The following is a 55790-nucleotide window of genomic DNA, read 5'->3' as shown; positions in this document are numbered from 1 at the left end:
CAGGACGCCCGTGCCGTCACCGGTGGCCGGTTCACCGAGAGCGGTTCCGACGGCATCACCGTGCGCTGGGCCAGCGGCAAGCTCTCGACGTACACCCACGTCGACGAGAAGGGTGTCCACGACGAGAAGACCCTCGCCCGCAGCGACTCGTGGAAGAACGCCCGTCTCATCACGGCCGGCCGTTTCACGGGCAACGCCCTGCGCGACGACCTGCTCGTGCTGTGGGAGGACGGCTCCACGTCGATGTACTCCGACACCGACGTCAACGGGGTCAAGAAGGAGAGCCAGCTGACGAAGGCGGACAGCGGCTGGAAGAACGCCGTGTCCATCGCCGCCGGCGAGTTCACCGGCAAGAAGACCGCCGATCTCCTCATCCGCTGGAACGACGGTCAGGCGCAGCTCTTCCCGGGTGTCGACACCGCCGGGTACCACGGCAGCCGGATCACCGTCCGGCCCGTCGGTTCCGCCTGGAAGAACACCCGCACGCTGACGGTGGGTTCCTTCACCGCCCCCGGCAAGGCTCCCAACGACCTTCTCGTCGGGTGGAACGACGGCAACGTCAGCTACTACCCCGGTATCGACGCCGACGGTACGCACGGCGAGGTCCAGCTCGTCGGCTGAGCCCGGCATTCCCTCCTGCGTCCGGTCGCCGCCGCCTCCCCGCGGCGGCGACCGGATCGGTGACTCTCAAGGAAAGACACATGAACCGCACTCGTTCGCGCGCAGCGTGGGCAGCCGGCTTCCTCACCACTGTCGTCGCGGCCGGTGCACTGGGCACGGCCCCCGCACACGCGGTCACCGGCGACGCGGCCAAGGACGGCCAGTACATTGCGACCGTCAAGCTCGACATCGGCGAGGGCCTGCGGGCCTGCACCGGCACGCTCGTGGACGAGCAATGGGTGCTCACCGCCGGCAGCTGCTTCGCCGACACCGCGCAGCCGGGCGGCAAGGTCGCCGCGGGCGCGCCCCAGCTGAAGACCCGGGCGACCGTCGGCCGGGCGGACCTCGCCACCGAGGCCGGTCAGGTACGCGACGTCGTCGAGCTCGTCCCGCGGGACGACCGCGACCTCGTCATGGCGCGGCTCGCCGCCCCCGTCGCCGACGTCGAGCCCGCGGCACCCGCCACCGCCGCTCCCGCCAAGGGAGACGTCCTGCGGGCCGCCGGCTACGGCCGTACGAAGGACGAGTGGGTGCCGAACCGCGTGCACTCGGGTGCCTTCGGCGTCGATGCCGTGAAGGCCGCCGGCCTCGACATCACCGGCAAGGACGGGGCCGTCTGCAAGGGCGACACCGGCGGGCCGGTGTTCCGGGAGCGCGACGGGCACCAGGAGCTGGTGGCCGTCAGCAGCACCTCCTGGCAGGGCGGCTGCTTCGGCAACGAGGGCGAGACCCGCAAGGGGGCCGTCGCCAGCCGGGTCGACGACGTCGCCTTCTGGGTCCAGCAGGTGCGGGGTCTTCCGAAGCGCTATGCGACGACCACCGGTGACTTCGACGGCGACGGCAAGGCCGACGTCGCCATGCTGACCGACTACGGTCCGTCGAAGGACGGCCGCGGCCGGGCGGCGCTGTGGGTCCACACCGCCACCGGCGAGGGCTTCCGGGAGCCGCGCGCCGTGTGGGACACCGGCTCCGACAGCTGGCGGTGGGACGCGGTCAAGCTGACGTCCGGTGACTTCAACGGTGACGGGAAGACCGACATCGGAGCGCTGTACAACTACGGCAGGACCGCCGACGGCTCCAACCGGACCGGTCTGTTCACCTTCACCAGCACCGGCAGCGGTTTCAACGCTCCCGTGCGGGCCTGGGAGAGCGGTTCCAGTGCCTGGAAGAGCTGGAACTGGGACGCCAGCAAGGTGGCCGCCGGTGACTTCGACGGCGACGGGAAGACCGACATCGCCGTCCTGTACAACTACGGCAAGAGCGGATCCCGCAACGAGAGCGGCCTGCTGACCTTCACCAGCACCGGCAGCGGCTTCGCCGAGCCCCGCAAGGCGTGGGAGAGCGGCTCGACCAGCTGGAACTGGAACAGCAGCAAGATGGTCGCCGGCGACTTCAACGGTGACGGCAAGAGCGACATCGCCGTCCTCTACGGCAACGGCACCACCTCGGACAGCCGCAACGAGACGGCGCTGTGGCTCATCGCCGACAACAGCAAGGGCTTCGTCGAGCACCGCAAGGTCTGGAACAGCCTGACCTGGGAGGGCCGCAGCTGGAGCTGGGAGGCCAGCAAGGTCGTGGCCGGTGACTTCGACGGCGACGGCAAGGCCGACATCGCCGTCCTGTACAACTACGGCCCGGTCTCCGGCAAGAACAAGACCGGCCTGTGGGTCTTCTCCGGCACCAAGGACGGCTTCACCGACCCGCGCAAGGTCTGGGAGAGCGGCACCTCGGTCGACAGCTGGACCTGGGAGGCGAGCGAGCTCGCCGCCGGTGACTTCAACGGCGACGGCAAGACGGACGTCGGCGTCACCTACGACTACGGGCAGGGCACCGACGGCCGTACGTCGACCGGACTGTGGACCTTCATCAGCAACGGAAGCGGTTTCAACGCTCCCGTGAAGGTCTGGAACAGCGGCCTCAAGCGCTGATCCGTTCCGTGGGGCCGGCACGCCCGAGTGCCGGCCCCGCACCCCGTTCCCCAGCAATCCCAGGACACCGCACCCCCATGAAGTTCGCACCGGCGAAGCTCGCCCCCGCCTTTCTCCTCACCCGCCGTGCCCGCCGGGGGCTGTGCGGGGCCGCGCTCGCCGCGTCGTTGACGACGGCCGCCGGGGCGGGGCCGCTGACCGCAGACGCCCGGCCGGCCGCGCCCGGTCCGGACAGCGCGCAGGCGGCACCGTCCAGGGGCGTGCCCGATCTTGTGCTGCCCGACCTGCGCAAGCCCGCCGGATCCGGGCTGTCCACCGGTGGTGAGGCCGGCATTCCGGCCACCGCGCTCGACGCGTACAAGAAGGCCGCCGGGGCGCTGGCCGCGAGCCAGCCGGGGTGCCGCATCCCGTGGGAGCTGGTCGCCGGGATCGGGCGGGTGGAGTCCGTGCACGCCTCCGGTTACGGGCTGCGCACCGACGGATCGACGGAGCGGCCGATCCGGGGGCCGCGGCTGGACGGACAACAGTTCGCGCTCATCCGCGACACCGACGGCGGGCGCTGGGACGGGGACACCGAGTACGACCGTGCCGTCGGCCCCACCCAGTTCATCCCCTCCACCTGGGTCACCTGGGGCGCCGACGGCAACGGCGACGGGGTCAAGGACCCCAACAACATCTACGACGCCGCCCTCGGCACCGCCCGGTATCTCTGCGCGGGCGATCGGAACCTCACGGATCCCGCCGACCTCGACAAGGCGATCCTCAGCTACAACAACTCGCGGGAGTACGTCAACGCCGTCCTGCAGTGGATGCGGACGTACCAGGGTGGCAAGGTCACCGCCCTCCCCGACGACACCCCGGCCGTTCCGCACCACCCCGATCCGGCGGACGGGCGGTCCGGGGCCGCCACCCGCGCGGCCGTACGGACTGCGGTGACCACCGCTTCCGTGGACAAGCCGCAGCCCAAGCCCCTGCCGCAGCCCAAGCCGAAGCCGACGCCCGGGCCCCGGCCGGAGCCCGACGCCCGTACCGTCACCCGTCTCACGCCACTCGGGGAGCAGAGCCTCGACACCGTGACCGGACAGGACCTCGACCGGGTCGCGCGCGTGCGGGCCGGCAACGCCCGCGGTGACGCGGTCGCCGGAGCCGTCGTCACTTTCGAGATCGTCGGGGCCGCCACGGATGCCCGGTTCCCCGAGCACGGTGACGCCACGACCGTCACCGTCACCACCGACGCCCAGGGCATCGCCGTAGCGCCGCGGCTGCGCGTCGGTGACCGGCCGGGCGGCTTCGTCATCACGGCCGGCACCGCCGGCAAGGAGGTGACGTTCCGGGTGAACGCCGGGCTGTCCGCCACTGCCACCGCCGACACCCTGACGCGGGTCGACGAACAGGCCCTCACGGCACCGGCGAACGGCGCCTTCGCCGAGGGTCTGCGGGTCCGGGCCACCCGCTACGGGCAGGCCGCCCTCGGCACCGTGCTCACCGCCACCTTCCTCACGAGCAAGGAGAACGCCGCCGAGAACACCCTCGGCCCGTACTTCACGGACGCCTCGGGCAAGGCCGTCCGCACCCTCGTGCTGCCGCCGCCCGGCACCGACGGCGTGATCGGTCTGCCGGCGATCCACGCCGACGGGCACCCGGGCACGTACGTCCTGCGGCTGGCCACCGCCGACGGCGTCGTTCTGGACGTCGAACTCACCGTCACCGCGTGAGCGTCAACGCCCCGTCTTCTCCGCGTGGTTCAGGGCCATGACCATGACCGCGCCCGTCATGACGAGGCGGTCGGTCAGGGCGTCGAGTTCGCGGCGTTGCTCCTGGGGGAGGTGCCAGTCCTCCCACCAGGTGGTCTGCTCCTGGGTCGGGGGTGCCTGCCATTCGGCGGCCCAGTCCTGGGCGAGGCGGGTGGCCAGGGGGTGGCCGTGCGGGCCAGCGTGGCGTAGGCGGTGAGGAGGGCCACCATGTGGCCGTCGGCGAGCCAGGGGCGCCAGCCGGTCAGGAAGGCGTCGGCGAGCTGGGCGACGTCCTCCAGCCACAGCACGTGCTGGGTCACCCAGCCCTGGGGCGAGGGGGAGGGCGGCATGGCCGGAAGGAGGCGGGGGTCCAGGGCGTCGCGGTGGGCCAGGAAGTCCCGGGCGAGACTCAGTTCGAGGTCGGCGGGGGTCCAGGTGCCCTGGTGGAGGGCGCTGGCGGCGGCATCGACGGCTTCGACGGCGTGGCTCATTCCGATACCGTACGCGCTGGCGTCAGTGGCCGCGGCGGGCCTGGCGGCCGGCGGCCAGCCAGGCCGTGCGCAGCCGTTCGTAGACGTCGCGCTCGGCGCTGGTGAGGGTGCGTCCGGTGCGGGCGGCCAGGAAGGTGCGGATCTCGGCGTTGAGCTGCTCCGGGGTCGGGGGCGTGAGTGTGTTGCAGGACATGACCACAGGCTACGAGGGCCCACTGACACCGGGCGCCACTGTGCGTGCATGTTTGCGGAACGCTCATCGAATGGTCATGAAGGGCCCCCGGCCCCTTAGCTCTCCTTTATTGCGCTACTCCGCCGGCCGGCGCAGGCGGGCCACGAACTTGTAGCGGTCCCCGCGGTAGACCGAGCGCACCCATTCGACCGGGTTGCCCTCGGCGTCCAGGGAGTGGCGGGAGAGCATCAGCATGGGCAGGCCCACGTCCGTGCCGAGCAGGCCGGCCTCGCGGGGGGTGGCGAGGGAGGTTTCGATGGTCTCCTCGGCCTCGGCGAGGCGGACGTCGTAGACCTCGGCCAGCGCGGTGTAGAGCGAGGTGTACTTGACCAGGTTGCGGCGCAGCGCCGGGAAGCGCTTGGCCGACAGGTGGGTGGTCTCGATGGCCATCGGTTCGCCGCTGGCCAGGCGGAGCCGTTCGATGCGCAGGACGCGGCCGCCGGCGGTGATGTGCAGGAGCGCGGCGAGGCGGTCGTCGGCGGTGACGTAGCCGATGTCGAGCAGCTGCGAGGTGGGCTCCAGGCCCTGGGCGCGCATGTCCTCCGTGTAGGAGGTCAGTTGGAGGGCCTGGGAGACCTTGGGCTTGGCCACGAAGGTGCCCTTGCCCTGGATGCGCTCCAGGCGGCCCTCGACGACGAGCTCCTGCAGGGCCTGGCGCACGGTCGTGCGCGAGGTGTCGAACTCGGCGGCGAGGGTGCGTTCGGGGGGTACGGGGGTGCCGGGGGGCATGGTTTCGGTCATGTCCAGCAAGTGCCGTTTGAGGCGGTAATACTTGGGAATGCGCGCGGTCCGCGCGCCTCCCGCGCCGCCGCTCTCCGCCGTACCGCCCTCGGTCGCCATGGCGTGCCTTCCCGACTCCGATGGTCCTGCTGCCGTCACCGGCTCCTCCGTCCGTAGCGGTCACATGGTGGCACGGGCATGGCCCGGGATGGCCGGAGCCGCCCCCGGCCGGTGCCGAGGTGTCGGTCCGGTAACGGAGCCGAGGCGACTCTTATACACCCTTGACACCCCAAAAGGTCTAGGCCAAGCTGCGGGCACTGGTCTAAACCATTAAAGACCACAGTCGGTCCTTGAGGGAGAGTGCCGTGAAGCGAGGGCTCATAGCGGCGACGGGTGTCGCGGCCATGCTGGTGAGTGTTGCTGCCTGTGGGTCCAGCGACAGTGACAAGGAGAAGGCCGCCGACGGTTCCAAGGGCAAGACCCTCACCGTCTGGTTCATGGATGGCTCGAATCCGCCGGGCTGGACCAAGGCCGTCCAGGCCGAGTTCGAACAGAAGACCGGGGCGAAGCTGGACATCCAGGTCCAGAAGTGGAACGGCATCCAGCAGAAGGTCACCACCGCCCTCTCCGAGTCCAACCCGCCGGACGTCCTGGAGATCGGCAACACGCAGACCCCCTCCTACGCCCAGACCGGCGGCCTCGCCGAGCTCGACGACCTGAAGAAGGAGATCGGCGCGGGCTGGACCGAGTCCCTCAACAAGGCGGCCGTCTTCGAGGGCAAGCAGTACGCCGCCCCCTGGTACGCCGCCAGCCGCGTGGTCATCTACAACAAGCGCATCTGGGCGGACGCCGGCATCAAGGACGTGCCGAAGACGCGCGAGGAGTTCTTCAAGGACCTGGAGGCCATCCAGAAGAAGGGCGACGCCGAGCCGCTCTACCTTCCCGGCCAGAACTGGTACTTCTTCGACGGCCTGACCATCGGCACCGGCGCCGACCTGGTGAAGAAGGACGGCAAGAAGTACGTCTCCAACCTCGCCGACCCCAAGGTCGCCAAGGCCATGGAGATCTACAAGCAGTACCAGGCCTTCAGCAAGGCCCCCAAGGACAAGGACGAGGCCACCCCGCAGCAGGCCGACGTCTTCGCCAAGGGCAGGACGGGCGCGTTCATCGGCATGGGCTGGGAGGCCCAGACGGCGATCAAGGCCAACCCGCAGATCGAGAAGGAGATCGGCTACTTCACCATCCCCGGTGAGAGCGCCGACAAGCCCGAGGGCGTCTTCCTCGGCGGCTCCAACCTCGCCGTCGCCGAGGGCAGCAAGAAGAAGGACCTCGCCCGGGAGTTCCTGAAGATCGCGCTCTCCGACAAGAACGAGGCGGCACTGGCCAAGGAGGTCGCCTCGATCCCCAACAAGGAAGCGCTGCTGAGCAACGTCAAGGGCAACGCCGCCGCCGAGGCCGCCGCGCCGGCCGCCAAGGGCGGCGGCACCACGCCGCTGATCCCCGAGTGGGCCAACGTCGAGAACGCGCCCAACCCGATCAAGGCGTACATGACGGCCGTCCTCGAAGGAAAGTCCCCGGCGGACGCCGCCCGGCAGGTCGAGGCCGAGATGAACAAGCGACTCGGCCAGAAGCAGTAGGGCAGCGCATCGGACCCGGGCCGAAGGCCCGGGTCCGCTCCACGCACCACCGTTCCACAGGTCCACAGGGAGAAGGCGGACGACGATGTCAGCGCAGATCGAGGAGGTGCCGGCCACCGCGCCCGCGCCTCGGACCGGCAAGGGCACCGCACCGCCGCCCCGCCGCGGCCGTGAGCGCGCTGCCGGCAGCGTGCCGTACCTGCTGATCCTGCCCACCGTCGCGCTGACCGTGCTGCTGCTCGGCTGGACGATGGTCAAGAACGGCCTGCTGTCCCTGCAGAACCTCAACAAGCGCCAGCTCATCCGGCACGTCACCGAGTGGACGGGCCTCGACAACTACTCCGACGTGCTGCGCAGCAGCGAGTTCTGGCACGTCACCGGGCGGACCGTCGTCTTCACGGCCGCCAATGTCGCCCTGATCATGGTGCTCGGCTGCCTGATCGGCCTGCTGCTGGCCCGCCTGGGCGGCAAGGCCCGCCTGCTGCTCTCGCTCGGCCTGGTGCTGGCCTGGGCCATGCCCGTCGTCGCCGCGACCACCGTCTTCCAGTGGCTGTTCGACCAGCGCTTCGGCGTCGTCAACCACCTGCTGGACACCCTCGGCTGGCACTCCATGGCCGGCTACAACTGGACCAGCGGACAGCTCTCCACGTTCTTCGTCATCACCGTGCTGATCGTCTGGCAGTCGATCCCCTTCGTGGCGATCAACCTTTACGCGGCGACGACGACCATCCCCAAGGAGCTGTACGAGGCGGCGTCCCTGGACGGCGCGGGCACCTGGAAGAAGTTCACCTCGGTGACCTTCCCCTTCCTCAAGCCCTTCTTCCTCGCCACGACCTTCCTCGAGGTCATCTGGGTCTTCAAGGCCTTCACCCAGGTCTTCGCCATCAACGAGGGCGGTCCCGACCGGCTCACCGAGACCCTGCCGGTGTACGCCTTCGCCGAGGGCATGGGCAGCCAGCACTTCGGCATGGGCGCCGCCATCTCCATCCTGACCATCGCGATCCTGCTGGGCCTGACCGCCTACTACCTGCGCCTGGTGCTCAAGCAAGAGGAGGACGAGCTGTGAGGCGCTCGCTGATCGGCCGCGTCTGGCCGCCCGTGACGGCGTGCGTCCTGTTCGTCGTCTTCGCCTTCCCCGTCTACTGGATGTTCGCCACGGCCTTCAAGGCCAACAAGGACATCGTCGCCGACACCCCGGTCTGGTTCCCGACCAGCCCCACCTTCGCGCACTTCGACAGGGCGGTGGCGGCGGACGGCTTCTGGACGTTCGTCGGCAACTCGCTGACCGTCACCCTGGTCGCCGTCGGGCTCTCGCTCGTCATCGCGCTGCTGGCGTCCTTCGCGGTCGCGCGCATGCGCTTCAAGGGCCGCAAGGGCTTCGTCCTGGTGATGATGATGGCGCAGATGGCCCCCTGGGAGGTCATGACCATCGCGTACTACATGATCGTGCGCGACGCGGACATGCTCAACAGCCTGCCGCCGCTCATCGCCATCTACACCGTCATGGTGCTGCCCTTCACCGTCCTGACGCTGCGCGGCTACGTCGCCGCCGTGCCCAAGGAGCTGGAGGAGTCGGCCATGGTCGACGGCTGCACCCGCCTCCAGGCATTCCGGAAGGTGATCTTCCCGCTGCTGGCGCCGGGCGTCATGGCCACGTCGCTGTTCGGCTTCATCACCGTGTGGAATGAATTCCCGATGGTCCTCATCCTCAACAAGGACCCGGGCGCCCAGACGCTCCCGCTGTGGATCACCGGATTCCGCACCACCTTCGGCGACGACTGGGGCGCCACCATGGCCGCCTCCTCGCTCTTCGCCGTACCGATCCTCGTCCTCTTCGTCATCCTGCAGCGCAAGGCGGTCGGAGGACTCACCTCCGGCGCAGTGAAGGGCTAGGAGACCGACATGACCACCGACATGACCGCACCCGCCCCCGCCGGCACGCTCACCCGCGACGCCCTGACCGTCCTGCAGCCCGGCTTCACCGGCACCAGCGCCCCCGACTGGCTGCTGCGCCGGCTCGGGGAAGGGCTGTGCTCCGTCGGCCTCTTCGGCCGCAACATCGCCTCGGCCGGACAGCTGGCCGCGCTCACCGCCCGGCTGCGGGCCGAGTGCCCCGACGTGCTCGTCGCCATCGACGAGGAGGGCGGCGACGTCACCCGTCTGGAGGTGCGCACCGGCTCCTCCTTCCCCGGCAACCTCGCCCTCGGCGCCGTCGACGACACCGAGCTGACCCGCTCCGTCGCCCGCGAGCTCGGCCGGCGGCTCGCCGAGTGCGGCGTCAACCTCAACTGGGCGCCCTCCGGCGACGTCAACTCCGACCCCGACAACCCCGTCATCGGCGTACGGTCCTTCGGCGCCGACCCGCACCTCGTCGCCCGGCACACCGCCGCCTACGTCGAAGGGCTGCAGTCCGCCGGGGTCGCGGCCTGCACCAAGCACTTCCCCGGCCACGGCGACACCGCCGTCGACTCCCACCACGACCTGCCCCGGGTCGAGGCCGGCCTGGAGACCCTGCGCACCCGGGAGCTGGTGCCCTTCCGCGCGGCCGTCGCCGCCGGCACCCGGGCCGTGATGAGCGCGCACATCCTGCTGCCCGCCCTCGACCCCGCCCTGCCGGCCACCCTCAGCCCGGCCGCCCTGCACGGCCTGCTGCGCGCACCCGTCGCCGACGGCGGGCTCGGCTTCGACGGGCTGATCGTCACCGACGGCATGGAGATGGCCGCCGTCTCCGCCACGTACGGCATCGAACGCGGCAGCGTCATGGCGCTGGCGGCCGGCGCGGACGCGATCTGCGTCGGCGGCGGGCTGGCCGACGAGGCCACCGTGCTGCGGCTGCGCGACGCGCTCGTCGCGGCGGTGCGCGCCGGCGAGCTGGCCGAGGAACGCCTCGCCGACGCGGCCGCCCGGGTACGGGCGCTGGGCCGCTGGACCACCGGTACGGGTGCGGGCGCGGGGGAGGGGACCGCGCCCGCACCCGGCATCGGGCTCGCCGCGGCGCGGCGGGCGCTGCGGGTCACCCCGTCCGCGGGGTTCGCCCCGCTGACGCAGCCCGCGCACGTGGCGGCCTTCACCCCGGTGGCCAACATCGCCGTCGGCGACGAGACGCCGTGGGGCGTCGGCGCGGAGCTCGCGCGGCTGCTCCCGGGGACGACCACGCTGACGTACGGGCCCGAGGACGACGGCGCCGAGCAGGTGCTCGCGGACGCGGGGGAGCGGCGGATCGTGGCCGTGGTGCGCGACGAGCACCGCCACGGCTGGATGGGCCGGGCACTGGACGCGCTGCTGGCGGCCCGGCCGGAGACGGTGGTCGTGGAGATGGGCGTGCCGCGGGCCGCGCCGCGCGGTGCGGTGCACGTGGCCACGCACGGGGCGGCGCGCGTGTGCGGCACGGCCGCCGCGGAGGTCCTGGCGGGGGTGCGGTAACGCCTGTCCGGCGGGTGCGGTGCGCCCCTGCGGGGCGCTCGCTGCTCCGACTAGACTTTTGTCAAGCACCCGGACGAGGGAACCTGCATGTCGGCATGGTCCGTCTTCCCGGACGGAACATCCGTTACTGCCCTTGGGCAGCAGCCCTCTGGGGCCGGCAGCTGGAGCACGTGTGAACACACCCCCGACGACGCATCCGCCGTCCACCGCGCCGTACCAGTCACGGGGCCGGCGCCGTGCCATCCGTGCACGGCGCTGGATCGTCGCGGGCGCGTCGGTGGTCGCGCTCGGACTGGTCGCCTGGCCGGTGATGAGCTACTTCGAGATACCCCCCTTCACCGACAAGGGAGCCCCGGTCAGCTACGACCAGGGCGGCGGCGCGAACGACGCCAAGGGCGGGAAGCCGGCCGACTCGAAGACGCTGCTGCCCACCGGCCCGAAGGCCGATTTCCGCAACGCGAAGACGATGAGCGACGGCACGCAGGTCAGCGTCGTGTCGATCACCGGCGGGAAGTCGGGCTTCAAGGGCAAGGTGTGGGTCTGGGCGCCCAAGGAATACTTGGACCCGAAGTTCGCCAAGAGCGGCTTCCCGGTGCTGATAGCCCTGCCCGGTGGTCCGGGCCACGACGGCAATTACTGGGCGTTCGGGGAATTCGGCAACGACAAGCTCTCCCTGGAGGGCAGCATCACCAAGTGGTACCAGGAGGGCAAGAGCAAGCCCTTCCTCCTGGCCATGCCGATCCTCAATCCGGGCCCGGACGACGGCGGCATCTACTGGGACGGCAGCGACATCCCCGGCCAGCCCAAGATGGGCACCTGGCTGACGGAGGACGTCCCCGACCTCATGAAGGCGAATTTCCGCACGCTGAAGTCGCGTGACGGCTGGGCCTTCATGGGTTCCTCCACCGGCGGATTCGTCGGTCTGAAGTCCGTGCTGCAGAAGCCGGACAAGTTCAAGGCCGTCATCGCCTCCGGCCCCGACATCGTGCCCGACTCCCCGCTGTGGAAGGGCCACGAGACCGAGCGGCAGCAGAACAACCCCGAGGTCCTGGCCAAGGAGCTGATCGCCCGCAAGGGCCCCGACGTCTACCTGGCGTTCCAGTACGGGACCAAGGAGAACAAGAAGATGATCAGCGACGTCACGAAGTTCATCGCGACGTACGGCGACAAGGGCCCGGTCCACACCAAGCTGAACGTCATCGAGGGCGGCACCCACAACGGGGCGACCTACCTGCGGGGCATGGACGCCGGACCGATCGAGTGGATCAGCGAGCACATGGAAGGCCCGACCCCCGCCTCCTGACGGGTGCCGGGCCACCGGTTCGCCGCTGCTGTTACAGCCCCTGCCAGGCCGGCTTGGCCGCGTACGTGGCGCGGAAGTAGTCCGCGAGCTTCAGCTTCGAGGCCGCGGCCTCGTCGACGACCACCGTCGCGTGGGGGTGCAGCTGCAGGGCGGAGGCCGGGACGAGGGCGGAGACCGGTCCCTCGACGGAGCGGGCCACCGCCTCCGCCTTGCCCTCGCCCGTCGCCAGCAGCACCAGGTGGCGGGCCTCCAGGATGGTGCCGATGCCCTGGGTGATGACGTGGTGCGGCACCTGCTCGATGTCGCCGTCGAAGAAGCGCGCGTTGTCGACGCGGGTCTGGTGGGTGAGCGTCTTCAGCCGGGTGCGGGAGGCGAGCGAGGAGCACGGCTCGTTGAAGCCGATGTGCCCGTCGGTGCCGATGCCGAGCAGCTGCAGGTCCACCCCGCCGGCCTCGGCCAGGGCCCGGTCGTACGCCTCGCAGGCGGCCTGGACGTCCGCGGTGTTGCCGTCGGGGCCCATGAAGGACTCCGCGGTCAGCCCGAGGGGCTCGACGACCTGGCGCAGGACGACCGAGCGGTAGGACTCGGGGTGGTCGGCGGGCAGGCCCACGTACTCGTCGAGCTGGCAGACGCGGGCGCGGGAGACGTCGACCGCGCCGCCGCGGACCTTGGCGGCGAGCGCCTCGTAGACGGGCAGCGGAGTGGAGCCGGTGGCAACCCCGAGCAGGGCGTCGGGCTTGCGGCGCAGCAGAGCGGCCATGGCCTCGGCGATGAGCTCGCCGCCTGCCTTGGCGTCCGGGACGATGACAACTTCCACGCTGGGCCTGCCGATCTCAAGAGGGGTGTGGTATAGACCAATTTAGCAGAGCGCCTCGAACGCCTTCCGTACGCCCGAGGACCCGTACGGACCCCGGATGCGACTACGGGCCGCGGCGCCTGCCGGGACCCTCGACCCAGCGGGCACCGCAGCCCGGAGCGACGCCGGCCGGCGGGTGGCGCGGGGTGTGCGGGCCCCACGGCCCGGCGGGCCGACCGGAGGCCGGGGTGCCGCGCGCGGCGCGGGCCGGCCTCGTTCCGCCTCCCTTGTGCGGAGGGGGCGGAAGACTTTGCCGTTTCATTGTGGACTAGACCATTCGCCGCTGTCCATGGGAGTTCCCCCATCGGGTGGTCCGGACGGGAAATCCCGCCGCCCGCCGCCCCGGGTAGGCTCGCTGGCGTGCCCTCCATGAACGATCTCGTACGCCAGCACACCGACCTCGACGACTCCGACCTGGAGTGGCTGCACCTGCTGGTCTCGGAGTGGCAGCTGCTCTCCGACCTCTCCTTCGCCGACCTCGTGCTGTGGGTGCCGACGCTGGACGGGACGCGCTACGTCTCCATCGCCCAGATGCGCCCCAACACCGGCCCGACCTCGTACCAGAACGACATGGTCGGCCACATGGTGCCGCGCGGCCGCCGCCCCATGCTGGACGCCGCCCTCGACGAGGGCCGGATCGTGCGCGAGGGGGACCCCGAATGGCGCGAGGAGGTCCCCGTGCGGGTGGAGTCCATCCCGGTGCGCCGGGAGGGCCGGGTGCTGGGCGTCATCGCCCGCAACACCAACCTGCTGACCGTCCGCACGCCCAGCCGGCTGGAGCTCACCTACCTGCAGAGCGCCTCCGACCTCGCGCAGATGATCGCGGCTGGCACCTTCCCGTTCCCCGGTCAACAAGTCGACATGGACGCCTCGCCCCGGGCCGGCGACGGGCTGATCCGGCTGGACGCCGACGGCATCGTCCAGTACGCCAGCCCCAACGCGCTGTCCGCCTACCACCGGCTCGGCCTGGCCGCCGATCTCGTCGGCCACCATCTGGGCGAGACCACCGCCCGGTTGGCGCCCTCCCGGGCCCCGGTCGACGAGGGCCTGGCCAAGCTGGCCAGCGGCTGGGCCCCGCGCGAGTTCGAGGTCGAGGCGAACGACGGGGTCATCCATCTGCGCGCCATCCCGCTCAAACCCAAGGGCAGCCACATCGGTTCGCTCGTACTGCTGCGCGACGTGACCGAACTGCGACGCCGCGAGCGAGAGTTGATCACCAAGGACGCCACCATCCGGGAGATCCACCACCGGGTGAAGAACAACCTGCAGACCGTGGCCGCCCTGCTGCGCCTGCAGGCCCGCCGCATCGGCTCCGCCGAGGGCAGGGAGGCGCTGGAGGAAGCGGTCCGCCGGGTCGGCTCCATCGCGATCGTCCACGAGACCCTCTCGCAGAACCTCGACGAGCGGGTGGAGTTCGACGAGATCGCCGACCGGGTGCTCGCCATGGTGGCGGAGATCTCCCCGGGCCGGGTCGCCGCCCGGCGCACCGGCCGCTTCGGGATACTCGAGGCCGAGGTCGCCACCCCCCTGTCGATGGTGCTGACCGAGCTGCTGCAGAACGCCCTGGAACACGGCTTCGGCCCGGGCGAGCAGGGCACGGTCGAGGTCACCGCGGTGCGCGGCGGCACCCGCCGGGACGCCCGGCTGCTGATCTCCGTGCAGGACGACGGCCGCGGCCTGCCCGAGGGCTTCGACCCGCAGAGCGCGGGCAACCTCGGGCTGCAGATCGTGCGCACCCTCGTCGAGGGGGAGCTGGGCGGAACGTTCGACATGGTGCCCGCCGCCGACCGGGGCACCAAGGTCGTGCTCGACCTCCCCGTCCGGGCGGAGAAGCACTGACCGGGCCCCCGCCGCACCCCGCACAGCACTGAGCCCGGTCGCTCTCGAAGGAGAGCGACCGGGCTCAAAGCGTTATATGCACTGTGTGCTTAGCGCACCGTGGGGGGTACTGCGCGCTGCGGCTCGGGGGCCGAAAGGGGTCCTCGTCAGGCGGTCGCGTTGCGCGCCCGGTTGCGGGCGGCACGGCGCTTCATGGCGCGGCGCTCGTCCTCGCTGAGACCACCCCAGACGCCGGAGTCCTGGCCGGACTCGAGCGCCCACTGCAGGCACTGCTCCATCACGGGGCAGCGACGGCAGACGGCCTTGGCTTCCTCGATCTGCAGCAGCGCAGGACCGGTGTTGCCGATGGGGAAGAACAGCTCGGGGTCTTCCTCGCGGCAAACGGCGTTGTGACGCCAGTCCATGGCTGCTCCATCTCCTCGTGTTACGGCTACGTGGCTTGTGAATGTGAACGCTTTCACGAATCCCCTCGCAAGGGAAGGTCCGACGCCCAGCTGCACGCTGGTGTGGTCCAGGGAGGAAAAGGAGGGGGTTCGGGCTCTCCGGGGAAGCCTTGATGGCGGGCTGTCCCGATCGCCAGGAAGAGACTCGCAAACCTCGGCGACGGATACAACCCCTTCCGGAAAGTTTTTTTTGATTCCTCGGTGTCGGCTAGGTCACAGCCGTCATTCCAGGGGGTGGAACCCAGTCTAAACGTTCGACTGTAAGGACTTTGGTCCCTAGCACTCACACAATCACACGCAGTGCACGGCGAACGCCTGTGAACGTCACGCTCGACCGCAGCCCGAGGTGGTCGCCGTCCATCTGGAACGGCAGGGGGGCCTGCGAATGCAAGGTGAAGGAGGTCTGGTCATGCAGTGACACAGCGTGTTTGCCCTCCGGCCCGCGCTCCGGTGTCGAGGTCAGCAGCTGCATGGCGTGGCGGGTGGCGGTCACCGTGGACAGCTTGGTGAATCCGAGCACGTCAAGGGCTGTGTCGAAGGACGCCTGCGGCGCCGCGTAGACCGGGCGGTTGCCCAGATAGGTCCACGGAGCGGTGTTGCAGATTATCGACATGACGAGATTCTCGAGTGGCTCCTCGCCCGGCCGTTCGAGGGTGATCGTGCCGTGCCGGCGGTTGGGCTCGCCGAGGAACTGGCGCATCATCTGCCGCACGTACAGGGCGTGGGTCGAACGCTTGCCGCGCTCGCGCTGCTGCTCCACCCGGCCCACGACCCCGGCGTCGAAGCCGAAGCCGGCGCAGAAGGTGAACCAGCGCGAGGGCACCCCCTCGTCCTCGGTGCCGGGCGTGCCGGCCGCCAGGCCCAGGCCGACCGTGCGCTCCGAGCCCTCGCGCAGCGCGTCCAGCAGGGCACCCGTGGCCTCCACGACGTCGTTGGGCAGGCCCAGGGCCCGTGCGAAGACGTTGGTGGAGCCGCCCGGCACGACGGCCAGGCGCGGCAGGCCCTGCGGGTCGGGGCCGGCGTGCAGCAGGCCGTTGACGACCTCGTTGACCGTGCCGTCGCCGCCGAGCGCGACCACCAGCTCGATGGTCCCGCTCTCGGCCGCTCTGCGGGCCAGGTCGCGCGCGTGCCCCCGGTACTCGGTCGTCGCGACGTCCAGCTTGAGGTCGCTGGCCAGCGCGTGCGCCAGGACGTCACGCGTACGGGCACTGGTGGTGGTGGCCGAAGGATTGACCACAAGAAGCGCACGCATGCGCTTCAGCCTACCTACCTGTCGGTACACCACCCATCCCAGGCCGGGCTTTCCGGACGCCGGTACGGCTACCCTGCTTCGAGTGAGCAGCAAGCAGTCCGCGTCGAAAAACCCCCGGAAGGGCGCCGCCCCCGCCGCCCCCGCCACCCGTGCGGCCTCCCCGGGCCCCCGTCCCGCCCGGCTGACCGCCGCGGCGGCGCTGGTCGGCCTGGAGGGCCTGGCCCTGTTCGCCGCCGGCGCCGCCATGCTCGTCCTGGGCCTGCTGGGCCGCCCCGACAGCCCGCGGCAGGCGGAGACGGGCGGCCTGACCGTCCTGGCCCTGGCCGTGCTGCCGCTGCTGGCGGCGCGCGGGCTGTGGCTGCTGCGCCGCTGGAGCCGCGGCCCGGCCGTGATCACGCAGATCATGGCGCTGCCGGTGGCCTGGACGCTCTTCAACGGCGGCGGGGCGCTGATCGCCGGAGCGGCGGCGCTCGCGGCCGCGGCCGTGGCCGTGCTCGTGCTGCTGGTCAGCCCCGCGGCGGCCGAGGCCCTGGGCGCAGGTCCCCGCAGCGCCCCGTAAGGGGCGCGCGGGTCACTCCTCGATCAGCAGGCGGTCCCGCAGCTGGGCGAGGGTGCGGGCCAGCAGCCGGGAGACGTGCATCTGCGAGATGCCGACCTCCTGGGCGATCTGCGACTGGGTCATGTTGCCGAAGAAGCGCAGCAGCAGGATCTTCTTCTCCCGCGGCGGCAGGTCCTCCAGCAGCGGCTTGAGGGACTCGCGGTACTCCACGCCCTCCAGGGCCTCGTCCTCCGCGCCGAGGGTGTCGGCGACCGCCGGGGACTCGTCGTCGGTGTCCGGCACGTCCAGGGAAAGCGTGCTGTAGGCGTTGGCCGACTCCAGGCCCTCCAGCACCTCCTCCTCGGAGATCGACAGGTGCTCGGCCAGCTCGTGGACGGTCGGGGCCCGGCCGTGCCGCTGGGAGAGCTCGGCGGTGGCCGTGGTCAGCGACAGCCGCAGCTCCTGCAGCCGGCGCGGCACCCGCACCGCCCAGCCCTTGTCGCGGAAGTGCCGCTTGATCTCGCCGACGACGGTGGGCGTGGCGTACGTGGAGAACTCCACCCCGCGGTCGGGGTCGAACCGGTCCACGGACTTGATCAGCCCGATCGTGGCGACCTGGGTGAGGTCGTCCAGCGGCTCGCCGCGGTTGCGGAAGCGCCGGGCCAGGTGCTCGACCAGGGGCAGGTGCATCCGCACCAGGTGGTTGCGCAGCTCGGCGCGCTCGGGCGAGCCGTCGGGAAGCGCGCGCAGCTCGACGAACAGGGCGCGGGCTCCGCTGCGGTCGTGCGGATCCGGGTGCGGCTTCCGCTGCCGGCGCTGCTGCTGATCCATGTGGTCCGCCCGCTCCGAAGGGTCGCTGGCCTGGTCCGGACCGGGGTCCGGGCCCTGCGGGCCGGGACGCTCCGGATCGAGGTCCTCCGGATGCGGCCGGGCAGGCTGCTGCGGGATGGCCGGGGTGCGCACTCCCCGCGGTGACGCAGTACTCACGGAGCCCCCTCTTCCGTCACGGCTGTCCGGGGCCGGCGCCGCGCTTCTTGTGCAGGCTGATGCTGACCGTGCGGTCCTCCGCGACGGTGGAGTCCACCTCTCCGGCCAGGGCGGAGAGCACCGTCCAGGCGAAGGTGTCGCGCTCGGGCGCACGGCCGTCGGTGGTGGGTGCCGAGACGGTCACCCGCAAGGCGTCCCCCACGAGCCGGAAGACGCAGCTGAGGACGGAGCCCGGCACGGCCTGTTGCAACAGGATGGCGCAGGCCTCGTCCACGGCGATGCGCAAGTCCTCGATTTCGTCGAGGGTGAAGTCCAGCCGGGCCGCGAGACCGGCCGTCGCCGTCCGCAGCACCGACAGGTAGGCACCTGCGGCGGGCAGCCGGACTTCCACGAAGTCCTGGGTCGTCCCAGGCTCGCCTGCGATGGGGGACACCCTCACCTCCAAGGTGGCACAAGCTCATTGAGCTGAGTTGAGCGCCGGTCCCGCGCGGTCCGGTGAAGGCCGGTGCGGGTCGGGGCGGCACATGGTCCGGCTGAGACGCTATCGCGATCTGCGGTTCCGCGCCGCAGGCCCACGACTGTCACTCATGGTAAACCCATGAGTACGGACAGTGGCTAGAGGTCTGCGGTCTCAATTCGAAAGCGAGGACGGCTCGTTGGGCCGCTTGCTCGGATTTTCGTCACTCTGCGCGAGCGCCGCAAGGGCCCGGAGCGGTTCGCCGGTAAGTCGTTGCACCGTCCATTCGTCCATGGACTGCGCCCCGATGGACTTGTAGAACGCGATCGAGGGGGCGTTCCAGTCCAGCACTGACCACTCGAAACGACGATAGCCGCGCTCCACGCAGATCCGGGCGAGCTCCGCGAGCAACGCCTTTCCGTGCCCGCCGCCCCGCGCGTGCGGCCGTACGTAAAGGTCTTCGAGATAGATACCGTGCGTACCCGTCCACGTCGAGAAGTTCCGGAACCACAGCGCGAAACCGAGCACCGCGCCCGGCTCTTCGTCACTCTCCGCCATCAGGGCGAACACGGCGGGTTCCGGACCGAACAGCGCCTCGCGCAGCTGTTCCTCCGTGGCCTGTGCCTCCTCCAGCGCCCGTTCGTACTCCGCGAGTTCGCGGATCATCGCGTGGATCTCCGGCACGTCGGCCGGCGTGGCGGTACGGATCATGCCTGCATGCTAGCCCGGGCCCCGCGCAGGGCCCCTTCGGACGAGGTGCCCCTTCAGGCGAGGTGCCCCTTCAGACGATGTGCTTGTCCACGTAGCACCAACGCCAGGTCTGCCCCGGCTCGAAGCTGCGCATCACCGCATGCCCCGTGCGCTCGAAGTGCGCCGTCGCATGCCGGTACGGCGAGGAGTCGCAGCAGGCCACGTTGCCGCACACCAAACACATGCGCAGCTGCACCGGATGACTGCCCGCCGCCTCGCAGTCCGGGCACGTGACGGCCAGCGGCTCCGGCTCGGGGCGCGGCAACCCCGGAACGTGCGCACACTCGATCATGATTGCCAGGGTAGATCGCACAGCCGGAACGTGTGCGCGCAGACAGGCGGGGAGCCCATGGACGTCATGCCGTTGCTGTTGCTGGTCGCCGCCAGCGCCGTCGTCGCCGGGGCCGCCCGCCGCACCCCCGTACCCGCCCCCCTGCTCCTCGTCGCCGCCGGGCTCGCCGCCGCGTACGTCCCCGGCGTGCCCGACTACGCCCTCGACCCGCACGTCGTCCTGCCGCTGCTCCTGCCGCCCCTGCTGCACACCGCCGCCCTCGACAGCTCCTACCTCGACCTGCGCGCCAACCTGCGGCCCGTCGCGCTGCTGTCCTTCGGCTACGTGCTGTTCGCCACCGTCTTCGTCGGCTACGCGGCCTACCTCGTCGTCCCCGGGCTGCCGCTCGCCGCCGCCATGGTGCTCGGCGCCGTCGTCGCCCCGCCCGACGCCGTCGCCGCCACCGCCATCGCCCGCCGCCTCGGCCTGCCGTCGCGGCTCACCACCATCCTGCAGGGCGAGTCCCTGGTGAACGACGCCACCGCCATCACCGCCTACCGGGTGGCCGTCGCCGGCGTCGTCGGCGGCAGCGTCAGCTGGTCGCACGGCATCCTCGCCTTCGTCCTCGCCGCCCTCGGCGGCGTCGCCGTCGGCTTCGTCCTGATGGTGCCGATCCACTGGCTGCGCACCCACCTGCGCGAACCCCTGCTGCAGAACACCCTCTCCCTGCTCATCCCCTTCGTCGCCTACGGCACCGCCGAGCAGCTGCACGCCTCCGGCGTGCTGGCCGTCGTGGTCGTCGCCCTCTACCTCGGCCACCGCTCCTGGCAGGTCGACTTCGCCACCCGGCTGCAGGAGGCCGCCGTGTGGCGCATGGTCGCCTTCCTCCTCGAATCCGCCGTCTTCATGCTGATCGGCCTCCAGCTGCCGGTGGTGCTCCGCGAACTGGGCACGTACGGGGTGGGGGAGGCCCTCCTCTACGGGCTCGCCGTCTTCGCGGCCGTCGTCCTCGCCCGCTTCCTGTGGGTCTTCCCCGCGGCCTTCGTACCCCGGGCCCTGTCCCGGCGCGTCCGCGAACGGGAGGAGGACCCCACCTGGCAGGGCGTACTGATCATCGGCTGGGCGGGCATGCGCGGCGTCGTCTCCCTCGCCATCGCCTTCTCCGTACCCGTGGCCGCCGCGCACGGGCCCTTCCCCGCCCGCAACCTCATCCTCTTCCTCACCTTCACCACCGTGATCGGCACGCTCGTGGTGCAGGGCCTCACCCTGCCCCCGCTCATCCGCCGCCTCCGGCTGCCGCAGCGCGACCCCGGCATGGACACCCTCGTCGAGGCCCAGGCCCAGAGCGAGGCATCCGAAGCCGCGGAGCGGCGCCTGGCCGAACTCCTCGCCGACGAGCACAACGCCCTGCCCTCCCCCCTGGCCGACCGCCTGCGCGCCGTCCTCGAACGCCGCCGCAACGCCGTCTGGGAACGCCTCGGAGCGGTCGACGAGCGCACGGGGGAATCGGTCGACGACACCTACCGGCGGCTGTCGCGCGAGGTCATCGGGGCGGAGCGGGCCGTGTTCGTGGCCCTGCGGGACGCACGGCGCATCGACGACGAGATGCTGCGCACGTTGCTGCGGCGCCTGGACCTGGAGGAGGCGGCCGCGTACCGCGAGGAGACGGGCTAGCGTCCCGTAGGGGCGCGGGGCGGTGCCACGGCACTCCGTCTGCGGGCGCGTCGTGGCTTGTCGCGCAGTTCCCCGCGCCCCTACGGGGGCCGTGGTCGCCGCAGGGCGAAGATCCGCCGGACGCCCCTTACGGGGCGCCCGTGATCACGGCTGCCACCGTCGTGCCCGGCGCGAACGCGCCCTCCTCGGCCAGCGTCGTCAGCCCGTGCAGCATCTTCGCCACGTACACCCGCTCCAGCGGGACCCCGTGCCGGGTCTCGAAGTCCGCCGCGAACGCCTCCAGCTCCGGCGTCGACCGGGCGTAGCCCCCCGCGTGGAAGCGCTCGTCCAGCACCCACTGCCCGCGCCGGCCGCCGAACGCCTCCCGTTGCAGGCGCAGCACCTCCTCGCCCAGGAAGCCGCCCTTGAGCACGGGGAAGCCGATCGCCCGCTGCCGCGGGCCCAGGCCGGCCGCCAGGCCCGCCAGTGTGCCGCCCGTGCCGCAGGCGACCCCCACCACGTCCGCGACGCCGCGCAGCTCGCGGCCGAGCGCCTCGCAGCCGTGCACGGCGGCCGCGTTGCTGCCGCCCTCCGGCACGACGTAGCAGCCCTCCGGCACGAGCGCGGCCAGCACCTCGGGTTCGGTCTTGCGGCGGTACGTGGCCCGGTCGACGAAGCGCAGCCGCATGCCGTCCGCGGCGCACTGGGCCAGGGACGGGTTCAGCGGTCGGTCCGCCAGCTCGTCGCCGCGCACGATGCCGATCGTCGCGAACCCCAGCAGCCGGCCGGCGGCGGCCGTGGCCCGCAGGTGGTTGGAGTAGGCCCCGCCGAAGGTGAGCAGCGTGCGCCGGCCCGCGGCGGCCGCGGCCCGCAGGTTCGGCTCCAGCTTGCGCCACTTGTTGCCGGGCAGGTCCGGATGTATGAGGTCGTCCCGTTTGAGCAGCAGCCGCAGGCCGCGCCGGGCGAACCGGTCGTCCTCCGGCTCCTGCACCGGGGAGGGCAGCAGCGGGCGCAACGCGGCCGGATCGGGGGGATTGTCGCTGGTCACGCCCCCCATTTTGTACGCTGGCCCGGCCAGTGAGCAGAAGAGAAAGCACACCACCGTGGACTACCAGGCCGTACTCGAAGAGGTCGCCGCCTTCGCGAGGCCGCTGGTCGGCCGGGGACAGGTGGCCGACTACATCCCCGCCCTCGCGGAGGTCGACGTCGCCCAGTTCGGCATGGCCGTCGCCGACGTGGACGGTGGCCTGTACGGCGTGGGGGACTGGGAACGGCCCTTCTCCGTGCAGTCGATCTCCAAGGCCTTCGCCCTCGCCCTCGTGCTCGCGCACGGCGGCGACCGCATCTGGGAGCGGGTCGGCACCGAGCCGTCCGGCAACCCCTTCAACTCGCTGGTGCAGCTGGAGTACGAGCACGGCATTCCGCGCAACCCCTTCATCAACGCCGGCGCCCTGGTCGTCACCGACCGGCTCCAGACCCTGACGGGCGACGCCAGCGCCACCATGCTGGAATTCCTGCGCGCCGAGAGCGGCAACCCCGGCGTCGCCTTCAATGCGGCCGTGGCCAAGTCCGAGTCCGAGCACGGCGACCGCAACGCGGCCCTCGCCCACTTCATGGCCAGCTACGGCAACCTCGACAACCCCGTGCCGACCGTGCTGGAGCACTACTTCCGGCAGTGCTCCGTCGAAATGAGCTGCCGCGACCTCGCCCTGGCGAGCGGCTTCCTGGCGCGGCACGGCCTGCGCGCCGACGGCTCGCGGCTCCTGCCGCGGCGGGAGGCCAAGCAGGTCAACGCGGTGATGCTCACCTGCGGCACGTACGACGCGGCGGGCGACTTCGCCTACCGGGTGGGGTTGCCGGGCAAGTCGGGCGTGGGCGGCGGCATCGTCGCCGTCATACCGGGCCGCTGCACGCTGTGCGTCTGGAGCCCGGGGCTCGACACGCGCGGCAACTCCGTGGCGGGCGTCGCGGCGCTGGACCACTTCACGTCGCTGACGGGCTGGTCGGTGTTCTGAGGGCGCCGCCCGCCGCCCCTACGGGCAGTGGATGACCTGGCCCGCGTACGAGAGGTTGCCGCCGAAGCCGAACAGCAGGATCGGGGCTCCCGGCTCGATGCGTCCGGTGGCCACGAGCTTCGACAGGGCCAGCGGAATGCTGGCCGCCGAGGTGTTGCCGGACTCCGTCACGTCGCTCGCGACGATCGCGTTGACCGCTCCCAGCCGCCGGGCCACCGGCTCGATGATGCGCAGGTTCGCCTGGTGCAGCACCACGGCCGCCAGGTCCTCCGGCGCGAGCCCCGCCCGCTCGCACACCCGCCGGGCGATCGGCGGCAGCTGCGTCGTGGCCCAGCGGTAGACCGACTGGCCCTCCTGGGCGAAGCGCGAGGGCGTGCCCTCGATGCGTACGGCGTGGCCCATCTCGGGCACCGAGCCCCACACGACGGGGCCGATGCCGGGCTGCTCGGCGGCGGTGACGACGGCGGCGCCGGCGCCGTCGCCGACCAGGACGCAGGTGGTGCGGTCGGTCCAGTCCGTGACGTCGGTGAACTTCTCCACCCCGACGACCAGGGCGTTGGTCGCGGCCCCGGCGCGGATGGCGTGGTCGGCGCTGGCGAGGGCGTGGGTGAAGCCGGCGCAGACGACGTTGACGTCCATGACCGCGGGCGAGGCGAGGCCGAGCTCGGCGGCCACGCGGGCGGCGGTGTTGGGGCTGCGGTCGACGGCGGTGCAGGTGGCGACGAGGACGAGGTCGATGTCGGCCGGGTCGAGGCCGCTGGCGGCCAGGGCCTTGGCCGCGGCCCGGGAGGCCATGCTGGCGACGGTCTCGTCGGGGGCGGCGACGCGACGGGTGCGGATGCCGACGCGGGTGCGGATCCACTCGTCGCTGGTGTCGACCATGGTGGCCAGCTCGTCGTTGGTGAGCACCCTGGCGGGCTGGTAGTGGCCGAGGGCCAGGACGCGAGACCCGGACATCGGGGTTCCTCCTGCGCGCGGTGGGGACGGATCTCTCAGTGTTGATGCTGAGGGGTCCTGCACCGGGTGCGTGATCCACCAATGTTCGGGCCGGATAACTGGCGCGACCGCACACGGGCCCGGCCGCCCCCACAGCGGCCGGGCCCGTGCGGGCGGGGTGGGTCAGCGCAGGGAGAGCGCGGTGCGGATGGTGGTGAACAGCTCGGTCTGGTCGGTCACGCCCAGCACGCGCTGGGAGCCGGGGCCCTGGGCGGCGATGCGGACCTCGGTGCCGGTGTGCTCCTGGGACTGGCCGGGCGTGTTGGTCGAGTAGTTGACCTTCAGCTGCTGTCCCTCGTTGGTGATCAGGGTGGAGGACAGGCCGGGCGGGTTGGCCTCCAGCGGCACGATCTGGCTGCTGTGGCCGTGGTCGGCGGTGGTGACGACCAGGGTGTCGGGGTGCTTGGCCGCGTAGTCGCGGGCGACCTTCACGGCGCGGTCGAAGGCGGCGGTCTCGCCGATCTGGCCGCAGGGGTCGGCGGCGTGGTCGCGCTTGTCGATGGAGGCACCCTCGACCTGCAGGAAGAAACCGTTCTTCTTGGCCTTGGGGGTGCCGAGCAGCTCCAGCGCGCGGCGGGTCTGCTCCTCCAGGGCGGGGGTGCCGGCCTTGCGCTCGGGGTTGCCGGTCACGCAGCGCTGGGCGGCGGTGCCGCCGACGGCCGCGGCCTTGCCGGTCCACTCGACGGGCACGTTGCCGTCGGCGAACAGGCCGAGGACGGGCTTGCCCGAGCGGGCGCCGGCCAGGCTCCTGCTGTCGGTCACCACCTGGTAGCCGAGCTTGCGGGCCTGCTCGGTGACGGTCATGCCCTTGTAGGGACCCTCGGTGATCTTCTGGTCGAAGCGGGCCCTGCCGCCGCCGAGGAGCACGTCGACCTTGTGGTTCACGCTCTGCTCGGCGATGGAGCCGGGGCCGCCCTTGGCGATGGTGTCGTTCGGGCAGGCCTTCATGTCGGCCGGGCCCTGGCAGCTGCGGTCGGTGGCGTGCGAGGCGAGGACGGCCGGGGTGGCGTCGGTCAGCTCGGCGGTGGTGACGCTGCCGGTGGCCAGTCCGCCGCGCTGGGCGAGCTCCAGGATGGTGGTCATGGGCTTGTCGGTGCCGGGCGTCTTGGATATGCGGCCGTTGACCGTCTTGTGGCCGGTGGCCCAGCCGGTGCCGGATGCGGCGGAGTCGGTGACGTAGTCCGGCTTGCCGTTCTTGTCCACCGAGTACGTGGTGTACGCGCCGGTCATCGGGAACTTGTCCATGTTCAGCCGCCCGGCCGCGCCCACGGTGTAGTCGCGGGCGAGGGTGATCTCGGAGTCGCCCATGCCGTCGCCGATGAGCAGGATGACGTTCTTCGCCTTCTTCGGGGCGTGGGCGAAGGCGTCCGACTGGCCGCCGTGCTCCGAGGCCGCCTGGGCGGCGGGCACGGCGACACCGGCGACGAGGAGCGCGGCGGCGCTCCAGGCGAGACGGCGTCGGTACGGACGAGAACCCATGGTTGCTTCCTCCTAGCTGGGCCGCGGCGGGGTGCCGGGCGGCCGCGAGGAAGCTCACCAGGGGCGGGTGTACCGCAGGTGATCGCCGGGTGACGTCCGGGTCACCGGGTGCCGTCTACAGATGCGGCCTTCGTGTCGCCACCCGCGTCGGCCCCGTCCTTCATCGCCTTGGCCTCGCTCTTCAGGATGCGCATCGACTTGCCCAGGGCCCGCGCGGTGTCGGGCAGTTTGCGCGATCCGAAGAGCAGGACCATGACGAGGACGACCACGAGGATGTGCCAGGGCTCCAGGGCGTTGCGCAGCACGGCGGCCCACCACCTCTCATCTGACTGGTTTGGATGCGTCCCGGCCGGACAGCCGAGCCCACAATACTTGCTAGATTGCGCAACTGGACAACCAAAGTCCGTGGCCGCCCGTCTCACCGTGCGGAAACGCACGGACACCGGGGGAGCGATGAGGGCACGGACATGAGCGGTAGGCGCGGCAGGCGAGGCAGGACCGGGGGCGGGGGCACGCGGCCGCGGACCTTCACCGTGATCGTGGTGTCGTTCCTGGTGCTGGTGACCGCCGGCGCCGGCTGGCTGTACCTCAGGCTCAACGGCAACATCACCACCTTCGACGCGGACGGGCTCTCCAAGGACCGGCCCGGCGCCGGCGTCGGCGGGCAGAACGTCCTGGTCATCGGCTCGGACTCGCGCGCCGGCGGCAACAGCGAGCTCGGCGGCGGCGAGGGCGACGTGGGCCGCTCGGACACGGCCTTCCTGCTGCACGTCCACGGCGACGGCAAGCACGCGGTCGCCGTCTCCATCCCGCGCGACACGCTGGTGGACATCCCCCCGTGCCGCAAGCCCGACGGCACCTGGACCGCCGAGCAGTCCCGCGCGATGTTCAACTCCGCCTTCACCGTGGGCGAATCGCCCCAGGGCAACCCCGCCTGTACGCAGAACACCGTCGAGCGCCTGACCGGACTGCGCGTCGACCACACCGTCGTCGTCGACTTCGCCGGGTTCTCCGCGATGACCTCGGCCGTGGGCGGCGTCGACGTCTGCGTCCCCAAGGACGTCTACCAGGGGGACCTCAACCCGAACCTGGGCTCCCGCGGCAAACTGCTCTTCCCCAAGGGCCCGCAGACCGTCTCCGGGCAGCGCGCCCTGGACTACGTCCGCGTACGGCACGGCATCGGCGACGGCTCAGACATCGGGCGCATCCAACGCCAACAGGCCTTCATGTCCTCGCTCGTGAAGAAGGTGCGCGCGCAGGGCTTCGACCCCACCACGCTGCTGCCGCTCGCCGACGCGGCCACCAAGTCGCTGACCGTCGACCCGGGTCTGGGCTCCGCGCAGAAGATGGTGTCGTTCGCGATGTCGCTGAAGGGCATCGACCTGCACGACATGAAGTTCGTGACCCTGCCCTGGCGGTACGAGGGCAACCGCGTCGCCGTCGTCCAGCCCGACGCCGACGCCCTGTGGGCCGCCCTGCGCGCCGACCGCACCGTCGACGGCAAGAACGCCGGCCGCGGCGGCGGAGCGGCTCCGCAGGCCACGCCGTCCACCCCGGTGCCCGTCTCGGGCGGCGGCGCGAAGGTCGCCGTACGCAACGGCACCGAGGTCGACGGGCTCGCCGCCCGGGCCGCCACCGCCATCGGGCAGCACGGCTTCGAGGTGACCGGCACCGCCACCGCCCGCTCCCAGGACCAGGCCACCACCGTCATCGAGTTCGGCTCCGGACAGGCGGAACACGCCCGCGCCCTCGCCCGGCTCTTTCCCGGGTCCTACGTCCGCGGGGCGGACATCAGCGGCATCATCCTGACCCTGGGCCGCGACTATGCGACGGCGGGGAGCCCGACCCCCTCGCCGAGCACGGAACCCGCACCGGACGTCGCCCGCGGCGCCCGGTCGGCGGACGACGACCCCTGCGCCAACCTCTCCTATGGGTGACGTGCGGCGATATGCCTGATTGATCCGCACTTGTGGTAGGTGCACAGTAGACCGTGACCCCTCCAAGGAGCTCCCCATGCCCGCCACCGCCGTCCCCCGCGCCGTCCACCGGCTCGTGACCCTCCTCGCGGTCCTCCTCCTCGCGGCCGGCACGGCACTGTGCGGCCCCGGCGCCCACGCCGCCGGCGGGCTCGACACCGCGGCCGACGCCCTGCGCAAGAACCCCGTCTACGTCGACCCCCGCGCCGCCGGCCAACTGCCCGCGGCCGACGCCGACGCCCTCGCCCGGAAGATCAAGGACGCCGACAAGCCCGTCTTCGTCGCCGTCCTGCCCGACGCACCCGAGTACCCCCGGGCCACCGTCCTGCGCGACCTGCGCACCAAGGTCGGCCTCGCCGGCGTCTACGCCGTCCACCTCGGCGACGCCTTCAACGCCGCCGCCGACCGCAGCGTCATGTCCCGCAACGCCGTCACCAACCTCGTCGGCTCCGTCCGGCGCACCGACGGCGACACCAACGCCCAGCTGAGCGCCTTCGTCGACGAGGCCGTCCGCACCGCGCGCGGCCACGCCCCCGGCTCCTGGGGCGGCACCGGCAAAGGCATCGGCACCACCGGCCTGATCACCGGCGGCGCCCTCGTGGTGGCCGGCGGCGCCGGCGCCTACGCCCTCTACCGGCGCGCCAGGCGCAAGCGCGAGGAACGCGAGCGCGCCGAGCTCGACGCCCTGCGCGTCGTCGTCGACGAGGACATCACCGCCTTCGGCGAGGAACTCGACCGGCTCGACTTCTCCCCCACCGAGACCGGCGCCACCGACGAGATGCGCGCCGACTACAGCCGGGCGCTCGACGCCTACGACGAGGCCAAGTCGAAAATGGCGGCCGCGGGCAAACCGGACGACGTGCGCGGCGTGACGGCCACCCTGGAAGAGGGCCGGTTCGCGCTCGCCACGCTCGCCGCCCGGCGCACCGGGGCGCCCCTGCCGCAGCGGCGGCCCCCCTGCTTCTTCGACCCGCGCCACGGGCCGTCCGTCCAGGACGTCCAGTGGGCGCCCCCCGGCGGCGCCCTGCGCACCGTGCCGGCCTGCGCGGCCGACGCGACCCGGCTGGCGAGCGGCCAGGAGCCGATGGCGCGAGAGGTGCAGACCCCGTACGGGCCGCGGCCCTACTGGGACGCGGGACCGGCGTACGCGCCGTGGGCCGGCGGGTACTTCGGCGGCGGCCTGCTGCCGGGGCTCCTCGTCGGCACGATGCTGGGCGGCATGCTCGGCGGCTCCCCCGCGTACGCGGCGCCGCCGGTGGGGCCGGAGGGCGGCGACTACACGGGCTCGGACTTCAACCCCGACGACTTCGGAGGCGGCGGCGACTGGGGCGGCGGCGACGGGGGAGGGGGCGGCGACTTCGGGGGCGGCAACTGGTAGCGCGCGGGGCTCCGCCCCGTAGGGGCGCGGGGCAGTGTCGATCTGCGGCTGCCGCCGCGTGGGCGCGATCGGCCACCGACGGCCCGCAGCCGACGCATCTGCGGGCGCGTCGTGGCTTGTCGCGCAGTTCCCCGCGCCCCTACGGGGCACCGCTAACGGCGCCGCGCCATCGCCAGCGCGCACCCGTACACCGCCAGCACCGCACCCAGCGCCCCGTAGTACGGCACCGGCAGCGGGGCCATGCCCAGCGCCGCCCCCGCCGGGGACGCCGGCAGCAGGAGCCCCGCCAGTGCCAGTCCCGCAACCGCCGCCCGCAAGGGCCCCGGCAGCCGGCCCGTACGGAGCAGCACCATCACCATCGCCTGCGTCAACAAGTTCTCCGTGAACCACCCCGCATGGAACACCCCCTCGTCCCCCGCCGCCAGCACCGCGAACGTCGCCACGTCCGCCGTCGCGTTGAGCAGGCCGAAGCCGGTCACGAACCGCAGGAGTGCGCGGGGGCGCAGGACGGCGGGGGCGGCGGCCGCCGCCGGGCCGGGGCGGTCGAAGGCCAGGGCGAGCTGGGCGGCGTCGAAGAAGAGGTTCTGGACGAGGACCTGCGCCGGCAGCATCGGCAGGAACGGCAGCATGAGCCCGGCCGCCAGCATGGCGATGACGTTGCCGACGTTGGAGGACAGGGTGATCCGCAGGTAGGAGCCGATGTTGGCGGTGCTGCGCCGGCCGGTGACGATGGCCCGGTCCAGGGCGGTGAGGTCCTTGGCGGCCAGGACGACGTCGGCGGCCTCGCGGGCCACGTCGACCCCGTCGCGCGGGCAGACGCCGACGTCGGCGGCGTGCAGGGCGGCGAGGTCGTTGACGCCGTCGCCGAGGAATCCGGTGGTGTGCCCGGCGGCGCGCAGGGCGGTCACGACGCGGGCCTTGTGGGCGGGGGTGCAGCGGGCGAAGACGGTGGTGGTGGCGGCCAGTCGCCCGAGGGCGGCGTCGTCGAGGGCGTCGATGTGCTCGCCGGTGACCGCGTCGCCGGGTGCGAGGCCGAGTTCGCGGCAGACGCGGACGGCCGTGCCGGGGTGGTCGCCGGTGAGCACCTTGATGGTGACGCCGTGCCGGGCGAGCCCGGCGAGGGCCTCGGCGGCGCCGGGGGCGGGCGCGTCGCGCAGGGCGAGGAAGCCGGTGAAGGTGAGGTCGTGTTCGTCGGCCTCGGTGTACGGCCGCTCGCGGGCGGGTCGTTCGGCGCGGGCGACGGCGAGGACGCGCAGTCCTTCGGCGGCGAGGCGGGCGGCGCGCTGCCGGTGCCGTTCGCGGTCGGCGTCGTCGAGGGCGCACCGGTCGAGGACGTCCTCGGGGGCGCCCTTGACGACGAGGGTGTGGGTGCCGGCGAGGGCGAAGCGGGGGTCGCCGGGGCGGCGCAGCACGGCGGTGGCCAGGCGCCGCCCGGGGCCGCAGGGCAGCGCGTCGACGCCTTCGTACGGCAGGTCGCCGGGGTCGCCGGGGCAGGCGTCGAGCACGGCGTCGTCGAGGGCGTCGGGGACGGGCAGTTCGGCGAGGTGCAGCGTCCACAGGGCGCCCAGGGCGGCCCAGCGCAGCACGTCGTCGTCGGGGTGGCCGGCGGCGTTCTCGGCGAGGGCGAGGACGGGCCGGTCCTCGGTGAGGGTGCCGGTCTTGTCGACGCACAGCACGTCGGCCGCGCCGAGGTCGTGCAGGGCGGGCAGCCGGCGGACGACGACCTCGCCGCCGCGGGCGAGCAGGGCGGCGCCGCGGGCGAGGGAGGCCGTCACGATCACGGGGAGCATTTCGGGTGTGAGCCCGACGGCCACGGCGACGGCGAAGGGCAGGGTCTCCAGGCCGCGGCCGCGCACGAGGGCGCCGGCGACGAGGGCCAGGGGGGCGACGAGCAGCATGAACCGGATGAGGGTCCAGGCGATGCCGTTGACGGAGCGGTCGAAGGGGCCGGGCGGGCGGCGGCGCGGTGCGCCGGCGAGGGCGCCGGAGAGCAGGGTGTGGCGGCCGGTGGCGACGACGACGCCGGTGCCGGTGCCGGAGACGACGCTGCTGCCCTGGAAGCACTGGTGGGGCAGGTCCAGGCCGGTCGCCGCCGGGTCCTGCGAGGCGGTGCGGGCCGTCTTGGCGACGGGGGCCGACTCGCCGGTGAGCGCGGCCTCGTGGACGGTCAGTCCGCGGGCGCGCAGCAGGTGCAGGTCCGCCGGGACGAGGTCGCCGGGGGCGAGCAGCACGACGTCGCCGGGCACGAGCTGGTCGACGGGCAGTTCGCGCACGGCCGGCGCCGAGGCGTCGGTGGCGCGGCGGCGTACGGTCGCGGTGCTGGCGACCAGCTCGCGCAGGGCGGCCGCCGAGCGGTCGGCGCGGTGTTCGCCGGTGGCCCGCAGCATGCAGCTGACCGTGACCAGGACGCAGATGACGAGGGCGGTGCCCCAGGAGGCCAGCAGCGCCGAGACGACGCCGAGGCCGAGCAGGACGGCGGTGAAGGGGTCGCGCAGGCTGCGGGCGAAGCGGTGCGGCCAGGAGGCGGGGCGGCGGCCGGGCAGGGCGTTCTCGCCGTACCGGCCGATGCGCTCCTCGGCTTCCGCTTCCGTCAGGCCGCGGGGCCCGCTGGCCAGGGCGCGCAGCACCTGCAGGGTGGTGCCGGTGTCCGGGCCGCGCGCCGCGGAGGACTCAGGCGCCCAGACCACGGAGGCGTCCGGCGGGGGCGCCGGCGTCCGCGCCGGCCCGGCGGTCGGCGAGCTGGCCGACCATGAGGCGGACGATGGTCACGACGTCGGGGTCGGCCACCAGGTACACCACCCGCCGCCCCTCGCGCCGGGACCGCACCAGCCCCGCGAGCTTGAGTTTCGCCAGGTGCTGGCTGATCGCCGGCAGCGCGCCGCCGACCCGCTCGGCCAGCGCGCTGACGTCGCTCTCGCCCTGGGCCAGCGCCCACATCAGGTGCAGCCGGGCGGAGGAGGCGAGCAGCCCGAAGGCCGCGGCCGCCTCGGCCAGCAGTTCGGCCGACGGGTCGCAGAGGTCGTCGAGGGAACCTCCGGCGCCCTTGGCGTTGCCGAAGCTCCCGACGCCTGCCGTCACTGTCGCTCTCCCCTCCCCGGGATTCCGCTCGCCCGGGCGCGCCCCAGTCTAGGCACCCGCCGGGGCGGGGCGGTCCGACATGCTCCGCCGACGGGAGGGGAAGGGTGTACCGACAGGAAACGGCCGCAAGGGGGAGGGCATGGAAATTGCGGGACTTGTCAGTGCGATCGTGATCGGTGCCTTCATCGGCGTCCTGGGCCGGCTGGTGGTGCCGGGCCGGCAGCGGGTCGGGCCGGCCGCCACGGTCCTCATCGGCATCGTGGCGGCCTTCCTCGGCGCTCTCGTCTGCCATCCGCTCGGCCTGTACGACACCAAGGGCATCACGTGGGCGGTGTGGCTGGTGCAGATTCTGCTGGCGGCGGTGGGCATCGCCTGGTACGACCGGCGCCGGGCGGCGCAGCGGTGGTGAGCGGGGCGGCGCGGGCCGGGAGGGTCAGGAGAGCTTGCCGCCGTAGTCCGGCAGCTTGAAGGTGCGCTCGGCGTGGCCGCCGGAGAGGTCGGTGTCGTGGTTGCCGATGTTGGCGACGATCGTGTAGCCCTGCGCCTCGATCGCGGCCCGCTGGGCGGTCTTGTAGGTGCTCACGTCGTGGAAGAGGTCGGGGAGGTGCCGGACGTACAGCCCGTCGACGGGGTAGCCGACCGTGCGCAGGTTCCATTCGGTGTACCCGTCGAGGATGCCGGGGCGCGCCGTGACGAAGAAGACGGCGACGCCGCGCTCGTGGGCGTAGCGGGTGAGCTCCAGGACGGGTCGGATCGCCGGCGTGGGGACGGCCGCCCAGTGGAAGTCGGTCTCCAGGGAGCTGTTGTCGATGTCCAGGACGAGGGCCGGCCGCATCCCGCCGGGGTGGGCGGTGCGCTCCGCCATGTACGGCTTCGCCCGGTCGACGACGGCCTGGACGTCCCGCTGCCAGACCGCGTAGTCGACGCCCTTGAGGCCGGCGGGGCCGAGGGTGCGGGCGGTGGTGGTCTGCGGCGCGGCGGCCCGGGCGGGGGTGGCGGCGGCCCCGGCGAGGGCCAGCGCGATGGCGGCCACGGCGGCCGCGGCCGCACGGCGGGTCCTGATCATTGCGGTCATGCATGGCATGCTCACGATCAAGAATGGCGTCGTGGGAACGCCCGCCTGAACCGCGGATGTACGGTGCGGGGCACGGCAAGGGCCCGGCCGCCGTGCGGCGACCGGGCCCCTCGTACCGCGCTCAGGCCTTCTTGGTCTCCCAGAAGATCCGGTCGATCTCCGCGATGAGCTCCAGCGCCTTCTCGCCCGTCTTCGGGTCCGTCGAGGCCTTTGCCGCGCTCAGAGCCTTGAGCGTGTCATTGACCAGCTGGTGCAGCTGCGGGTACTTCTCGAAGTGCGGAGGCTTGAAGTAATCGCTCCACAGCACCGAGACGTGGTGCTTGGCCAGCTCGGCGCGCTGCTCCTTGATGAGGATCGCGCGGGCGCGGAACGCCGCGTCCTCGTTGGCCTGGTACTTCTCTTGGACTGCCTTGACCGATTCGGCCTCGATCCGGGCCTGTGCCGGGTCGTAAACGCCGCAGGGCAGGTCACAGTGTGCACTGACCCGCACCTTGGGGGCGAAAAGGCGGGAGAGCATGAGCTGTCCTTCCTCGTGATCGTCTTCTCAGGTGCGAGATTACTCGGTGCGGGAAGGCTTTTCTCGGGTGCCCCGGGGGGCTTGGGACGAAAGTCCGGTGTCAGTCTGGGACCGGAGGCGGAACGGACGCGGAGGTGCCGTCGTGCAGGAGCAGCTGGAAGAGCGCGGGCAGGAGCTGGAGCGCGAGCACCGGGGGCTGCTGCGCATCGGCCTCGCCGAGGTCTACAACCCCTCGATGGTGCCCACCCTCAACCCCGGCGACCAGCTGCTCGTGCAGTACGGCGGGGTGGTGCGTCCGGGTGACGTCGTGGTCCTGCGGCACCCCTTCCGGCAGGACCTGCTCATCGTCAAACGCGCGGTGGAGCGGCGCGAGGGCGGCTGGTGGGTGCTGGGGGACAACCCCCTCGTCGAGAACGACAGCCGGGAGTTCGGCACCGTCCCGGACGAGTTCGTCGTCGCCCGCGCCCTGCTGCGGCTGCGCCGCCCGCCCGAGCGCGGTCAGCGCTCGGCGACGGCCGTGCTCTCCTGGCTCGGCTCCGCCGTACGGCCGCTGCGCTCCGCCGCCTCGCCCGCCCGGGCACTCTCCAGGCGCTTGCGGGCCCGGTAGGCGGCGACGTTGGCCCGGGTGGCACAGCGGTCGGAGCAATAGCGGCGGGAACGGTTGGTCGAGGTGTCCAGATAGGCGTTGCGACACGGCGGGGCCTGGCAGATGCCCAGCCGCTCCACCCCGTGCTCCGTCAGGTGCACCGCCAGCCCCATGCAGGCGGTGGCCGTGTACGACGCGCCGGCGTTGGCGGCGTGGTCGGCGATGTGCAGGTGCCACTTGGGGCGCCCGTCCTCGTCCCGGTACTCGTGCCCCGAGATCTGGGGGCTGACGGGGAAGTCCATCAGCAGCGCGTTCAGCAGGTCCACCGCCCGCACCTCCTCGCCCCCGGCGGCCGCCTCGAAGACGGCCCGCAGCCGCCCGCGCACCGTCCGCAGTCGCGTCAGGTCGCCGTCGGTCAACCGCCGCGCGGCCTGCGAAGCGGGCCCGAACAGCGCCCGCACCGCGTCCAGTGACGTCAGCGTGTCCACTCCGCGCGCGGGCTGCTCGGTATTGACCAGCCGCACGGCGTAGTCCGAGTACAAGGCCAGTTCCACTTTCACTTCCCCAGTCGCGCCGTAATGGCTGCCGCCATATCGAGGTTATTACAGAAGGTTGGCAGCTTGCTGCAACGACCGTGGAGAGCCTTCCGGCGGCGTCCCCACCATGAACGCGTTTTCGCATCCGGCTGTCGAAGGAGAATGCGATGCGCCTCATGAAATCCGTCCGCCTCGGTGCGGTCGCCGTTGCCGCCGCTGCCGGCCTCGGGCTGGCCGTGGCCCCGGCCCACGCGTCGACCACCACGCTCCACAAGGTCGGCTGCAACCAGAGCGACAAGACCCAGCTGCAGTTCTGGCAGATCGTCACCCCCTGGCCCCAGACCTGCTTCGCGGGCCACGGCGACCTCGACGTCAGCCTCTCCCAGTTCGCCCTGACCCCGGGCAACAACACCGGCTACCTCGTGTACCGGGACGGCACGAAGAAGACCTTCACCGCCGGTGAGCCGAAGTTCGGCCTCAAGGGCGAAGTCATCCACATCCACGTCAACTGAACACGGAGATCACGATGAACACGAAGAACATCATGAAGTCCGTCCGCATGGGCGCCGTCGCCCTGGCCGCGGCCGCCGGCCTGGGGCTCGCCGCGGCCCCGGCGCAGGCGTCGACCACCCTGCACAAGGTCACCTGCGACGCGAACGACACCACCCAGCTGAAGTTCTGGGGCTTCGTCTCGCTCTTCCCGACGGCGTGCTTCTCCGGCTCCGGCGACCTCGACACCAGCGTGTACGTGACGGCGTTCGTTCCCGGCAACCAGTCCGGCTACATCGTCTACGAGGACGGCACGAAGAAGTCCTTCAGCGCGGGCACCGCGCGCGTCGACGGCGCGTTCAAGAGCGTCGTCCACATCCACACCAACTGAACAAAAGCGCGGGGGTACGGGCCGGCCGGCCCGTACCCCCGCGCCTCACGTACCGGTCACAGGACCTTCGACAGGAACGCCTTCGTGCGCTCGTGCTGCGGCTTGGTCAGCACGTCCCGCGGGTGGCCGGACTCGACCACCACGCCCTGGTCCATGAAGACCACCGAGTCGCCCACCTCACGGGCGAAGCCCATCTCGTGCGTGACCACGATCATCGTCATGCCGTCTTCGGCGAGATCGCGCATCACGTCCAGCACGTCGCCCACCAGCTCCGGGTCCAGCGCCGACGTCGGCTCGTCGAAGAGCATCAGCTTCGGCTCCATCGCCAGCGCCCGGGCGATCGCCACCCGCTGCTGCTGGCCGCCGGAGAGCTGGGAGGGGTAGTTGCCGGCCTTGTCGGCCAGGCCGACGCGGTCCAGCAGCTTCAGCGCCCGCTCCCGGGCCACCGCCTTGCTCTCGCCCTTGACCTGCACCGGCGCCTCCATGACGTTCGCCAGCGCCGTCATGTGCGGGAAGAGGTTGAAGCGCTGGAACACCATGCCGATGTCCCGGCGGTTGCGGGCCACCTCGCTGTCCTTGAGCTCGTAGAGCTTGTTGCCCTGCTCGCGGTAGCCGACCAGCTGACCGTCCACGTACAGCCGGCCCGCGTTGATCTGCTCCAGGTGGTTGATGCACCGCAGGAACGTCGACTTGCCCGACCCCGAGGGGCCGATGAGGCAGAACACCTCGCGCGGCGCGACCTCCAGGTCGATGCCCTTGAGGACCTGCACGGCGCCGTAGGACTTGTGGACGCCCTCGGCCTTCACCATCGCGTTCATGCGCTGACACCTCCGGTGGTGCGGTTGCTGAAGGAGGCCAGGTTCTTCTTGACCTTCTGCCACGGGGTCAGCGGCAGGCTGCGCAGCGAGCCCCGGGCGTAACGCCGCTCCAGGTAGAACTGGCCGACGCTGAACACGCTGGTGAGGATCAGGTACCAGGTGGCGGCGAGGAAGAGCATCTCCACCGTGGCGCCGGTGGTCTGACCGATGTCGGACGTGGAGCGCAGCAGCTCCAGGTACTGGGCGGCACTCGCCGCCAGCGACGACGTCTTGAGCATGTTGATGAACTCGTTGCCCGTCGGCGGCACGATCACCCGCATCGCCTGCGGCAGCACGATGCGGCGCAGCGTCCTGCCCTGGCTCATGCCGAGCGCGTGCGCGGCCTCCGTCTGCCCCTCGTCCACCGACTGGATGCCGGCCCGCACGATCTCCGACATGTACGCGGCCTCGTTCAGCCCCAGACCGAGCAGCGCCGCCATGAACGGAGTCATGAAGTCGCTCATCTCGTCCCGGTAGATCGGACCGAGATTGATGTACGGGAAGATCAGCGCCAGGTTGAACCACAGCAGCAGCTGGACGTAGACCGGGGTGCCCCGGAAGAACCAGATGTACAACCACGAGACGGACGACGTCACGGGATTCTTCGACAGCCGCATCACCGCCAGCACGATGCCGAGCACGAGACCCAGCAGCATGGCCAGCAGCGAGATCAGCACGGTCTTGCCCAGACCGGACAGGACCGAGGAGTCGAACAGGTAGTCCGGGATCGCGCTGTAGTTGACGTTGGCCGTGGCGAAGGCGTTCACCAGCAGCCCGAGGAGACCGAGCACGACGACGGCCGAGACCCAGCGGCCGTAGTGCCGCACGGGAATCGCCTTGATCGCCTGCGGCCCGCCACCGTCGGAGCCCTCCGGCGCCTTGGCGGCCCCGGGCCCGTCACCCTTGCCACCACCGGAGGCGGCGCCCTTGCCGCCCTTGGCGGCCTTGCCGCCGTCCTTCTCGGCGGCAGCCGAGGCGGTGCCGGCCTTGCCGGTGTCCGTGGCCTTGGCGTCGCCGGCAGCCGCCGGCTCGGCCTCGGCGGCGCCGGCCGCGTCCGCGCTGGCCGCCGCCGGCTTGTCCGCCGCGTCGGCGGGGCCCTCGGCCTCGCCGGCCGTGGCGGCGTCCGCCGTCTTGGCGTCGTCGGCCGCGCTCGCGGCCTCGCCGGCCGCCTTGCCGTCGGCGGCGGCAGCCGCCTGCTCGTCCGCCGCGTCGGCGGGGTCCTTGGCAGCGCCGGACGCGTCCGCGACCGTGCCGTCGGCGCCCTTGCCGGCCTCGCCGGTCTCGTCAGCGGCGGTTTCGGCCGCCTCGGCAGCCGTGGCCGACGAGTCGCCGGCGGCCTTGCCGGCCTCCGCCGCCTCGGCGCCTTCGGCCGTGGTGGCCGAATCGCCGGCCTCGGCCGTGCCGGCCGCCTCGGCGGTCTCGGCAGTGGCGGCCTTCGCCGCCTCGGCAGCCGCCGCGGCCGTCTCGGCTTCGCCGGCGGCGGCGGCCGCCTTGTCGGCCTTCGCCGCGGCAGCGGCCTCGGTGGCCTTGCCGGCTGCGCCGGCCTCGGCAGCGTTCGCCTTGCCGGCTGCGCCGGCTTCGGCGGTCGGCTCCTTGCCGGTCTTGGCCGGCTGTGGCTCCTCGGGGGAGGGGGAAGAAGTCACGGGTGGTGCCTTTCAGCAGTTCCGTACGAGGGCGAGGGGGCGGGCTCAGGAACCGCCGTTGATCTTCACTTCCTTGATGGCGCCGGCGTCGACGCCCCAGGTCTTGACGACCTTCTCGTACGTACCGTTCTTGACGATCGCCTCGAGCGCCTCCTTGAGGGCGTCCCGGAGCTGTGCGTTGTCCTTCGCGACGGCGATGCCGTACGGCGCGGCCTCGACCTGGTCGCCGACGATCTCGAAGTCCTTGCCGCCGCCGGAGGTCTTGACCGCGTACGCGGCGACGGGGAAGTCGCTGGAGACGGCGTCGACGCCGCCCGCCTTGAGGCGGGTCTGTGCTTCGAGGTCGGTGTCGAACGCCTCGATGCCGATGCTTCCCTTGTCGTCCTTCTCGCACTTGTCGGACTGGGCCTTGGCCAGGTCGTGGGAGACGGTGCCGCGCTGGACGGCGACCTTCTTGTCGCACAGGTCGGCCCAGCCGCCGATCCCCTTGGTGTCGCCCTTCTTGGTGTAGAGGGAGACGCCGGCGTTGAAGTAGTCGACGAAGTCGACGCCCTCGCCGACCTTCTTCTTGGTCTTGGAGTCGACGCCTTCCTGCCGGTCCTTGGTGTCGGTCATCGCGGACATCGCGATGTCGTAACGCTTGGATCGCAGTCCGGTCAGCAGGGCGTCGAAGGTGCCGTTGTTGAACTCGACCTTGACCCCGAGTTCCTTGCCGAGGGCGGCGGCGATGTCGGGGTCGATGCCGACGACCTTGCCGTCCTGCTTGAACTCCACGGGCGGGTAGGCGATGTCGGAGCCCACCTTGATGACCTTGGAGTCCTGGATCTTCTTGGGCAGCTTGGCGAAGAGCGGGGCCTGGGAGCCGGCGGCGGTCTGGCCGGCGCCGTTGCCGGTCGTGGTCTTGTCCCGCTGGTCGCCGCAGCCGGTCAGCAGCAGGGTGCCGGCGACCGCGATCGCGCCGGCGGCGGCCAAACGACTCCTGGCGGCTGCCGGGCGGGGGGTGGTGCTTGCGGTCATTGCTCGTTCCTCCTGCGGTCGAGGGGGTATCCGACGGGTAACTCGGCAATCACGCGAAACACGGCTCGAGGGGGCGAGCACACTTCCTCGTGCGCCGCGACCTCGTGCGGTCTGCGCATCTTGCCATCCGGACTGCCCCATTCGGGGGGCCAGCCATGTCAAAATCGGATAACGGGTGATCGGCTTTCGTTACCAGCCGGTTCACACCTTTTATGGAGCTGTATCGCTTCTGTTCGACTTCCGGCGGGGAGACCCAGCTCACGCCCGCGCTGTCTCACTCCGTGGACGTTCGGCCGTTTCCCGTCACCAGTTCACACGTTTCCGGCCCGATCGGGTGCGGGAGCCGCGTCACACACAGCCGGAACTCACTCGTCGGCCGTAGCGCTCTTCCGGTAGAAAGACCAGTTACACCCCTCACCCGGGGCCCAGGGCGCGCGTGTGCGGCGCGCCCGGTGTTCCGTACGCGCCCGGTCATTCGCTGGTCATCCGCCGGCCGGGGCCCGGACACGTGCCCGACCCGCTCCCTCATCCCCGGAGCGGTTACCCTCGACGGCAATCGACAAAGGGGTCAAGAACAGTGTCAGCGGAGATCGTGAATCCTCGCAGCGACAGCGGTCCGGACGAAGAGCGCCAGGAGCTCTTCGACCCGGCGTTCGCGCTGCACCGGGGCGGCAAGATGGCGGTCCAGGCGACCGTCCCCGTGCGTGACCGGGACGATTTGTCCCTCGCGTACACGCCGGGCGTCGCGAAGGTGTGCAGCGCGATCGCCGAGGAGCCGGAGCTCGTGCACGACTACACCTGGAAGTCCCAGGTCGTCGCGGTGGTCACGGACGGCAGCGCGGTCCTCGGGCTGGGGGACATCGGTCCGGAGGCGTCGCTGCCCGTGATGGAGGGCAAGGCCATCCTCTTCAAGCAGTTCGGCGGGGTGGACGCGGTCCCGATCGCCCTGGACTGCCGGGACGTGGACGACCTCGTCGACACCGTCGCCCGCCTCGCCCCCTCCTTCGGCGGCATCAACCTGGAGGACATCTCGGCGCCGCGCTGCTTCGAGGTCGAGCGCCGCCTGCAGGAGCGCGTCGACATCCCCGTCTTCCACGACGACCAGCACGGCACCGCCGTCGTCACGCTCGCCGCACTGCGCAACGCCGCGCGTCTGACGGGCCGGACGCTGGGCCAGCTGCGGGCGGTGATCTCGGGTGCCGGTGCGGCCGGCGTCGCCATCGCCAGGATCCTGGTGGAGGCGGGCATCGGCGACGTCGCCGTCTGCGACCGCAAGGGCATCGTCTCCGGGGACCGCGAGGACCTCACCGACGTCAAGCGCGAGCTCGCCGGCTTCACCAACAAGGCCGGTCTGTCGGGCCCGTTGGAGTCGGCGCTGGACGGCGCGGACGTCTTCATCGGCGTCTCCGGCGGCACCATCGCGGAGGCCGCCGTCGCCAAGATGGCGAAGAACGCGCTGATCTTCGCGATGGCCAACCCCACGCCGGAGATCCACCCGGACGTCGCGCACAAGTACGCGGCCGTCGTCGCGACCGGCCGCAGCGACTACCCGAACCAGATCAACAACGTCCTCGCCTTCCCCGGCATCTTCGCCGGTGCCCTGCAGGTGCGGGCCTCCCGCATCACCGAGGGCATGAAGCTCGCGGCCGCCGAGGCGCTGGCCGCCGTGGTCGCCGACGAGCTCAGCGCGGACTGCGTGATCCCCTCGCCGTTCGACGAGCGGGTGGCCCCGGCCGTCACCGCCGCCGTGGCCGCCGCAGCCCGCGCCGACGGCGTCGCCCGGCGCTGAGGCGACCCGTTGTGACGTGGGGCCGGACCGCTGTGCGGTCCGGCCCCACGGTCGTTCACGGTCGTTCGCGCTCATTTACGGCCGGTTCAGGGCAGACGCCGCACGAACGCGTCGAACGCCTTGTTGGTGTCACCGGGCACCACGTTGTCCGCGTCGCAGTCGAACAGCGCGACGCGGCCCGCCCGGTCGATGCCCGCGAGGAAGGAGCCCCCGTTCGGCGGGCCGCCGTCCCGCGTGACGCTGACGCGCTCGGTCGTGCCCCGGACCACGTCCCGCACGAAGACGTCCTGCGTCGTGCCGCTGTCGCCCGGTATCAGGTTGGAGGCGGTGGAGGCGAAGAAGACGCGGTGGTTGTCGGCGCTGAGGGCCAGCCCCGGCACCGAGGTGCCGTTGGACGGGGAGCCGTCGTACGCCCGGCTGATCATCTGTACGTCGCCCGTCCGCAGGTCGCGCAGGAACGTGTCGGTCAGGTTGTTGGTGTCGCCGGGCACCACCTGGTCCGAGACGGCGTTGAAGAGCACGTGCCGGCCGTCCGGGCCCAGGAGGGGCGCGCCGATCACGCCCACCTGGGCGCCCTGGTAGCCCTTGGACGCCACCTCGGTGCGCCGGGCGCGCAGGTCGCGTACGTAGAAGATGCGCGGCTGCGGCCTGCGCAGCTCCGCCGCGCCCGCCGCGGCGTCGCCGCCGGACACCAGGCCGGGGAAGCCGAGGAAGCCGACGCGGCTGCCGTCCGCGCTGATCGACGGCGACATGCTGAAGGTGTCGGCCTGCCCGTTGTCGCCGACGCTGACCCGCTCGGTCCTGCCGCGCACCCGGTCCCGTACGAAGACGTCCTGGTGCCCGTTGGTGTCCCCCGGGACCAGATCGCTGCGGGTGGAGCTGAACGCGACGAACCGCCCGTCGTGGCTGACCGACGGCGAGGTGGTGTTGGCGGCCGTGCCCGCCGGGTTCGCGACCAGGACCTCGGTGCGGCCCGTCACCAGGTCGTGCACGAAGACGTCGGTGCTGCGCTCACCGGTGTTGCGGCCCGGCGCCAGGTTGGTGGCCATCGACTCGAAGACCACGTACCGCCCGTTCCCGCTGATGACCGCGGACCACGACGCGTCATTGCCGGCCGAGCCGTCGGGAGCGGTGCTGATGCGCCGGAGCGTGCCGGTCGCCAGGTTCCGCACGTACACCTGCCGGATGCCCTCGGGGTTGCCGGGCAGCAGGGTGCGCGCGCCGGAGACGAAGGCCACCAGCCGGCCGGACGCGTCCACGCCCTGCCCCAGGCTCTCGCCGTCGGCCTGCTCCCCGGCGGGCCCCACGCTCACCCGCTCGACGAGGGCCGGCGGCGTCTGCCGCGCGGCCGCCGCCGGTGCGAGCGGCAACCCCGCCACGCAGGCCCCCAGTGCCGCGGCCGCCACCACGAGGCGTCCGCGCCGCCACCCCCGGCCCGTTCCGTCCCGCATGTCCGCCCCCTCACCCGGGCCCCGGTGGCCCGCCGAGCACGCAGCCAACTCCGTGCGGGGGACACCGGTCAATGCGGCGGTGACGCTTCCGCGCGGGGTTACGTCCGTTGCGGCAGCCGGACGTGGACGGGGCGGTCGAGGGCCCGACACGCGGCGCGCGTCACACACCCGACCGGTTCCGCCGCGCACCGGCACCCCGCTAGGTTCGGATCATGTTCGCCGCCTACGCCGCACGCATCGACCGCGACCAGCCGCTCAACGGCCTCGAACTGGGCGAGCGCCCCGAACCCGAGGCGCGTCCCGGCTGGACGATCGTCAACGTCAAAGCCGGCTCGCTCAACCACCACGACCTGTGGTCGCTGCGCGGCGTCGGCCTCGGCGAGAAGGCCCTGCCGATGATCCTCGGCTGCGACGCCGCCGGCGTCGACGAGCACGGCAACGAGGTCGTCCTGCACTCGGTCATCGGCCAGAGCGGGCACGGCGTCGGGCCCGACGAGCCGCGCTCGATCCTCACCGAGCGCTACCAGGGCACGTTCGCCGAGCAGGTGGCCGTGCCCACCTGGAACCTGCTGCCCAAGCCGGCCGAGCTCTCCTTCGAGGAGGCCGCCTGCCTGCCCACCGCCTGGCTGACCGCCTACCGCATGCTGTTCACCAACGCGGGCGTGCGCCCCGGCCAGAGCATCCTCGTCCAGGGCGCCGGCGGCGGCGTGGCCACGGCCGCCATCGTGCTGGGCGCCGCGGCCGGCCTGCGCGTCTTCGCCACCAGCCGCGACGAGGCCAAGCGCCGGCGCGCCGTCGAACTCGGCGCCGAGGCCGCCGTCGAGCCCGGCGCCCGGCTGCCGCACCGCGTGGACGCGGTGATCGAGACGGTCGGCGCCGCCACCTGGTCGCACTCGGTGAAGTCCCTCCGGCCCGGCGGCACCCTGGTGATCTCCGGCGCCACCAGCGGCCCCAACCCGCCGGCCGCCGAGCTCAGCCGCATCTTCTTCCTCGAACTCAAGGTGGTCGGCTCCACCATGGGCACCAAGGACGAGCTGAAGGACCTGATCGACTTCTGCGTCGCCAAGGGCGTACGCCCCCTGATCGACACCGTCCTGCCGCTCGACCGGGCCCGTGAAGGCTTCGAAAAGATGTCCACGGGCGACCTGTTCGGAAAGGTCGTCCTGACGGTATGACCGGGGGATGCCGACCCCGACGAGACGCACGACGGCGGTCCTCGCAACCCTGACCGCCGTCCTCGCACTGCTGACCCCCACGGCCCGGGCGCACACGGGACCCGGCATTCCCCGCCTCACCGACGAGCACGGGCGCGTCCTCGAACTCCACGGCTGGAACCTCGCCGACAAGGACCACCGGGGCGAGCAGGCGCTCGCCGACATCACCGAGAACTCCGTGCGCGACCTCGCCGCGCACGGCTTCGACCTCGCCCGCCTCGCCGTCTTCTGGGACGACCTCGAACCCGCCCCCGGGCAGTACAGCGAACGCTACCTGCGGAAGATCGAACGCGTCCTCGACTGGGCCCACCGCTACCGCGTCCGCGTCGTCGTCGACGCCCACCAGGACGTCTACGGCCCCGCCTTCGGCGGCCACCGCGGCATCCCCGCCTGGGCCACGCGCACGGACGGGCTGCCGTACACCCCGCATCCGGACGACTGGTTCTCGGAGTACTTCGAACCGGGCGTACAGGCCGCCTTCGAGCACCTCTACGAGGACGCCGACCTGCAACGCGCCCAGGCCCGCATGTGGCGGGTCCTCGCCGCACGCCTCGCCGGGCACCCCGCCGTCCTCGGCTACGACCTGATCAACGAGCCGATGGGACGCATCCGGCCGGGCGAGGACCTCTTCGCCGCCGCACGACGCATCGAGGCCACCCAGATCACCCCCATGTACCACCGCCTCGCGACGGCGATCCGCAGCGTCGACCGCACGCACTGGCTCTTCGTCGAACCCACCCCCGCCGCGGGCGAAGGCAAGCCCACCGGACTCGGCCGCATCCGGGACGCCAAGGTCGTCTACGCCCCGCACTTCTACAACGCCGCCATGGAAGCGGGCCGCGACTACGACCCGTCCTCCGGCTGGCTGGAAGCCTACGAGGCGGCAGTCGTGCGCTACCCCCGCGAACACCGGCTGCCGGTGGTGGTGGGGGAGTGGGGGCCGCTCGACAGCTCCCTGCCCCACATGGGCCGGTTCTACGAGGACGCCCTCGCCTCCTTCCGGCGCTACGCGTCGGGATGGGCGAGCTGGCAGTGGTGCTACGGGGAGACGTACTGCGCGCTCGACCGCGACGGGCGGTGGCGGCCGAACAAGGAGCGGACGGCGCAGGTGTACGCCACTGCGGTGGCGGGCGCGGTGCGGGCGGAGTCCTACGACGCCGGGGTGTACCGGCTGTCGTACGTTTCCGCGAGGCGCGGCGGGGTGACGGAGGTGTCCGTACCGGCCGCTCCGCGGGGGTGGACGGTTGCCGTGTCGGGGCCGGCCCGGGCCGACGGGCCTGCGGGACGGACGATACGGGTGCGGGCGTACGGTGCGGGATCGGTGACCGTCACCGTGGTGGGACGGGGCAGCGCCCCATAGGAGGCGCTGCCACCGCCTGTGCCCCGTAGGGGCGCGGGGAACTGCGCGACAAGCCACGACGCACCCGCAGACAGGGTGCCGTGCTGCGCCCCGGCGCCTCGACTGCGGGCCGTCGCGGGCCGATCGCGCAGTTCCCCGCGCCCCTGACGGGGCACTGCCGCTAGCGGCGCAGGGCTTCCGCGACGTGGGTTGCCGTCTCCTTCAGGAGTGCTCGTACTTCCTCCAGTTGGGCTTCCGTCACGCCGTGGTCCCTGGCCGCGTCGCGGACCTCGTCGCGGAAGCGGTCGAGGAGGCGTTCGAGGTCGCGGACGCCGCCGGTGGTGGTGCGGGAACGGGCGCGGCGGGCCTGGTCCTTCCACTCCGCCTTGGCCCGGCGCAGCTCCTCCTTCGCCTCGGTGAAGAAGTCCTCGCCGACGCCGCTGCTGCGGGTGCGGGCGCGCAGGGCTGCCTCGCGCATCTCGTGGCGCAGGGCGCCGGCGGCGCCCTGGACGTCCTCGCGGATGTCCGCGGCCAGGGCGGTCAGGGAGTCGCGGATCTCGGCTTCGAGGTCGGCCAGTTCCCCGCGCCGGGTGGCGAGTTCGGCCCGTCCGGCGTCGGTGATGGAGTAGACCTTGCGGCCGCCCTCGGTGGCGTGCGTGACCAGGCCCTCGGCCTCCAGCTTGGCCAGGCGGGGGTAGACGGTGCCGGCGGAGGGGGCGTACAGGCCCTGGAAGCGCTCCTCCAGCAGGCGGATCACCTCGTAGCCGTGGCGCGGGGCCTCGTCGAGGAGCCCCAGCAGGTACAGCCGCAGCCGGCCGTGGGCGAAGACGGGGGGCATCAGAGGACCTTCCCTTCCGGTGCGGTGGCCGGGCTGCTGAGCAGGGCGACGGCTCCCGAGACGGTGGTGACCTTGAGCCGGCCGCCGCCGTCGCCGAGCGTGCCGCTGATCCGCTTGGCGCCCCACTGCCCCGTGACCCGCAGGTCGTCGAAGGAGCAGGAGACGGGACCGCTGGTGGTGCCCGCCTCGACGCGGGCACCGGCGGCCTGCGGCAGCCGGACGGCGATCTCGCCGGAGACGGTGACCAGGTTCAGGGAGGGGTTGCGGGCGGCGCCGGCCAGGTCGATGGTCATGTTGCCGCTGACGGAGTCGGCGCGGACCTCGGAGCCGGCGGACTCGACGAGGGTGAGGTCGCCGGAGACGGACTTGAAGCTCAGCGGCCCGCGCAGGGAGTGGGCCTCCAGGCCGCCGGAGACCGTCTCGGCGTGCACGGCGCCGCTCACGCCGACGAGCGTGGTGTCGCCGGTGACGCCCTTGATGTCGGTGTCGCCGGTGACGCCGGAGACGACGGCGCTCGCGCCGACGACGCCGGCCTCGACGCGGGTGGCGGTCGGGACGGTGAGGGTGACGGTGACGGTGCGCTGCCAGGACTTGCGGTCGAACCACTTCAGCAGGTTCTTCCAGGGCAGGTCGTCGTAGGCGACGGTGAGCACGCCGCCCTCGTGGGTGACCTGCAGGGGCGGGCCCTCGATGTGGGTGAGCTCCAGGGCCGGTGCCCCGGTGTCCGTGCCCACGACGTTGACGGTGCCGCCCACGACCCGGACGTTCAGAGCGGTGAACGGCTCCTCGAAGACGAGCTTCTGCGGCGCGTCGAGGGACCACTTCGTTGGCGACCGGTCCGGCATGGCGGGCCTCCTCCTCGGAGAACGAGACTGTGACGCAACATATCGCGTCTATGGGCAACACGATATATCGCGCTTGCGGGAAGTCAAGGCCGACCGAGTGACATAGCGTTGAGGCATGTCCGCAACCGATCACGGCCGGACGGCGGGGCTGCTGCTGCTCTGCCGGGCCGATCCCGACCGCGTCCGCCCGTGCGCACAGTTCCTGCGCGAGCCGCTGCTCCTCGCCCCCGCGGGCGAGGACTGGAGCGTGCTGGTGCCCGCGGGGGAGGAGCCCTGGCGGGAGACCGGCGCCCGGCCGGCCGTGGTCGCGGCCGAGTGGGCGCACGCCCTGGCGGCCGCCGAGCCGTGGCCGGCGGTGGGGTTGTGGTGGGACGAGGAGGGCGCCGGATTCGTGGTGGCGGCCGGCTTCCGCCGTACGGTCGGCCACACATGGCTGGCCGACGGGTCACCGCTGGGCGAGGAGAGCGCCTTCACGGCGCTGCGGGCCCGCCTGGGCCTGGACCCGGTCCTCGACGCCGCGGCCTTCGACCGGCTCGTCGAGCCCGACCCCGACGCGGACGGCCCCGGCCGGCTGCTCGGGCTGGTCGCAGTTCTGTCCCGGGCCGGCCTGCACCTGCCGGCGGGCCTGACCCCGGGCGCGGACCCGGGCGCGCTGCACGCGGCCGCCGGCGCCGCGGCGGCGGAACACGTGCAGTGGCCCGGCTGGCGGGCGGCACTGGTCGAAGGACTGGCGGAGGCCGAGCGGGGACCGCTGGGCCACTGGATACGAGGGCCCCGAGCACGGGTGCTCGGGGCCGTGGAGATCGCGGCGGGAACGTCGCTGCTGGCATCCGCCCGCCGCGGGCCCGCCCGGCCCGGCCGGGCGGTGCTGGGCGCGCTGCTGCTGGCGGACGGGGTGCTGACGCTGGCGTACGACGCGTACCGCTCGCGCGGGGCCGGCAGCGCCCCGTAGGGGCGCGGGGCAGTGCCGATCTGCGGCTGCCGCCGCGTGGGCGCGATCGGCCACCGGCGCGAGCACGGCTCTTCGTCCGCAGGCGCGTCGTGGCTTGTCGCGCAGTTCCCCGCGCCCCTACGGGGCGCTTACTCGTCGTCCTCGTCGTCCAGTCGGGCCAGCCACGTGGCGAGGCGCTCCACCGGGACCTCGAAGTCGGGGTTGAGGTCGACGAACTCGCGCAGGCGCTCCGCCACCCAGCCGAGGGAGACCTCCTCCTCGCCGCGCCGGTTCTCCAGCTCCTCGATGCCGCGGTCGGTGAAGTACAAGGTGATCTCCGTGAGTACAGGGGCACGACAGTGACGGTGGGGCCCGGTGGGCCACCGGTGCCAGGATAGGCAGACCGCGGCCGGCCTTGGCCACGACCTCTCGCGTCCGTAGGCGCCCGGGCACTAGCCTGCTGCCTCATCCGTGTGACGGGGGGTGGCACGTGACGGAGGGGAACGGCATCACCCAGGTGCGCCTGGACGACGGAACGGTCGTCTGGGCCCGGGTGTCCGAGGCGCAGCAGCTGCGTACGGGCGGTGCCTACGAGGATTCCGGTGTGGCGGGCGCGGGCCGCCGCGTGGCGGAGATGGCGGGCGGGCTGTCCGACGTCGTGCGCGGCGTCGTCGGTTCGTTGCGCATGGGCCTGGCGGCGGCCAGACCGCACGAGGTCGTGGTGGAGTTCGGCATCGAGCTGTCCGCCGAGGCCGGGAAGGTGGTCAGCCTGCTGGCCGACGGCAGCGGCAAGGCGTCGGTCAAGGTCTCGCTCACCTGGAGCGAGCGCCCCGCGGACGCCGGGGGCGGTACCGGCAGCGGCGACACCGGCGACGGCGAACGGCGCGGGGAAGCTTGAGCGCCCACGAAGGGACCGTACGCCGGTCGGTCGTGCGCATTTCCGCGGCCGGAGGCGGGTATGACCGCACCGGCACGCGCTTTTGGGGCAGCGGGTTCTTCATCGCCCCGGGGTGGGTCCTGACGTGTGCCCATGTCGTGGGGAACGGGGGTGGCGAGGTGCTCGCCGGAGCCGAGGCCCTCGACGTCACCGACTGGCGGGGCCGTACGAGTGCGGGCCGGGTGGAGCTCGTCCTGCCGCCCGCGCCCGGCGGCGACCCGCCGCGGCCCTGGCCGCTGCCGGACCTGGCGCTGGTGGAGGTGGCCGGCACCGACGACGCCGAGTGCCTGTGGCTGAGCGACCGCTCCACGATGGTGCCCGCCGCCGTCAGCCTGCACGGCTGGTCGCTGGAGACGGGCGAGCTGGGCCTGCGCTTCGGCGTGGGCACCGCCAGCGGCGGCGACGGCGGCGAGGGCGAGGCCATGCTGCTGCGCGGTGAGATACCGGTGGCCGGCTGCTCCGGCGGCCCCGTGGTGGACACTGCGCGCGGCGCGGTCATCGGCGTGAGCAAGGGTCGCGGCACGGACACCGCCGGGCTGGCCGTGCCCGTCACCGCCCTGCGCCGCATCGCGGACGACGCGCGCGGCCGCGAGCGCTTGCACGCCCTCGTGCGCGCCCACGACCGTCACCACTTCGCCCGCTACCGCATCGCCGGCACCGGCAACAGCTGGACCGGCGTGCAGCAGGCGCTGCGCGCCGGCGCGCCGGCGGACGGCTTCACGCCCGTCCAGCGCACCCACCTGTTCGCGCGCCTGGCCGAGCTCACCCCGCCCACCACGCCCGGTGAGGTGATGGTGCTGGTGGAGGCGGTCAAGCGGCGGGTGATCCAGGGCCCGTACCACCCGGGCGTCGAGCACGACCCGCGCAGCTGGCGGGAGGGCGTGGGCCTGCTGTACGACCTGCCGCACGACGGGCCCGGCGCGGCCCGGGCCGCCGGGGCGCACGGCGACCTGGAGCCGGAGGCCGTGCTGCTGTACGCGGCCCGGGTGGCCGCGGCCGTGAGCCTGCTCGGCCTGGAGCGCGACCGCGAGCCGCTGCGCGAGCTCAGCACGTGGGTGAGCGTGCAGGCCGAGCCGCTGACCGGCTACATACGGGAGGAGATCCACCAGATCCTGCACGGCGGCGCGGACGTGCCCGGCGAGGCGCCCGGACCCGCCCCGGCCGGCTGCCCGGTCGAGCTGCGCAAGCCCGAGCCCCGGGACGTCGAGCCCGGCGTGGTCCAGCAGGGCGCCCGGGCGGATGTCCTGGTGGAGATCGACCCGCTGCTGTACGGCGACCGGTATCCCTGGCGGGTGAAGCTCCTGCTGGAGAACGGCGTGGTCACCCCGCTGCGGGCCGACGAGGAGGGGGCGCCGCGCGCCCGCCTGCACGAGGCGCTGCGCGAGCCGATCGCCGCCGCGCTGCGGCAGGGCGACGTCGGGGAGCACCTCGCCCAGCTGCACGTGGTCGTCCCCCGCGAGCTGTTCGACGAGCCGCTGGACGCCTGGCGGCTGACCCCGCCCGGCGCGGCCGGCCCCGGCCTCGACCCGCACACCATGCCGCTCGGCCAGCGGCGCGTGGTCGTCGTGCGCGACCGGCTGCGCCGCGACCGGCCGGGCTTCCCCGAGTGGCACCGCCGCTGGGCCGGCGTCAGCCAGGGGCCCCTGCGGGCCGTGCCGCTGCGCCGCGAGGTGCCGCTCAAGGGCCACGACGGGCCCGGCCGGGAGAGCGGATACGCCGCGTACGACCGGCTCTCCGACGCCGACCCGGCCGCCGTGCCGGTCTACTGCGGCGAGGTGGCCGCCGGCGCGGGGGCCACCGCCATGGAGGCCGCGCTGGCCGCCGGGCACGCGGTGGTGATCTGGCGCAGCTGCGCCAAGGGGCACACGGATTGCGCCGAATTCCACCGGCACGTCTCCCGCCTGGTGGCCGAGGCCGGCACCCCCGAAGGGCTGCACCGGCGCATTCGCCGGCTGCGCATCCGCTGCGGCGATCCCGAGTCGCCGGATCCGGAGGTGGAATGGGCCAGGTCGATAGCGCTGCTGTGGGACTCGCCGCTCCATCCGCCCCTGACCGATACGCCGTTGTACGCCCCCGGCGTCCGGCCGGAAACCGCGCCGTGATCCCGCGTCAATTGTTCGCCGGTGCCGCCCGATCGGGCTCGGCAGCACCCGCCCGCCGCTGTACGGTCGGGCAGGGGTCAGCGGCGGCTGGGGCGGGCGCACGCGAACTCACCGGACGACCACGGTGCTCACCGTCACCCACCACCAACGAGGAGCGCAGGTGAACGATTGGCGCATCTACCGGGGGGCCGGCCTGCCGCACGACGGAGTGCGCCGGCTGCCGCCGCCCCCGCCCTGGCGGGACTTCGCCTCCCGGGGTCCCGACACCGGCGCCGGCACCGACCCGAGCGCGGCCCGCAGGCTCGGCGTGCTGCGCCGGCTGGTGGAGAACCACCATCCCCGCCCCGAGGAGGTCGAGGCGGTCAACGCCGCCCTCTACCTGCGCCGCCCCCTGCTGGTGACCGGCAATCCCGGCACCGGCAAGTCCACCCTCGCCCACGCCGTCGCCCACGAGCTCGGCCTGGGACGGGTGCTGCGCTGGCCCATCGTCAGCCGCACCACCCTGCACGACGGGCTCTACCACTACGACGCCATCGCCCGGCTGCAGGACGTCCAGCTCGAACGCGCCGGAGGGCGGCAGGACGTCCCCCGGCGCCCCATCGGCTCGTACGTGCGCCTCGGCCCGCTCGGCACCGCCCTGCTGCCCGGCGACCGGCCGCGGGTGCTGCTCGTCGACGAGCTCGACAAGGGCGACCTCGACCTGCCCAACGACCTGCTCAACGTCCTGGAGGAGGGCGAGTACGCCCTGCCGGAGCTGGAGCGCATCGCCGACCTCGAACCGGAGGTGGAAGTGCTCACCGACGACGGCGAGCGGGCCGTCGTCCACGGCGGTCGGGTGCGCTGCACCACCTTCCCGTTCATCGTGCTCACCTCCAACGGGGAGCGCGACTTCCCCGCCGCCCTGCTGCGCCGCTGCATCCAGCTGGAGCTCGAGGCGCCCGGCGAGGAACAGCTGACGGCCATGGTCCGCGCCCACCTCGGCGACGACGCCGTCAGCGACGGCGACGAGCTCCTGCGGCGCTTCCTGGACCGCGAGCCCGGCGAGGTCATCGCCGCCGACCAGCTGCTCAACGCGCTCTACCTCACCCAGCACGCCCCCCGCGCCGAACGCGTCACCCGCGACCGCCTCGCGGACATGCTCATGCAGCCCCTGGACCGCCCCCGGTGACGAGAGACGGAGATGCTGACGGATGACGGCGCCCCCTGACGGGCGGCTCGGGCAGCTGATCGCCCGGCTGCGGGCCGCGCCCGCACCCCTGGACCTCTCGGCGGAGGAGCTCGCCGACGCCCTCTGGCTCGCCCGGTGGATCGACCACCCCGGCGAGCCGGACGGGCGCGCGCCCGGCGGTGGGCGGGAGGCGGCGGCGCGCACGGCGGGCCGGGCCGCCCCGGCGGGGCACGACCGGCCGCCGGGACCGCCGCCCCGGCCCGCCGCCGGCGATCACGCCCCCGCGGCCGTACGGCATGCGGAGAACACCGCGCCGGTGGCCATGTACGCCGGTGGCCCCGGCACCGCCGGCACCTTCCCCGTCCGCGTCCCCATGGCCGCCTCCCTGCCCGGCCTGCTCGGCCTGCAGCGCGCCCTGCGCCCGCTGCGCGGCTACCGCACGCCCGCCGCGCCCGGGCCCGGGCCGCTCGACGAGGACGCCACCGCGGACGCCGCGGCCCGCACCGGCATCGTCCAGCCCGTCCACCGGCCCGGCGAACGACCGGCGGTGGCCCTGCAGTTGCTGATGGACGCCGCCGCCTCCATGGCCGTATGGGACAGGATGCTGGAGGAACTGCGCCAGACCTGCGCCCAGTTGGGCGTCTTCCGGGACGTCCGCGTGCGCTACCTGCACCGGGCCGCCGACGGCACGCCCCTGGTGGCCACCCGGGCCGACGCCGCATGCCACGACCGCGGCGGTCGGACGCCGCCCCGCCCCGCCGGCCAGTTCCGCGACCCCACCGGGCGCCTGCTCACCCTCGTCATCAGCGACTGCGTCGGCCCCCTGTGGCAGGAGGGGCGCGCCCAGCAACTGCTGCGCCAATGGGCGCTGACCGCCCCGCTCGCCCTCGTCCAGCCCCTGCCGCCCCGGCTGTGGCCGCGCACCGCGCTGCCCGCCGGCGCCGGACTGCTCACCCGCGACCCCGCCGCGGGCGGCCGGCTGCACTTCCGGCCCGACGGCTACGCCCCGCCGCCCGCCCCCGGAGCCCTGCCGCTGCCCGTCCTGCTGCCCACCCGCGACGCCCTCGGCGCCTGGGCACGCCTGCTGTCCGGGCCCGGCCGCCGGGCCGTGCGCGGCGCCGCGGGCTGGCTGCTGCCCGGCCACCCCCCGCGCCCGGCCCCCGCCCCCGCCGCGCCCGGCCGGGCGGACCCCGGCGACCTGCTGCGGGCCTTCCGCGTCAGCGCCTCGCCCGGCGCCCTGCGCCTGGCCGTGCACCTGGCGGCCGTCCCCCTGACGCTGCCGGTCATGCAGCTGGTGCAGCGGGCGATGCTGCCCGACACCGGGCCCCTGGAGCTCGCCGAGGTGCTGCTGAGCGGCCTGCTGTGGCGGCTGCCCGACGACGGCCCCGGCACCGACGGGGAACAGTGGTACGAATTCGCCGACGGCGTGCGCGAGATGCTGCTGCAGTCCCTCGACCGGGGAGCGGCCGCCCTCGTGCTCAAGCACTGCTCCGACTACGTCGAGCGGCACTTCGGCAAGGCCGCCCGCAACTTCCCCGCCCGCGCCGCCGCCCTGCTCTCCGGGGAGCCAGCCCCCACGGGCCCGGCCCCCGCCCAGGACGCGCCCGATGCACCGGAGCCGGCCGAGCCCGAGCTGTTCGCCGAGGTCCCCGCCCGGGTCGTGCGCTGGTACCAGCCCGTGGCCGCCGACCCCGGCCCCCTCGCCCGCGCCGAACGCCTCCTCGGCCAATGGCACCTCCAGGGCGACCCCACCCTCCTGCAGGAGGCCCGCACCGCCGCCGAGAGCGCCGCCGGCGCCCCCCTCGCCGCACCCGACGGGGCCCGCGCCCGGCGCGTCCTCGGCAGCGTGCTGCGGGCCCTCGCCGGCACCGAGGCCGTCCGCCGCGAGAGTGCCGCCCGCCGCGACCTCCTGCAGCAGGCCGCCGCAGTCCTCGACGAGGCCCACCGCCACACGCCCCCCGACGACCCCGGCCACCTCGCCGCCGCCCGCGAACTGGCCGCCGCCCGCCACACCCTGTGGCGCCTGGACGGCGACCGCACCCACCTGCTGGCAGCCGCCCGCACCCTGCGCGCCCTGCCCGCCGGCGACCCCGCCGGCCACCTGCGCCTGGGCCGCGTCCTGCTCGACCTCGCCCGCACCGCCCCCGGCCCCGCCGCGCCCCACGCCGAGGAGGCCGCCACGGAACTGCGCACCGCCTGCGCCCTCATGGACGACACGCCGGCCCCCGACGGCCGGCGCTGCGCCGCCCTCCTCGACCTCGCCGCGGCCCTGCGCCTCGCCGACGCCCCCACCGCCGAGATCCTCGCCGCCCTGGAACGCGCGGGCGAGGCCGCCGTCGACGACGGCCAACTGCTGCGCTGCCGCACCGAACAGGCCCGCACCCACGCCGCCGCCGAACAGTGGGCGGCCGCCGACGAGGCGTACGCCGCGGCCGTGCCCATCGGCCCCCGCGACAGCACCACCCGCGCCGAACTCCTCACCGAATGGGGCGAGTCGCTGCTCACCCGCGCCGGCGACACCGGCGACGCCGCGACCGTCGGCCGGGCCGAGGCGGTGCTGCGCGAGGCGTACGCCGTCACCCCCGGCCGCTCCCCGCTGCTGGCCCGCACCCAGCTGCTCCTGGGCCGCGCCCTCGTCCTGCGCTTCGGCCGGCAGGGCTTCCTGCCCGACCTCTACGAGAGCTGCCACCTGCTCGAACAGGTGGCGCGCCGGGCCGACGACGGCGCCCTGCGCGCCGGGGCCTGGCTGGAACTGGGCACCGCCCGGCTCCTGCAGGCCGAGCGCACCGGCACCGTCCCCGTGGCCGACGCGGCCGCCGCCTTCGACGCGGCCGTCAAGGAGGCCCGGCGGCTGCCCGCCCCCGACGGACCCGGCTCCCTCACCGTCGCCCGCGCCCTGCACCGCTACGGCGAGGCCGTGGAGCGCATGGGGCTGCGCAGGGCGGCGCTCGCCGCCTACCGCGGCGCGCAGCGCGAATGGCGCGACCTGACGGGCCGGCTCGCCCCCGTGCCGTGGGCGGAGGTGCAGGCGACCAGAGAGGCCGTCGCCCGGCTCGCGGACGACGTGGCGCCGTGACCGGACCCCTTCCGAACGTGTTTCCGGAAAGCGGACCCTGGGAAGAACCGTGCAGCCGCGGGGCAGGCTCCCGGCGGACGCCGGCAGGGAGGAGAAGACGGTGACCCAGCTCGAGAACGCCCCGGCGGCCGACCGGACGGACGGCGCGCCGCGCACGTCGCCACTGCCCGATCTGAGCCGTACCGGCCTGCGCGGCCTGCGCACCAGCCGGGACCCGGCCCTGACGGCGGCCGTGCGCCACGTACTGGCGCACCCCGCCGAGCTGGCGGAGAGCTGGGACGACGGCAGCGTGGGCGGGCTCGCCGGTGCCCCGTGCGGCGCCCGGTGAGCCCCCGCCGGCCGGCCGGCAGCCCGCCGCCCCGGGCCGCGCGCCCCGAGCCCGCGCCCCTGCCGGCCCCCGTCCTGGCCCGGCTGGCCCGCACCCACTCCGTGCCCGGCGACCTCGCCCTGCTGCTGAGCGCTCTGCACAGCCGCCGATTAGTGCTGCTGAAATCGCTGCTCACCAGGCTGGAGGAGCCCGCCGCCGCGCCCGGCGGCGCCCGCGCCCGCTTCGAGGAGCACTGGCTGCTGCTGGAGCGGGCCGAGGTCCGCCGGCCCCACCTGGCCGGCTGGGCCCTGGACTACCCGCCCGTGGGCACCTGGCTCGTCCACGCGCTCACCGCCCCCGACGGCGCCGAACTCGCCCGGGCCCTGGAGCACTTCGGCGCCGTCGCCGCCGCCGTCGCCCTGACCTCCGGCACCGACTTCACCCTCGACCTGCCCGCGCCCGACGGCACCCTCGCCCTGCCCGGCATCGGCACCCTCACCACCCGCAGCCCGTGCCTGCGGCTGACCGCCCGCGGCCCGCTCGCCCGGCTGCGCGAGCCCGGCGGGCCCACCCGGGCCGTCCTGCTG

At 73.0% G+C, this 55790-nt stretch carries 54 protein-coding genes (2 of these 54 running past the window's edge); 28 read left to right on the top strand and 26 right to left on the bottom strand.

Translation table 11 applies throughout. The features are described 5' to 3' along the window. The 3 genes from AC27L3_RS21315 to AC27L3_RS21305 form a co-directional block, all read left to right on the top strand. Positions 1-621, top strand: partial view of a S1 family peptidase gene (locus tag AC27L3_RS21315; RefSeq protein WP_487235646.1) — the final stretch only. Its footprint begins 966 nt before the window's first position; 621 of the gene's 1587 nt are visible here — the last part of the coding sequence; its start codon lies beyond the left edge, outside the window; its stop codon occupies positions 619-621. Between the two features lie 80 nt (positions 622-701). Further along, the gene (locus tag AC27L3_RS21310; protein WP_487235645.1) at positions 702-2588 is read left to right on the top strand and encodes an FG-GAP-like repeat-containing protein; all 1887 of its coding nucleotides are present in this window, start codon (positions 702-704) and stop codon (positions 2586-2588) included. Between the two features lie 77 nt (positions 2589-2665). Then, positions 2666-4303, top strand: a complete 1638-nt coding sequence (locus AC27L3_RS21305) for a lytic transglycosylase domain-containing protein (RefSeq protein WP_487235644.1) — start codon at positions 2666-2668, stop codon at positions 4301-4303. Between the two features lie 74 nt (positions 4304-4377). Here AC27L3_RS21305 and AC27L3_RS21300 read toward each other — a convergent pair whose 3' ends face one another. The 3 genes from AC27L3_RS21300 to AC27L3_RS21290 all read right to left on the bottom strand — a co-directional run bounded on the left by AC27L3_RS21300 (position 4378) and on the right by AC27L3_RS21290 (position 5884). Beyond that, on the bottom strand, positions 4378-4812 hold the full coding sequence (locus AC27L3_RS21300) for a hypothetical protein (RefSeq protein WP_487235643.1): 435 nt from the start codon (positions 4810-4812) through the stop codon (positions 4378-4380). A gap of 22 nt (positions 4813-4834) precedes the next feature. Continuing rightward, positions 4835-5005 (bottom strand): hypothetical protein, encoded by a 171-nt coding sequence (locus AC27L3_RS21295; protein WP_487235642.1) that lies wholly within the window; start codon positions 5003-5005, stop codon positions 4835-4837. Positions 5006-5119: 114 nt separating this feature from the next. Then, positions 5120-5884 carry a GntR family transcriptional regulator gene (locus tag AC27L3_RS21290; RefSeq protein ID WP_487235641.1) on the bottom strand — a complete coding sequence of 255 codons (765 nt, stop codon included), beginning with the start codon at positions 5882-5884 and terminating at the stop codon, positions 5120-5122. Positions 5885-6129: 245 nt separating this feature from the next. Between AC27L3_RS21290 and AC27L3_RS21285 the strand changes: the two genes are divergently transcribed. The 5 genes from AC27L3_RS21285 (at position 6130) to AC27L3_RS21265 (ending at position 12127) form a co-directional block, all read left to right on the top strand. Continuing rightward, entirely contained in the window at positions 6130-7401 is a 1272-nt protein-coding gene (locus AC27L3_RS21285; RefSeq protein ID WP_487235640.1) for an extracellular solute-binding protein, read from the top strand. An 85-nt stretch (positions 7402-7486) separates the two neighbouring features. Next, complete coding sequence (locus AC27L3_RS21280) at positions 7487-8467, top strand: carbohydrate ABC transporter permease (protein ID WP_487235639.1); 981 nt, start codon at positions 7487-7489, stop codon at positions 8465-8467. Next, on the top strand, positions 8464-9294 hold the full coding sequence (locus AC27L3_RS21275; protein ID WP_487235638.1) for a carbohydrate ABC transporter permease: 831 nt from the start codon (positions 8464-8466) through the stop codon (positions 9292-9294). Before AC27L3_RS21280 ends, AC27L3_RS21275 begins: the two co-directional genes overlap by 4 nt. A gap of 9 nt (positions 9295-9303) precedes the next feature. Further along, positions 9304-10824: a glycoside hydrolase family 3 protein gene (locus tag AC27L3_RS21270; protein ID WP_487235637.1), complete on the top strand. Its 1521-nt coding sequence runs from the start codon at positions 9304-9306 to the stop codon at positions 10822-10824. A gap of 310 nt (positions 10825-11134) precedes the next feature. Further along, complete coding sequence (locus AC27L3_RS21265; protein ID WP_487235663.1) at positions 11135-12127, top strand: alpha/beta hydrolase; 993 nt, start codon at positions 11135-11137, stop codon at positions 12125-12127. Between the two features lie 31 nt (positions 12128-12158). On the opposite strand, the gene nagB is transcribed toward AC27L3_RS21265, so the two are convergent. Then, complete coding sequence (nagB, locus tag AC27L3_RS21260) at positions 12159-12944, bottom strand: glucosamine-6-phosphate deaminase (protein ID WP_487235636.1); 786 nt, start codon at positions 12942-12944, stop codon at positions 12159-12161. 408 nt (positions 12945-13352) lie between these two features. On the opposite strand from nagB, the gene AC27L3_RS21255 reads away from it, so the two are divergent. Beyond that, positions 13353-14822, top strand: coding sequence for a sensor histidine kinase (locus AC27L3_RS21255; RefSeq protein WP_487235662.1), 1470 nt, complete (start codon positions 13353-13355; stop codon positions 14820-14822). Positions 14823-14968: 146 nt separating this feature from the next. Here the strand turns inward: AC27L3_RS21255 and AC27L3_RS21250 are convergent, their stop codons facing one another. Together AC27L3_RS21250 and AC27L3_RS21245 are read right to left on the bottom strand one after the other, a co-directional pair. Then, positions 14969-15226, bottom strand: a complete 258-nt coding sequence (locus AC27L3_RS21250) for a WhiB family transcriptional regulator (RefSeq protein WP_004937597.1) — start codon at positions 15224-15226, stop codon at positions 14969-14971. A 322-nt stretch (positions 15227-15548) separates the two neighbouring features. Then, a complete protein-coding gene (locus AC27L3_RS21245; RefSeq protein WP_487235635.1) occupies positions 15549-16517 on the bottom strand; it encodes a diacylglycerol/lipid kinase family protein in 969 nt (322 codons plus the stop codon). 82 nt (positions 16518-16599) lie between these two features. Between AC27L3_RS21245 and AC27L3_RS21240 the strand changes: the two genes are divergently transcribed. After that, entirely contained in the window at positions 16600-17076 is a 477-nt protein-coding gene (locus tag AC27L3_RS21240; protein WP_487235634.1) for a hypothetical protein, read from the top strand. Between the two features lie 12 nt (positions 17077-17088). On the opposite strand, the gene AC27L3_RS21235 is transcribed toward AC27L3_RS21240, so the two are convergent. The 4 genes from AC27L3_RS21235 to AC27L3_RS21220 all read right to left on the bottom strand — a co-directional run bounded on the left by AC27L3_RS21235 (position 17089) and on the right by AC27L3_RS21220 (position 19541). Further along, complete coding sequence (locus AC27L3_RS21235) at positions 17089-18042, bottom strand: RNA polymerase sigma factor SigF (RefSeq protein WP_487235633.1); 954 nt, start codon at positions 18040-18042, stop codon at positions 17089-17091. Between the two features lie 16 nt (positions 18043-18058). Further along, positions 18059-18475 carry an ATP-binding protein gene (locus AC27L3_RS21230; protein WP_126915983.1) on the bottom strand — a complete coding sequence of 139 codons (417 nt, stop codon included), beginning with the start codon at positions 18473-18475 and terminating at the stop codon, positions 18059-18061. Positions 18476-18673: 198 nt separating this feature from the next. Then, complete coding sequence (locus AC27L3_RS21225) at positions 18674-19210, bottom strand: GNAT family N-acetyltransferase (protein ID WP_487235632.1); 537 nt, start codon at positions 19208-19210, stop codon at positions 18674-18676. A 70-nt stretch (positions 19211-19280) separates the two neighbouring features. Beyond that, a complete protein-coding gene (locus AC27L3_RS21220; RefSeq protein WP_344437253.1) occupies positions 19281-19541 on the bottom strand; it encodes a UBP-type zinc finger domain-containing protein in 261 nt (86 codons plus the stop codon). A 57-nt stretch (positions 19542-19598) separates the two neighbouring features. Between AC27L3_RS21220 and AC27L3_RS21215 the strand changes: the two genes are divergently transcribed. Continuing rightward, positions 19599-21194: a Na+/H+ antiporter gene (locus tag AC27L3_RS21215; RefSeq protein WP_487235661.1), complete on the top strand. Its 1596-nt coding sequence runs from the start codon at positions 19599-19601 to the stop codon at positions 21192-21194. 127 nt (positions 21195-21321) lie between these two features. Here AC27L3_RS21215 and AC27L3_RS21210 read toward each other — a convergent pair whose 3' ends face one another. Next, on the bottom strand, positions 21322-22230 hold the full coding sequence (locus AC27L3_RS21210) for a 1-aminocyclopropane-1-carboxylate deaminase/D-cysteine desulfhydrase (protein ID WP_487235631.1): 909 nt from the start codon (positions 22228-22230) through the stop codon (positions 21322-21324). A 46-nt stretch (positions 22231-22276) separates the two neighbouring features. On the opposite strand from AC27L3_RS21210, the gene AC27L3_RS21205 reads away from it, so the two are divergent. After that, positions 22277-23188, top strand: coding sequence for a glutaminase (locus tag AC27L3_RS21205; protein WP_487235630.1), 912 nt, complete (start codon positions 22277-22279; stop codon positions 23186-23188). Between the two features lie 18 nt (positions 23189-23206). On the opposite strand, the gene AC27L3_RS21200 is transcribed toward AC27L3_RS21205, so the two are convergent. The 3 genes from AC27L3_RS21200 to tatA form a co-directional block, all read right to left on the bottom strand. Next, complete coding sequence (locus AC27L3_RS21200; RefSeq protein ID WP_487235629.1) at positions 23207-24145, bottom strand: beta-ketoacyl-ACP synthase III; 939 nt, start codon at positions 24143-24145, stop codon at positions 23207-23209. 162 nt (positions 24146-24307) lie between these two features. After that, positions 24308-25663 carry an alkaline phosphatase gene (locus AC27L3_RS21195; RefSeq protein ID WP_487235628.1) on the bottom strand — a complete coding sequence of 452 codons (1356 nt, stop codon included), beginning with the start codon at positions 25661-25663 and terminating at the stop codon, positions 24308-24310. A 101-nt stretch (positions 25664-25764) separates the two neighbouring features. Then, a complete protein-coding gene (gene tatA / locus AC27L3_RS21190; protein ID WP_487235627.1) occupies positions 25765-25968 on the bottom strand; it encodes a Sec-independent protein translocase subunit TatA in 204 nt (67 codons plus the stop codon). Positions 25969-26130: 162 nt separating this feature from the next. On the opposite strand from tatA, the gene AC27L3_RS21185 reads away from it, so the two are divergent. Together AC27L3_RS21185 and AC27L3_RS21180 are read left to right on the top strand one after the other, a co-directional pair. Further along, entirely contained in the window at positions 26131-27600 is a 1470-nt protein-coding gene (locus AC27L3_RS21185) for an LCP family protein (RefSeq protein WP_487235626.1), read from the top strand. A 76-nt stretch (positions 27601-27676) separates the two neighbouring features. After that, positions 27677-29017, top strand: coding sequence for a hypothetical protein (locus AC27L3_RS21180; protein ID WP_487235625.1), 1341 nt, complete (start codon positions 27677-27679; stop codon positions 29015-29017). 152 nt (positions 29018-29169) lie between these two features. Here the strand turns inward: AC27L3_RS21180 and mgtA are convergent, their stop codons facing one another. Both mgtA and AC27L3_RS21170 read right to left on the bottom strand, forming a co-directional pair. After that, the gene (gene mgtA, locus AC27L3_RS21175; RefSeq protein WP_487235624.1) at positions 29170-31704 is read right to left on the bottom strand and encodes a magnesium-translocating P-type ATPase; all 2535 of its coding nucleotides are present in this window, start codon (positions 31702-31704) and stop codon (positions 29170-29172) included. After that, positions 31688-32095 (bottom strand): ArsR/SmtB family transcription factor, encoded by a 408-nt coding sequence (locus AC27L3_RS21170; RefSeq protein ID WP_425583292.1) that lies wholly within the window; start codon positions 32093-32095, stop codon positions 31688-31690. The genes mgtA and AC27L3_RS21170 overlap by 17 nt, the downstream gene beginning before the upstream one ends. 139 nt (positions 32096-32234) lie before the next feature. Here AC27L3_RS21170 and AC27L3_RS21165 point away from each other — a divergent pair, with 139 nt between their 5' ends. Next, a complete protein-coding gene (locus AC27L3_RS21165; protein WP_487235623.1) occupies positions 32235-32504 on the top strand; it encodes a GlsB/YeaQ/YmgE family stress response membrane protein in 270 nt (89 codons plus the stop codon). A 24-nt stretch (positions 32505-32528) separates the two neighbouring features. Here AC27L3_RS21165 and AC27L3_RS21160 read toward each other — a convergent pair whose 3' ends face one another. Together AC27L3_RS21160 and sodN are read right to left on the bottom strand one after the other, a co-directional pair. Next, positions 32529-33170 carry an HAD family acid phosphatase gene (locus tag AC27L3_RS21160; protein ID WP_487235622.1) on the bottom strand — a complete coding sequence of 214 codons (642 nt, stop codon included), beginning with the start codon at positions 33168-33170 and terminating at the stop codon, positions 32529-32531. Between the two features lie 121 nt (positions 33171-33291). After that, positions 33292-33687 carry a superoxide dismutase, Ni gene (gene sodN / locus AC27L3_RS21155; protein ID WP_344437265.1) on the bottom strand — a complete coding sequence of 132 codons (396 nt, stop codon included), beginning with the start codon at positions 33685-33687 and terminating at the stop codon, positions 33292-33294. Between the two features lie 142 nt (positions 33688-33829). Between sodN and sodX the strand changes: the two genes are divergently transcribed. Beyond that, positions 33830-34294, top strand: coding sequence for a nickel-type superoxide dismutase maturation protease (gene sodX, locus AC27L3_RS21150; RefSeq protein WP_487235621.1), 465 nt, complete (start codon positions 33830-33832; stop codon positions 34292-34294). Here sodX and AC27L3_RS21145 read toward each other — a convergent pair. Beyond that, a complete protein-coding gene (locus tag AC27L3_RS21145) occupies positions 34186-34827 on the bottom strand; it encodes a CGNR zinc finger domain-containing protein (protein WP_487235620.1) in 642 nt (213 codons plus the stop codon). The two genes, sodX and AC27L3_RS21145, sit on opposite strands and share 109 nt — an antisense overlap. 149 nt (positions 34828-34976) lie before the next feature. On the opposite strand from AC27L3_RS21145, the gene AC27L3_RS21140 reads away from it, so the two are divergent. Together AC27L3_RS21140 and AC27L3_RS21135 are read left to right on the top strand one after the other, a co-directional pair. After that, positions 34977-35321: a hypothetical protein gene (locus AC27L3_RS21140; RefSeq protein ID WP_487235619.1), complete on the top strand. Its 345-nt coding sequence runs from the start codon at positions 34977-34979 to the stop codon at positions 35319-35321. Positions 35322-35335: 14 nt separating this feature from the next. Then, the gene (locus tag AC27L3_RS21135; protein ID WP_487235618.1) at positions 35336-35689 is read left to right on the top strand and encodes a hypothetical protein; all 354 of its coding nucleotides are present in this window, start codon (positions 35336-35338) and stop codon (positions 35687-35689) included. Between the two features lie 56 nt (positions 35690-35745). Here the strand turns inward: AC27L3_RS21135 and AC27L3_RS21130 are convergent, their stop codons facing one another. The 3 genes from AC27L3_RS21130 to AC27L3_RS21120 all read right to left on the bottom strand — a co-directional run bounded on the left by AC27L3_RS21130 (position 35746) and on the right by AC27L3_RS21120 (position 39206). Beyond that, entirely contained in the window at positions 35746-36507 is a 762-nt protein-coding gene (locus tag AC27L3_RS21130) for an amino acid ABC transporter ATP-binding protein (RefSeq protein ID WP_487235617.1), read from the bottom strand. Then, positions 36504-37388, bottom strand: a complete 885-nt coding sequence (locus AC27L3_RS21125) for an amino acid ABC transporter permease (RefSeq protein ID WP_487235660.1) — start codon at positions 37386-37388, stop codon at positions 36504-36506. The genes AC27L3_RS21130 and AC27L3_RS21125 overlap by 4 nt, the downstream gene beginning before the upstream one ends. An 846-nt stretch (positions 37389-38234) precedes the next feature. Further along, a complete protein-coding gene (locus AC27L3_RS21120; protein WP_487235616.1) occupies positions 38235-39206 on the bottom strand; it encodes an ABC transporter substrate-binding protein in 972 nt (323 codons plus the stop codon). A gap of 577 nt (positions 39207-39783) precedes the next feature. On the opposite strand from AC27L3_RS21120, the gene AC27L3_RS21115 reads away from it, so the two are divergent. Beyond that, positions 39784-40995, top strand: coding sequence for an NAD(P)-dependent malic enzyme (locus AC27L3_RS21115; RefSeq protein WP_487235615.1), 1212 nt, complete (start codon positions 39784-39786; stop codon positions 40993-40995). 86 nt (positions 40996-41081) lie between these two features. On the opposite strand, the gene AC27L3_RS21110 is transcribed toward AC27L3_RS21115, so the two are convergent. Next, a complete protein-coding gene (locus tag AC27L3_RS21110; protein ID WP_487235614.1) occupies positions 41082-42446 on the bottom strand; it encodes a TolB family protein in 1365 nt (454 codons plus the stop codon). 212 nt (positions 42447-42658) lie between these two features. On the opposite strand from AC27L3_RS21110, the gene AC27L3_RS21105 reads away from it, so the two are divergent. Both AC27L3_RS21105 and AC27L3_RS21100 read left to right on the top strand, forming a co-directional pair. After that, the gene (locus AC27L3_RS21105; protein WP_487235613.1) at positions 42659-43621 is read left to right on the top strand and encodes a zinc-binding dehydrogenase; all 963 of its coding nucleotides are present in this window, start codon (positions 42659-42661) and stop codon (positions 43619-43621) included. Positions 43622-43628: 7 nt separating this feature from the next. Continuing rightward, positions 43629-45020, top strand: a complete 1392-nt coding sequence (locus AC27L3_RS21100) for a glycoside hydrolase family 5 protein (RefSeq protein WP_487235612.1) — start codon at positions 43629-43631, stop codon at positions 45018-45020. A gap of 160 nt (positions 45021-45180) precedes the next feature. Here the strand turns inward: AC27L3_RS21100 and AC27L3_RS21095 are convergent, their stop codons facing one another. After that, the gene (locus tag AC27L3_RS21095; RefSeq protein WP_487235611.1) at positions 45181-45837 is read right to left on the bottom strand and encodes a PadR family transcriptional regulator; all 657 of its coding nucleotides are present in this window, start codon (positions 45835-45837) and stop codon (positions 45181-45183) included. Continuing rightward, positions 45837-46682, bottom strand: coding sequence for a DUF4097 family beta strand repeat-containing protein (locus AC27L3_RS21090; protein ID WP_487235610.1), 846 nt, complete (start codon positions 46680-46682; stop codon positions 45837-45839). Before AC27L3_RS21090 ends, AC27L3_RS21095 begins: the two co-directional genes overlap by 1 nt. Positions 46683-46797: 115 nt before the next feature. On the opposite strand from AC27L3_RS21090, the gene AC27L3_RS21085 reads away from it, so the two are divergent. Next, complete coding sequence (locus AC27L3_RS21085) at positions 46798-47634, top strand: hypothetical protein (RefSeq protein WP_487235609.1); 837 nt, start codon at positions 46798-46800, stop codon at positions 47632-47634. A 128-nt stretch (positions 47635-47762) separates the two neighbouring features. Here the strand turns inward: AC27L3_RS21085 and AC27L3_RS21080 are convergent, their stop codons facing one another. Then, positions 47763-47942: a DUF6104 family protein gene (locus AC27L3_RS21080; RefSeq protein ID WP_086567929.1), complete on the bottom strand. Its 180-nt coding sequence runs from the start codon at positions 47940-47942 to the stop codon at positions 47763-47765. A 161-nt stretch (positions 47943-48103) separates the two neighbouring features. On the opposite strand from AC27L3_RS21080, the gene AC27L3_RS21075 reads away from it, so the two are divergent. The 6 genes from AC27L3_RS21075 to AC27L3_RS21050 all read left to right on the top strand — a co-directional run. Continuing rightward, positions 48104-48511, top strand: a complete 408-nt coding sequence (locus AC27L3_RS21075; RefSeq protein WP_487235608.1) for a CU044_2847 family protein — start codon at positions 48104-48106, stop codon at positions 48509-48511. Positions 48512-48543: 32 nt separating this feature from the next. Next, positions 48544-50652 carry a VMAP-C domain-containing protein gene (locus tag AC27L3_RS21070; RefSeq protein ID WP_487235607.1) on the top strand — a complete coding sequence of 703 codons (2109 nt, stop codon included), beginning with the start codon at positions 48544-48546 and terminating at the stop codon, positions 50650-50652. A 160-nt stretch (positions 50653-50812) separates the two neighbouring features. Then, positions 50813-51820 carry an AAA family ATPase gene (locus AC27L3_RS21065; RefSeq protein WP_487235606.1) on the top strand — a complete coding sequence of 336 codons (1008 nt, stop codon included), beginning with the start codon at positions 50813-50815 and terminating at the stop codon, positions 51818-51820. A gap of 22 nt (positions 51821-51842) precedes the next feature. Beyond that, positions 51843-54896, top strand: a complete 3054-nt coding sequence (locus tag AC27L3_RS21060; RefSeq protein ID WP_487235605.1) for an SAV_2336 N-terminal domain-related protein — start codon at positions 51843-51845, stop codon at positions 54894-54896. 100 nt (positions 54897-54996) lie between these two features. After that, positions 54997-55224 (top strand): hypothetical protein, encoded by a 228-nt coding sequence (locus AC27L3_RS21055; protein WP_487235604.1) that lies wholly within the window; start codon positions 54997-54999, stop codon positions 55222-55224. Further along, a protein-coding gene (locus AC27L3_RS21050) for an aKG-HExxH-type peptide beta-hydroxylase (protein ID WP_487235603.1) crosses the window boundary here: on the top strand, positions 55221-55790 show its 5' portion. 771 nt of this gene lie beyond the right edge of the window; only the first 570 of its 1341 coding nucleotides appear in the window; the start codon lies at positions 55221-55223; the stop codon falls past the right edge of the window. The genes AC27L3_RS21055 and AC27L3_RS21050 overlap by 4 nt, the downstream gene beginning before the upstream one ends.

The organism is Streptomyces sp. PKA51, from assembly GCF_057552455.1.
Note: the sequence above shows the minus strand (reverse complement) of the source record. Positions and strands in the feature narration are given on the sequence as shown.

What these genes read in the sequence shown, in the direction of transcription:
- AC27L3_RS21310 (WP_487235645.1), top strand. Translation starts at nt 702, where the DNA reads ATGAACCGCACTCGTTCGCGCGCAGCGTGGGCAGCCGGCTTCCTCACC.
- AC27L3_RS21305 (WP_487235644.1), top strand. Translation starts at nt 2,666, where the DNA reads ATGAAGTTCGCACCGGCGAAGCTCGCCCCCGCCTTTCTCCTCACCCGC.
- AC27L3_RS21300 (WP_487235643.1), bottom strand. Translation starts at nt 4,812, where the DNA reads ATGAGCCACGCCGTCGAAGCCGTCGATGCCGCCGCCAGCGCCCTCCAC.
- AC27L3_RS21295 (WP_487235642.1), bottom strand. Translation starts at nt 5,005, where the DNA reads ATGTCCTGCAACACACTCACGCCCCCGACCCCGGAGCAGCTCAACGCC.
- AC27L3_RS21290 (WP_487235641.1), bottom strand. Translation starts at nt 5,884, where the DNA reads ATGGCGACCGAGGGCGGTACGGCGGAGAGCGGCGGCGCGGGAGGCGCG.
- AC27L3_RS21280 (WP_487235639.1), top strand. Translation starts at nt 7,487, where the DNA reads ATGTCAGCGCAGATCGAGGAGGTGCCGGCCACCGCGCCCGCGCCTCGG.
- AC27L3_RS21270 (WP_487235637.1), top strand. Translation starts at nt 9,304, where the DNA reads ATGACCACCGACATGACCGCACCCGCCCCCGCCGGCACGCTCACCCGC.
- AC27L3_RS21265 (WP_487235663.1), top strand. Translation starts at nt 11,135, where the DNA reads ATGAGCTACTTCGAGATACCCCCCTTCACCGACAAGGGAGCCCCGGTC.
- AC27L3_RS21255 (WP_487235662.1), top strand. Translation starts at nt 13,353, where the DNA reads ATGAACGATCTCGTACGCCAGCACACCGACCTCGACGACTCCGACCTG.
- AC27L3_RS21250 (WP_004937597.1), bottom strand. Translation starts at nt 15,226, where the DNA reads ATGGACTGGCGTCACAACGCCGTTTGCCGCGAGGAAGACCCCGAGCTG.
- AC27L3_RS21245 (WP_487235635.1), bottom strand. Translation starts at nt 16,517, where the DNA reads ATGCGTGCGCTTCTTGTGGTCAATCCTTCGGCCACCACCACCAGTGCC.
- AC27L3_RS21225 (WP_487235632.1), bottom strand. Translation starts at nt 19,210, where the DNA reads ATGATCCGTACCGCCACGCCGGCCGACGTGCCGGAGATCCACGCGATG.
- AC27L3_RS21220 (WP_344437253.1), bottom strand. Translation starts at nt 19,541, where the DNA reads ATGATCGAGTGTGCGCACGTTCCGGGGTTGCCGCGCCCCGAGCCGGAG.
- AC27L3_RS21215 (WP_487235661.1), top strand. Translation starts at nt 19,599, where the DNA reads ATGGACGTCATGCCGTTGCTGTTGCTGGTCGCCGCCAGCGCCGTCGTC.
- AC27L3_RS21210 (WP_487235631.1), bottom strand. Translation starts at nt 22,230, where the DNA reads ATGGGGGGCGTGACCAGCGACAATCCCCCCGATCCGGCCGCGTTGCGC.
- AC27L3_RS21200 (WP_487235629.1), bottom strand. Translation starts at nt 24,145, where the DNA reads ATGTCCGGGTCTCGCGTCCTGGCCCTCGGCCACTACCAGCCCGCCAGG.
- AC27L3_RS21195 (WP_487235628.1), bottom strand. Translation starts at nt 25,663, where the DNA reads ATGGGTTCTCGTCCGTACCGACGCCGTCTCGCCTGGAGCGCCGCCGCG.
- AC27L3_RS21185 (WP_487235626.1), top strand. Translation starts at nt 26,131, where the DNA reads ATGAGCGGTAGGCGCGGCAGGCGAGGCAGGACCGGGGGCGGGGGCACG.
- AC27L3_RS21180 (WP_487235625.1), top strand. Translation starts at nt 27,677, where the DNA reads ATGCCCGCCACCGCCGTCCCCCGCGCCGTCCACCGGCTCGTGACCCTC.
- AC27L3_RS21165 (WP_487235623.1), top strand. Translation starts at nt 32,235, where the DNA reads ATGGAAATTGCGGGACTTGTCAGTGCGATCGTGATCGGTGCCTTCATC.
- AC27L3_RS21160 (WP_487235622.1), bottom strand. Translation starts at nt 33,170, where the DNA reads ATGACCGCAATGATCAGGACCCGCCGTGCGGCCGCGGCCGCCGTGGCC.
- sodN (WP_344437265.1), bottom strand. Translation starts at nt 33,687, where the DNA reads ATGCTCTCCCGCCTTTTCGCCCCCAAGGTGCGGGTCAGTGCACACTGT.
- AC27L3_RS21140 (WP_487235619.1), top strand. Translation starts at nt 34,977, where the DNA reads ATGCGCCTCATGAAATCCGTCCGCCTCGGTGCGGTCGCCGTTGCCGCC.
- AC27L3_RS21135 (WP_487235618.1), top strand. Translation starts at nt 35,336, where the DNA reads ATGAACACGAAGAACATCATGAAGTCCGTCCGCATGGGCGCCGTCGCC.
- AC27L3_RS21130 (WP_487235617.1), bottom strand. Translation starts at nt 36,507, where the DNA reads ATGAACGCGATGGTGAAGGCCGAGGGCGTCCACAAGTCCTACGGCGCC.
- AC27L3_RS21120 (WP_487235616.1), bottom strand. Translation starts at nt 39,206, where the DNA reads ATGACCGCAAGCACCACCCCCCGCCCGGCAGCCGCCAGGAGTCGTTTG.
- AC27L3_RS21110 (WP_487235614.1), bottom strand. Translation starts at nt 42,446, where the DNA reads ATGCGGGACGGAACGGGCCGGGGGTGGCGGCGCGGACGCCTCGTGGTG.
- AC27L3_RS21105 (WP_487235613.1), top strand. Translation starts at nt 42,659, where the DNA reads ATGTTCGCCGCCTACGCCGCACGCATCGACCGCGACCAGCCGCTCAAC.
- AC27L3_RS21100 (WP_487235612.1), top strand. Translation starts at nt 43,629, where the DNA reads ATGCCGACCCCGACGAGACGCACGACGGCGGTCCTCGCAACCCTGACC.
- AC27L3_RS21095 (WP_487235611.1), bottom strand. Translation starts at nt 45,837, where the DNA reads ATGCCCCCCGTCTTCGCCCACGGCCGGCTGCGGCTGTACCTGCTGGGG.
- AC27L3_RS21090 (WP_487235610.1), bottom strand. Translation starts at nt 46,682, where the DNA reads ATGCCGGACCGGTCGCCAACGAAGTGGTCCCTCGACGCGCCGCAGAAG.
- AC27L3_RS21085 (WP_487235609.1), top strand. Translation starts at nt 46,798, where the DNA reads ATGTCCGCAACCGATCACGGCCGGACGGCGGGGCTGCTGCTGCTCTGC.
- AC27L3_RS21060 (WP_487235605.1), top strand. Translation starts at nt 51,843, where the DNA reads ATGACGGCGCCCCCTGACGGGCGGCTCGGGCAGCTGATCGCCCGGCTG.